This window comes from Corynebacterium sp. MSK041, assembly GCF_030232265.1.
In the GTDB taxonomy this organism is placed as follows: Bacteria; Actinomycetota; Actinomycetes; order Mycobacteriales; family Mycobacteriaceae; genus Corynebacterium.
Window position 1 is genome coordinate 287,526 of record NZ_JASPJK010000002.1, and the last position, 42,511, is coordinate 330,036.

38 protein-coding genes and 4 pseudogenes (1 of these 42 running past the window's edge) are annotated in these 42,511 nt (G+C 61.0%); 30 read left to right on the forward strand and 12 right to left on the reverse strand.

Features of this window, described 5'->3' with window-relative positions:
• The 5 genes from QP968_RS03705 to QP968_RS03725 form a co-directional block, all read right to left on the reverse strand.
• Positions 1–596, reverse strand: the 5' portion of a protein-coding gene (locus tag QP968_RS03705) for an ABC transporter family substrate-binding protein (RefSeq protein ID WP_284855077.1). Its footprint begins 1,000 nt before the window's first position; 596 of the gene's 1,596 nt are visible here — the first part of the coding sequence; it begins with the start codon at positions 594–596; the stop codon falls past the left edge of the window.
• A gap of 2 nt (positions 597–598) precedes the next feature.
• Positions 599–2,515 carry a translational GTPase TypA gene (typA, locus tag QP968_RS03710; RefSeq protein ID WP_284855078.1) on the reverse strand — a complete coding sequence of 639 codons (1,917 nt, stop codon included), beginning with the start codon at positions 2,513–2,515 and terminating at the stop codon, positions 599–601.
• Between the two features lie 65 nt (positions 2,516–2,580).
• On the reverse strand, positions 2,581–3,507 hold the full coding sequence (locus tag QP968_RS03715; RefSeq protein ID WP_284855079.1) for a DUF808 domain-containing protein: 927 nt from the start codon (positions 3,505–3,507) through the stop codon (positions 2,581–2,583).
• Between the two features lie 37 nt (positions 3,508–3,544).
• Positions 3,545–4,081: a ribonuclease FAU-1 family protein gene (locus QP968_RS03720; protein ID WP_284855112.1), complete on the reverse strand. Its 537-nt coding sequence runs from the start codon at positions 4,079–4,081 to the stop codon at positions 3,545–3,547.
• A 35-nt stretch (positions 4,082–4,116) separates the two neighbouring features.
• Positions 4,117–4,830 (reverse strand): Rv1157c family protein, encoded by a 714-nt coding sequence (locus tag QP968_RS03725; protein ID WP_284855080.1) that lies wholly within the window; start codon positions 4,828–4,830, stop codon positions 4,117–4,119.
• Between the two features lie 145 nt (positions 4,831–4,975).
• Here QP968_RS03725 and QP968_RS03730 point away from each other — a divergent pair, with 145 nt between their 5' ends.
• Positions 4,976–5,989 (forward strand): hypothetical protein, encoded by a 1,014-nt coding sequence (locus QP968_RS03730; protein ID WP_284855081.1) that lies wholly within the window; start codon positions 4,976–4,978, stop codon positions 5,987–5,989.
• A 157-nt stretch (positions 5,990–6,146) separates the two neighbouring features.
• Positions 6,147–7,385, forward strand: coding sequence for a DUF4185 domain-containing protein (locus QP968_RS03735; RefSeq protein ID WP_284855113.1), 1,239 nt, complete (start codon positions 6,147–6,149; stop codon positions 7,383–7,385).
• On the opposite strand, the gene QP968_RS03740 is transcribed toward QP968_RS03735, so the two are convergent.
• On the reverse strand, positions 7,382–7,699 hold the full coding sequence (locus QP968_RS03740; protein WP_284855082.1) for a DUF4298 domain-containing protein: 318 nt from the start codon (positions 7,697–7,699) through the stop codon (positions 7,382–7,384). The genes QP968_RS03735 and QP968_RS03740 overlap by 4 nt on opposite strands.
• Positions 7,700–7,796: 97 nt before the next feature.
• Between QP968_RS03740 and QP968_RS03745 the strand changes: the two genes are divergently transcribed.
• The 9 genes from QP968_RS03745 (at position 7,797) to trhA (ending at position 17,107) form a co-directional block, all read left to right on the forward strand.
• Positions 7,797–8,225 carry a cupin domain-containing protein gene (locus QP968_RS03745; protein ID WP_284855083.1) on the forward strand — a complete coding sequence of 143 codons (429 nt, stop codon included), beginning with the start codon at positions 7,797–7,799 and terminating at the stop codon, positions 8,223–8,225.
• Between the two features lie 147 nt (positions 8,226–8,372).
• A complete protein-coding gene (locus tag QP968_RS03750; RefSeq protein ID WP_284855084.1) occupies positions 8,373–10,403 on the forward strand; it encodes a bifunctional metallophosphatase/5'-nucleotidase in 2,031 nt (676 codons plus the stop codon).
• A 120-nt stretch (positions 10,404–10,523) separates the two neighbouring features.
• Positions 10,524–11,897, forward strand: coding sequence for a DHA2 family efflux MFS transporter permease subunit (locus QP968_RS03755; RefSeq protein WP_284855085.1), 1,374 nt, complete (start codon positions 10,524–10,526; stop codon positions 11,895–11,897).
• A gap of 124 nt (positions 11,898–12,021) precedes the next feature.
• Positions 12,022–13,005, forward strand: a complete 984-nt coding sequence (locus QP968_RS03760; protein WP_284855086.1) for an ABC transporter substrate-binding protein — start codon at positions 12,022–12,024, stop codon at positions 13,003–13,005.
• A complete protein-coding gene (locus tag QP968_RS03765) occupies positions 13,002–13,910 on the forward strand; it encodes an ABC transporter permease (RefSeq protein WP_284855087.1) in 909 nt (302 codons plus the stop codon). Before QP968_RS03760 ends, QP968_RS03765 begins: the two co-directional genes overlap by 4 nt.
• Entirely contained in the window at positions 13,903–14,694 is a 792-nt protein-coding gene (locus QP968_RS03770; protein ID WP_284855088.1) for an ABC transporter ATP-binding protein, read from the forward strand. Before QP968_RS03765 ends, QP968_RS03770 begins: the two co-directional genes overlap by 8 nt.
• Positions 14,695–14,792: 98 nt before the next feature.
• Complete coding sequence (locus QP968_RS03775; protein ID WP_284855089.1) at positions 14,793–15,653, forward strand: SDR family oxidoreductase; 861 nt, start codon at positions 14,793–14,795, stop codon at positions 15,651–15,653.
• Positions 15,654–16,418, forward strand: coding sequence for a spermidine synthase (locus QP968_RS03780; RefSeq protein WP_284855090.1), 765 nt, complete (start codon positions 15,654–15,656; stop codon positions 16,416–16,418).
• A complete protein-coding gene (gene trhA / locus QP968_RS03785) occupies positions 16,415–17,107 on the forward strand; it encodes a PAQR family membrane homeostasis protein TrhA (protein ID WP_284855091.1) in 693 nt (230 codons plus the stop codon). Before QP968_RS03780 ends, trhA begins: the two co-directional genes overlap by 4 nt.
• An 84-nt stretch (positions 17,108–17,191) precedes the next feature.
• Here trhA and QP968_RS03790 read toward each other — a convergent pair whose 3' ends face one another.
• Positions 17,192–19,303, reverse strand: a complete 2,112-nt coding sequence (locus tag QP968_RS03790; RefSeq protein WP_284855092.1) for a YhgE/Pip domain-containing protein — start codon at positions 19,301–19,303, stop codon at positions 17,192–17,194.
• Between the two features lie 368 nt (positions 19,304–19,671).
• Here QP968_RS03790 and QP968_RS03795 point away from each other — a divergent pair, with 368 nt between their 5' ends.
• The 4 genes from QP968_RS03795 (at position 19,672) to arfB (ending at position 23,961) form a co-directional block, all read left to right on the forward strand.
• A complete protein-coding gene (locus QP968_RS03795) occupies positions 19,672–20,358 on the forward strand; it encodes a YoaK family protein (protein WP_284855093.1) in 687 nt (228 codons plus the stop codon).
• A gap of 108 nt (positions 20,359–20,466) precedes the next feature.
• The gene (locus tag QP968_RS03800) at positions 20,467–21,834 is read left to right on the forward strand and encodes a hypothetical protein (RefSeq protein WP_284855094.1); all 1,368 of its coding nucleotides are present in this window, start codon (positions 20,467–20,469) and stop codon (positions 21,832–21,834) included.
• A 620-nt stretch (positions 21,835–22,454) separates the two neighbouring features.
• Positions 22,455–23,507 carry an FUSC family protein gene (locus QP968_RS03805; RefSeq protein ID WP_284855095.1) on the forward strand — a complete coding sequence of 351 codons (1,053 nt, stop codon included), beginning with the start codon at positions 22,455–22,457 and terminating at the stop codon, positions 23,505–23,507.
• A 10-nt stretch (positions 23,508–23,517) separates the two neighbouring features.
• Positions 23,518–23,961, forward strand: coding sequence for an alternative ribosome rescue aminoacyl-tRNA hydrolase ArfB (gene arfB / locus QP968_RS03810; RefSeq protein WP_284855096.1), 444 nt, complete (start codon positions 23,518–23,520; stop codon positions 23,959–23,961).
• Positions 23,962–23,968: 7 nt separating this feature from the next.
• On the opposite strand, the gene QP968_RS03815 is transcribed toward arfB, so the two are convergent.
• Positions 23,969–24,229: a HigA family addiction module antitoxin gene (locus QP968_RS03815; RefSeq protein ID WP_502870026.1), complete on the reverse strand. Its 261-nt coding sequence runs from the start codon at positions 24,227–24,229 to the stop codon at positions 23,969–23,971.
• Positions 24,230–24,571: 342 nt separating this feature from the next.
• Between QP968_RS03815 and QP968_RS11280 the strand changes: the two are divergent.
• Positions 24,572–24,817 (forward strand): annotated as a pseudogene (locus QP968_RS11280) (LLM class flavin-dependent oxidoreductase); the annotation flags it as partial.
• A 46-nt stretch (positions 24,818–24,863) separates the two neighbouring features.
• On the opposite strand, the gene QP968_RS03825 reads toward QP968_RS11280, so the two are convergent.
• The gene (locus QP968_RS03825) at positions 24,864–25,253 is read right to left on the reverse strand and encodes a heavy metal-responsive transcriptional regulator (protein WP_005290994.1); all 390 of its coding nucleotides are present in this window, start codon (positions 25,251–25,253) and stop codon (positions 24,864–24,866) included.
• Positions 25,254–25,351: 98 nt separating this feature from the next.
• Here QP968_RS03825 and merA (QP968_RS03830) point away from each other — a divergent pair, with 98 nt between their 5' ends.
• From merA (QP968_RS03830) to QP968_RS03845, 4 genes and pseudogenes are all read left to right on the forward strand, one after another.
• Positions 25,352–26,773, forward strand: coding sequence for a mercury(II) reductase (gene merA, locus QP968_RS03830; protein ID WP_070452615.1), 1,422 nt, complete (start codon positions 25,352–25,354; stop codon positions 26,771–26,773).
• Complete coding sequence (gene merT / locus QP968_RS03835) at positions 26,770–27,120, forward strand: mercuric ion transporter MerT (protein ID WP_038593990.1); 351 nt, start codon at positions 26,770–26,772, stop codon at positions 27,118–27,120. Before merA (QP968_RS03830) ends, merT (QP968_RS03835) begins: the two co-directional genes overlap by 4 nt.
• A gap of 192 nt (positions 27,121–27,312) precedes the next feature.
• Positions 27,313–27,702: pseudogene (locus tag QP968_RS03840) on the forward strand (peptide chain release factor I).
• Between the two features lie 368 nt (positions 27,703–28,070).
• Complete coding sequence (locus QP968_RS03845) at positions 28,071–28,424, forward strand: type IIL restriction-modification enzyme MmeI (RefSeq protein ID WP_016423158.1); 354 nt, start codon at positions 28,071–28,073, stop codon at positions 28,422–28,424.
• A gap of 70 nt (positions 28,425–28,494) precedes the next feature.
• Here QP968_RS03845 and erm read toward each other — a convergent pair whose 3' ends face one another.
• Complete coding sequence (erm, locus tag QP968_RS03850; RefSeq protein WP_016456425.1) at positions 28,495–29,349, reverse strand: 23S ribosomal RNA methyltransferase Erm; 855 nt, start codon at positions 29,347–29,349, stop codon at positions 28,495–28,497.
• Positions 29,350–31,555: 2,206 nt separating this feature from the next.
• Here erm and QP968_RS03855 point away from each other — a divergent pair.
• The 4 genes from QP968_RS03855 (at position 31,556) to QP968_RS03870 (ending at position 35,179) form a co-directional block, all read left to right on the forward strand.
• On the forward strand, positions 31,556–31,864 hold the full coding sequence (locus QP968_RS03855) for a helix-turn-helix domain-containing protein (protein WP_070574078.1): 309 nt from the start codon (positions 31,556–31,558) through the stop codon (positions 31,862–31,864).
• 171 nt (positions 31,865–32,035) lie between these two features.
• A complete protein-coding gene (locus QP968_RS03860; protein ID WP_024058949.1) occupies positions 32,036–32,335 on the forward strand; it encodes a hypothetical protein in 300 nt (99 codons plus the stop codon).
• 1,540 nt (positions 32,336–33,875) lie between these two features.
• Positions 33,876–34,373: a plasmid recombination protein gene (locus QP968_RS03865; RefSeq protein WP_284855099.1), complete on the forward strand. Its 498-nt coding sequence runs from the start codon at positions 33,876–33,878 to the stop codon at positions 34,371–34,373.
• Positions 34,374–34,435: 62 nt separating this feature from the next.
• On the forward strand, positions 34,436–35,179 hold the full coding sequence (locus QP968_RS03870; protein ID WP_210399957.1) for a hypothetical protein: 744 nt from the start codon (positions 34,436–34,438) through the stop codon (positions 35,177–35,179).
• A gap of 674 nt (positions 35,180–35,853) precedes the next feature.
• On the opposite strand, the pseudogene QP968_RS03875 reads toward QP968_RS03870, so the two are convergent.
• Positions 35,854–36,563, reverse strand: a pseudogene (locus QP968_RS03875) (IS6 family transposase).
• Positions 36,564–37,038: 475 nt separating this feature from the next.
• On the reverse strand, positions 37,039–37,428 hold the full coding sequence (locus QP968_RS03880; RefSeq protein ID WP_284793671.1) for a heavy metal-responsive transcriptional regulator: 390 nt from the start codon (positions 37,426–37,428) through the stop codon (positions 37,039–37,041).
• 108 nt (positions 37,429–37,536) lie between these two features.
• On the opposite strand from QP968_RS03880, the gene merA (QP968_RS03885) reads away from it, so the two are divergent.
• From merA (QP968_RS03885) to QP968_RS03910, 6 genes and pseudogenes are all read left to right on the forward strand, one after another.
• On the forward strand, positions 37,537–38,961 hold the full coding sequence (gene merA, locus QP968_RS03885) for a mercury(II) reductase (protein ID WP_284806782.1): 1,425 nt from the start codon (positions 37,537–37,539) through the stop codon (positions 38,959–38,961).
• Positions 38,962–38,995: 34 nt separating this feature from the next.
• Complete coding sequence (merB, locus tag QP968_RS03890; RefSeq protein ID WP_101733959.1) at positions 38,996–39,649, forward strand: organomercurial lyase MerB; 654 nt, start codon at positions 38,996–38,998, stop codon at positions 39,647–39,649.
• Positions 39,650–39,667: 18 nt separating this feature from the next.
• Entirely contained in the window at positions 39,668–39,991 is a 324-nt protein-coding gene (gene merT, locus QP968_RS03895) for a mercuric ion transporter MerT (RefSeq protein WP_236627260.1), read from the forward strand.
• A 119-nt stretch (positions 39,992–40,110) separates the two neighbouring features.
• Positions 40,111–40,593 carry a TlpA family protein disulfide reductase gene (locus tag QP968_RS03900; protein ID WP_081586452.1) on the forward strand — a complete coding sequence of 161 codons (483 nt, stop codon included), beginning with the start codon at positions 40,111–40,113 and terminating at the stop codon, positions 40,591–40,593.
• Entirely contained in the window at positions 40,590–41,546 is a 957-nt protein-coding gene (locus QP968_RS03905) for a cytochrome c biogenesis CcdA family protein (protein WP_273416676.1), read from the forward strand. Before QP968_RS03900 ends, QP968_RS03905 begins: the two co-directional genes overlap by 4 nt.
• Before the next feature lie 375 nt (positions 41,547–41,921).
• Positions 41,922–42,072 (forward strand): annotated as a pseudogene (locus QP968_RS03910) (IS481 family transposase); the annotation flags it as partial.
• Between the last annotated feature and the right edge of the window lie 439 nt (positions 42,073–42,511).

Genomic DNA, 42,511 nt, shown 5'->3' on the forward strand with positions numbered 1-42,511 from the left:
TCGCTCGCCCCAGAATCCAGCAGGTGCGACGGAAGGAGGTGCGTGAACAGGAACTGCCACTCCTGCACCGGCTCCGCGAACACCACGTCGACGGTCTTACCGGAACCACTCACCCGGATGTCGCTGATAGCGCGGTACGCAGCTGAGGCGACCGTGCCTGGGGTGGACACCATGCCGCGCCACAAGTACACAAAATCCGCGCCGGTGAGCGGGCTGCCATCAGACCACTGGGCGGCGGGATTGATCTGGTAGCGCACCGTCATCTGCTCCGTGTCCGGAACTAGGTCAGCGCTCTCCGCCACATTGGTGTTGAGCAGCCACTCCCCCTCCGGGCCACGCATGAAAGGACTGGGAAGGGTCAGCTCCGCAATGTCATTCACCGTGGCATTCTCATCCGCAGCCAGATGCGGGTTGAAGCCATTGCGCAGTGGCGCGACCCCCACGCGGACCTCGGAGCGCTCCGCCGGGGCGGGCGCAGTAGTCGAGGTGGTGGTGGTCGTCTCCTCCTCCACAATCGGCGGCGGACCGGGGTTAGCGGTGCAGGCGGAAAGGGCGAGGAGAAGGGGGATCGTCGATAGGCGAAGTGCTCCCTTCATGCTTACTTATTCAACTGCTTCGCACGGGAGCGGGCGCGACCGCGTTCCGTGGCTCCCAGGATGAGCTTGCGCACGCGCATGACGTTGGGGGTGACCTCGACGCATTCGTCGTCGTCACAGAACTCAATGGCCTCTTCGAGCGAGAGAGTCTTCGCCTTGGCCAAAGTCACCGTCGTATCGGCGGACGCCGCGCGCATGTTGGTGAGCTTCTTCTCCTTCGTGATGTTGATGTCCATGTCCTCATCACGACTATTCGCGCCGACGACCATCCCCTCATAGGTTTCCGCGCCGGGCTCGACGAAGAACTCACCGCGGTCAGAGAGTTGCTGCAGCGCGTAGGCGGTGACCTGGCCGGAACGGTCTGCGACGAGGGAGCCGGTGGGGCGGCCCTTGATCTCGCCGGCCCACGGGCGGTGCTCGATGGAGTAAGAGTTCGCGATACCGGCGCCGCGGGTCTCGGTGAGGAAGGTCGTGCGGAAGCCGATGAGGCCGCGCGACGGGACGTCGAATTCCATGCGGACCCAGTCGCCGGAGCCGGCGTTGCCCATGGCTGTCATCTGGCCCTTGCGGTTAGCCATGAGCTGGGTGACGGCGCCCTGGTGCTCGGCCGGGGTATCGATGATCATGTGGTCATACGGCTCGTAGGTCTTGCCGTCGACCTCCTTCGTCACCACCTGTGGCTTGCCCACGGTGAGCTCGAAGCCTTCACGACGCATCGTCTCAATCAGCACCGTCAACGCCATCTCACCGCGCCCCTGGACTTCCCACGCATCCGGACGATCCGTGGGCAGCACCTTGATGGACACGTTACCGATGAGCTCCTGATCCAAACGCGCCTTGACCAGGCGGGCGGTGAGCTTGTCGCCGCCACCGCGGCCGGCCATCGGGGAGGTGTTCACGCCGATGGTCATGGAGATCGCCGGGTCGTCGATCTTGATGCGGTCCAGCGGTTCCACGTTGTTCGGGTCACACAGGGAGTCACCGATCATGATCTCGTCGATGCCAGACACGGCGGCGATATCACCGGCCACGACCTCACCGGTCGCCGGAACACGCTCAAGCCCCTCGGTGACCAGGAGTTCCGCGATGCGGACGTTCTTGACGTGCTGCTCCCCGTCCTCGTCGTAATGGACCCAGGCAACGTTGTCGCCCTTCTTCACGGAGCCACGGAACACGCGGATCAGCGCGATACGGCCCAGGAAGGAGGAGGAGTCCAGGTTGGTCACCTGCGCCTGGAAGGGGGCGTCAATGTCGGCAGAGGGCTCAGGCAAGACGTCGTAGATGACGTCGAAAAGCGGCTGCAGATCTTCGCTGTCGGGCAGTGAGCCGTTACCCGGGTTTTCCAGAGAGGCGCGGCCCGCACGGCCGGAGGTGTAGAGCACCGGCAGCTCCAGCAGGTTCTCAGCGGCCTCGGCAGCCTCCGGATCCTCCAAGCCAGCACCGAGCTCCAGCAGCAGGTCCTGGGCTTCTTCCACGACTTCGTCGATACGCGCATCGGGGCGGTCCGTCTTGTTCACGCAGATGATCACCGGCTTCTTCGCTTCCAGGGCCTTGCCCAGGACGAAGCGGGTTTGTGGGAGGGGGCCCTCGGAGGCGTCGATAAGCAGGACAACACCGTCGACCATGGAAAGGCCGCGCTCAACCTCACCGCCGAAGTCGGCGTGGCCCGGGGTGTCAATCACGTTGATCACCAGGTCGTGGCCGTCCTTGCCGGCACCTTGGCGGCGGATGGCGGTGTTTTTCGCCAAAATCGTGATGCCGCGCTCCGATTCAAGCTCACCGGAGTCCATGACACGGTCGCCGTGTTCGCCGTGATCACCGAAGACGCCGGACTGCTCCAGCATTGCGTTGACGAGGGTGGTTTTGCCGTGGTCAACGTGGGCGACGATGGCTACATTGCGGAACTCTGGGTGGGACACGCGCTCTCCTTTTGCGTGGGATGTGCCTCCCGCTCACGCGCGGGCAGGCCTTGAACGGTTAAACCCTACTCCGCCTTGCTCTTATGCGCGATCTTTCGCACGCCTTCCACAACGCAGAGCACAAGAAAACCTGTAATCAGGCCCGCTACGAGGGACCCGCCGGTGTCCACGAACCAGCCGGCGGCTCCCCCACCAACGGCTTCCGCGCCACGCTGCAGCACATCATGGGGCCAGTGCCACCCAATCACCTCGTGCAGCCCACGGATGATCAGGTGCCCACCGACCCACAGCATGGCCACTGTGCCGATGATGCCGATCGCCTGCAACACGTACGGCATACCCTTGACCAGGCCTCTGCCCACCGCCGGAGCATGGCCACGGTCGATCATGCCGAGCCCAATATCGTCGATCTTCACCAGCAACGCCACCGCGCCGTACACCGCCGCCGTGATGAACAGGGCCACGGCAACAAGCACGGCGAACTCCATCCACAACGGCTGGTCCACCACTTCGTCGAGGGCGATGATCATGATCTCCGTCGAAAGGATCAGGTCCGTGGTCACGGCACGTTTGACCAGGGTGTCCTCATCTTCCGCGTCGCGGTTGACGGCACGGTCAGCTTGTTCTTCCGCATCATGCAGAAGCTTATCGACGATCTTCTCCGCCCCCTCAAAACACAAATACGCCCCACCCAGCATCAGGATGGGGACGAGTGCCCACGGCGCAACCGCATTAAGCAGCAACGCCACCGGGAGAATGAAGATCAGTTTGTTGCGCAGCGAGCCCTTTGTGATCTTCCAGATCATCGGCAGCTCACGCGCCGGTGTCACACCGGTGACGTACTGCGGGGTAACGGCAGCATCATCAATAACAACACCGGCGGCTTTCGCCGATGTTTTTGCTGTCATAGCTGCAACGTCGTCCGCGCTGGAGGCGGCGGTGCGGGCGATCAGGGCGACGTCGTCAAGCAGTGCAAGTAGGCCTCCGGCCATGAGCCAACCTTTCGGAGAGTGGTTTTGTCAGCGCAGTCTATGCGACTGGCATGAGTTCCACTTGGTCAGCCCACGTCAACTCAATACCCTGAGCGCGGAGCCACTCCATCGCATCATCGTCGTGGCGGGTGATGCCCTCCACCGCGTTGAGCGTGGCGTCAATGGCCTTCTCCGCGTCTTCCGCGCTGATTAAGCCGGCGGAGGTGGCGGCGGCGAGCTCATCAATATCAAGCACATCGATGGCCTCCCCCTGCACCATCACCAGGTCAACGTAGAGGTCGCGCGTGCGCCACACTTTGCCCTGAATATCAATCTCCGCGATGTCGAAGTAGTAGTCCTGCTCCGCTTCCACTCCTTCACGGAAGTGGAAAATGTTGGCGCGCAGATTCAGATTGGGCAGCAACCAACTCTCGAGGTAGCCGAACTTCGGGTGATTCGCCCCGCGCGCCATGTACAGGCCGAAATCCGTAACCTTGAACGTGTCCACCTCACGGAGATACCCCTTCGGGTCCGTGTTGGTCTTAGAGCTCATGTCAAATGTCTCTTGCTTCACCGGGTGAAGGTCCACAGTCATCGTGTCTCCCCTCTCGTAACCGTTGCTCATGGCCATTACTTGACTTTCGCCGCCAGTGCCGTGGGTGCGAACCCGCAGCTCTTGCCGCCTGTATTCACTGAACCGGCAACCACCGCGAGGATCGTGCCGGACCCAGTGTCCGCAACCCCAGACAGAGTTGCCGGTCCTGTTGGGTTAATCCCGTTGTTCTGGAGTGGCGTTACACCCGTGCGAAAAGTGCCCAGGTTGACCCAGTACACGTGCATCTGCCCTTGCTCGCGTGCAGCCGGCTGCGTGCCCAGTGCGGTGAAGACGAACGTGGCCTGCCCCGCCTTGGGTGCCGGGACAGGCAAATCAGCAGGTCCCGGCACGGCGATAGCAGTTCCCGTAGAGTTCATCCCCGGCCCCATGCAATGCGGGGACACCGTTGGCCAGAAAGCCTGACGGAAATGCGGCGCACTATCCGGAAGCGGCGGGCCACCAATTTCACCAGTGCCGGCGGCGAAGGCCAGACCCTGCAACAGTGCATCGCGCACCTGCACCGGCACCCACGGCTGGTTGGCAAAATCGGTGACGGCGCGCTGAACCTCCGGCGTCGGTTGACCGAGAGGGCTCACAAGGTTGGGAACCTGGATGTGTGGCAGCGACGAGTTACCCGGCGCGGCAGACGCAGCAGGAACGCCACAACTTAAGGCCGAGGCGGCCAAAAGACCAGCGCCGGCGAGTGCGGCAATACGGGACGTGCGGGGACGCTTGAGCATCAGCATCATCTGCAAGAGATTCCTTTGCGTTGGGAAAATAACGCGATAACTCGAATAACTTTAGTCACTTTAGAAACATTTGCAACACTTTTGGCAGTTTTGTGCGCTCTGCGACTGTGCCGGGCCACGGCACATCGGACTAAAGTGGTTCCTCATGGAGCCCACCCCTCGATACCCACTCACCCCTGCCGCTTTGGGCAATGGCGTGAACGTGCGCGTGGGCAACACCGTTCAGGCAACTCTTTTTGAGCACATCTCCACCGCCGCCGGTCCCGAACACAACCTGGCCACCTCCGTGGAGCTTGAACCATACCCCCTAACTGGCACGTGGCGGGTGCGCTGGCCACTCGCCTTCGGCGCCATCATCGGGGAGATCGACGCGGCAACCCGCACTGACTATGCCCTGACGGACGTCATCCACGAGTGTGGCTTCATCCCCACTGCGCAAGCGACCTTTGCACTCGACCGGTTCACGGGGACCTACGACGTCACCGTGCACCTCGCCCTTCCCCAGTTTGTGGTGCCCCGGAACAATCCAGCAGACGGCGCTGGCGTGTTGCCTTCGGGAGGAATCAGTGCCGACGAGCACATCTTGGTCGACGTGACAACCGGTGAATACACCGAGGCGGAAATACTGCGCATGTCCCCCGGCCAATGGTTGGTGGAACTGAGCACGCATGAGGACACTGTCGTAGTCACCTGCGATGGCCGTGTCCTAGGCACGCTCAGCGAGCAGGACAGTGCCGAGGTGCGGGTATTACTGGAAACACTCACCAGCGATCCCGCCCCGATCCTCGCTCGTGCCATGCTCATCGATGGGGCTGTGACCTTAGATGTTGCCCGCCACTCCACAGCCAAGACACTGCGGCATCTTCCCTCGCTCCCTGTAACGGAGATACCCGCCCCCAATGTGTTCCAGGTGTATGAGTTCGGGGATGGGACGATGGCGGTGACCGTGGATAGTACAGCCGCCGTCGCCCCAGAAGACCAGCCCAAGCCGACGGGTGCCGCGCGCACTGTGGACACCCCCACCACCGTCGCCCCGCCAGAAAAACCTGAAGAACTGGAAGTAGAACTCTCCGAGGTGGAGAAAGTCCGCCTGCGCCGCGCCCAACGCGATCACTCTGACAGAGGCACCAACGCCGGACGCCACCGCGCCACCGATTAACGGGTCGCCACCGTTGGTCCTTGCGAGAGTCTCTCCAGAAAACTCGCACCTCACATAGAAACGAGCTGTCCCCACCATGCCTCAGCGCCTGCACACCCCTTTTTCCTGCTTGGCGGGAGCCGTCCTTACCGTCACACTGGCTGCCAGCGCCGTGAGTATGCCGACCGCGCAGGCCCAAAGCTCAGGTTTCGCGCAGTTGAGTTCCGGCAGCTCCGGTTTCCCGGGCAGCTCCGTGCCCCACCACCGAAACAACACCCCGAAGACCATCAGCGAGGGCCTCACCGTCAAGCTCATCGGAGATCTGCTGGACAGGCACCAGCACGTCGTGGGGCTTGGCGCAGTGGACCTGGGCATCATGGTGCCACTGGGAATCGCGGAAGAACTAGGCAAACAATTCGGCGTCATCTTCGGCGATTCCTTTACCGGTCCCGGATTCGGTCAAGGTGAGTGGCTCAGCCCCGTCGGGGTCCGCGCCGTGCGCGATGAGAACGGCCGCATCCGCTTCATCGCTCCGCTTAACCGCGGCGACAAGGTCCAACAGCTCGTCGATTACCACCACGACAACGGCCTCACCCTCATCCCTTCCGACGTGATCAACCTAGGCGGGACTCTGTACATGCAGGGCATGTGGAACCGAGGCATCGGCAACGTGCTGCAGACGGAGATCTGGAGGTCGGTGGACGGGGGTGCGAGGTGGACGTCGATAAGCAAAAGCCCCGCGAACCACCTTGATGGGATGGGCAACCTGATCAGCTGGGAGATGGGGCCAGACGGGTACATCTACGTGGTGTCCTCTGAATTTAAGCGCAACCACCCGGTGTATCTGTCGCGGTTCCGTGAGACTGATATTGCGAGCCCGGCGCGGTGGGAGCGTTTCAACCCGCGCACCGGAACGTGGGGCGGCGACCTGGTTCCGATTCTGAGCGACAACGTCCGTGCCGGCGAAATGTCCCTGCGCTACATCCAAGGCCACTGGGTGCTGGCGATGTTCAACGAGCGAACCGCCTCGATTGAAGTGCGCATCTCCCCCACCATCGCGGCTGACTGGAACGCGATTACACCTGCCCACGCCGTGGTCGCCGGTAAACGCGGCTGGTATGGCACACAGAATGAAAACAACTTCACGCAGCTCTACGGCGGCTATATCGTTCCCGGCTCCACCTTGGACAACCTTGACCTCGTGGTGTCACAGTGGAACACCTCGAACAACTCGCGCTACATGGCCACGCAATTCAACGTGAAGGGGCTGGACACGTTCTTCGGTATTAAGCCGGCCGCGCCACAAGAAGTGGGTAACCAAGACGCTGTGAGCACTGTTGAGAAGCCAGTCACCCCGGACGTGGAGGCGAAGCTCAGCGACGAGCACGCCGTGGAAGAGGCAGCGGACGTAATCTAGGCGTCGCCTTCGTAGTCGCCTTCATATTCGCGCACGATGCGGGTGGACACGTCCCGGATCTCCTTCATTGCCTCGTAGAAACGCCCCATCTCATTCCACACGCCGTCCTCCGACAGCACGCCGTACGGGGCAAGCGGGTACTGCTCTATGTCCGCGCCCCACTGCGACTCGTAGTACTCAATGAGCGTGCGTAACTGCGCCCAATCCTCCTCCAGGCGATCCCCCACCTCTTCCCATGTGTCGTTCGCGCGGGTGATGTGCGCCAGGCGCGAGTCGGCCTGCTTGATGCGCTCAGGGACGTTGTCATTGCTCATGCCCGCACGATACCTGCAGAATATTTTTCCAGACCAAAGGCTGAGAACAGGACTAATATGGGGGTTGCCTGATTATTCGTCACCTAAGGAGGACACCATGGCAACTGATAACGACCAAGGACCGAACCCATACGTCGTCGACATTGAGAAGGCGACCCTGGACAACGAGGCTTTCCGTGACACCCTGTGGACCGGCGAGTACCTCCAGCTCACCGTCATGACCATTCCGCCAGGAGGCGAGATTGGCGCTGAGATCCACGGTGGCCACGACCAGTTCCTGCGCCTCGAAGCCGGTGAGCTCCGTGCCATGATCGGTGCCAGCAAGGATGACTTGGAAGTTGACCAAGTTGTCGGCCCTGACTGGGCAGCATTCGTTCCGTCCGGCAAGTGGCACAACTTCACCAACGAGGGCTCTGTTCCAGCGAAGCTGTACTCCATCTACGCTCCGCCAGAGCACAAGCCGGGCACCCGCCACGAGACCAAGGCGGACGCTGACGGCGACCCGCAGGAGACTGACGGCGTGTAAATACCCCGTTCTGACGTGATTCAACCGGCCCGCAACCTGCGGGCCGGTTTTTCATGGAAGTGTCACGTCAGATTCACTCCCGTGACACTTTGCGTTCTTAGCGTCTGTGGTTGAACTGTTAATCCCCCTAGACCAAAGGTTTTCCGCATGAGCTTCCGTTCCCTGCGCGCCACCGTCGCCACCGCGACGATCAGCGCACTGTCCGTCACTGCACTGACCGTCCCTGTTGCGTCGGCCGACGAGACGACCGCCAAGATCTCCATTTCCAACATCACCGACTTCCACGGTCGCTTCCAGTACAAAGAGGACTCCCGCAAGCCTGAGAATTCGGTCCCCGGCGCGGAACGTTTGAAGTGCGCCATCGACAAGGAAGCGGAGCTGTTCGGCGACGCGCACATCTTCACCTCTTCGGGCGACAACATCGGCGCCGGCCCGTTTGAAGCAATGCTGCTTGACGACGCCCCTACGATCGACGTCCTCAACACCATGGGCTTGGAGGTCTCCGCGGTGGGTAACCACGAATTCGACAAGGGTGTTGCTGACCTGTCGGACCGCGTGATCCCCAATGCTCAGTTCTCTTACCTGGCTGCAAACACTGCGACCGTCAAGGGCACCAAGCCGTACGAGGTGAAGGAACTCGACGGCGTGAAGGTGGCCTTCATCGGCACCGTTACCGCCGATATGCCGAATCTGGTGAGCCCTGACGGCATCGCCGGCATCACCTGGAACGATCCGGTAGAAACCACTAACGCAGTGGCAACAAAGCTCAAGGAATCCGGTGAAGCAGACGTCGTTGTGGCTCTCGTCCACGCCGGTGACATCACCCCGGACAAGTTCCAGAACGTCGACGTTGCATTCCTCGGCCACACCCACGCCTACGTCAACCCGACTGGCACTGACACCCCGGTTGTTCTGCAGGCAGGCCAGTACTCTCAGGGCTTTGCCAACGTGGACCTGAGCATCGACCGTGCGACGAAGAAGGTGACGGTGGATGAGGCGAAGGTCGTCGATAATGCAACGATTCTTGCGTGCGATACGAAGTACCCGGAGATCGCCGCCATCGTCGACGCAGCTGAAAAAGAAGCCAAGGCGGAGGGCGAGAAGCAGGTTGCCACCATCGATCAGGCCTTCACGCGCGGCAAGAACGAGGGTAAAGATTCTGGCTCCAACCGTGGTGTGGAATCCTCCCTCAACAACCTGCTGGCTGAGGCCGCCAAGTGGTCGATCGCGGCGAACTCCAACGTCACGCCCGACATCGGTGTAATGAACGCTGGTGGCGTGCGCGACGATTTGGCAGCCGGCGACGTCACCTACCAGCAGGCTTTCTCCGTCCAGCCGTTTGGCAACGAGAACTCCTACAAGACCATCAAGGGCGCAGACTTCAAGGAAGCCCTCGAGCAGCAGTGGAAGCCGGGCGCTGACCGCCCGCGCCTGGCGCTCGGCCTGTCCAACAACGTGTCCTACACCTACAATCCGGATGCTGAGCACGGCAACCGCATCACCTCGGTGATCATTGACGGCAAGCCGCTGGCTCCGGAGAAAGACTACGTCATCGCTGGCTCCACCTTCCTCCTCGGTGGCGGCGACAGCTTCGACGCTTTCAAGAAGGGCTCCCCGATGACCAACATTGGGCTTGTGGACGTCGATGCCTTCATCCAGTATCTCAAGAGCGACGAAGAGAAGGCACCCCGCGGCCAGTCCGCAGTGGGCGTCAAGCTGGATGAACCACTAACGGCCGGTGAGGACAACACGATCAACCTGTCCTCCCTCATCTACACGCAGGATGACACCGCCACCACGGTCACCGTCGCCCTCGAGGACGCTGACGGCAAGAACCTGGCGGAGGCCTCCTCCCCCATCAACCCCGACCTCGGCGAAGCAGGCCTCGGTGAAGCCGGCACGGCTACCGTCACCCTGGCTGTCCCAGCCGCTGCTCCTGCAGACGCCCGCCTGCGCATCACCACCGACGCCAAGACTGACGTCTTCCTCCCCGTGAAGACCACCGGCGCAGGCTCCGGGCAGGACACCCTGGGCGAAGGCTCCTCCCCTGCAGCCAAGGGCGTGCTCGGTTTCTTCGGTGTGCTGGCCGCCATCGCGGCACTGATCGGTGGCTTCGCCTTCTTCAACCCGCAGTTCGTGGAGGAGATTCAGAAGCAGATCAAGGCACTGCTGCCGTAAAACTGGTGCGGGGCTGCCTCCGGCCCCGCGCTTTCGCGCCACTCGACTCCCGCCCGCAAAGGGGGTACATTTCCCCCGTCAGAACCCGCTGACAGGTAGCAGCGGCAGCAAGGAGTGAGTATGACGCAGACAAACAACCCGTGGCCGGCGCTGTGGTCGATGATGCTCGGATTCTTCATCATCCTGGTGGACTCCACGATCGTGGCGGTGGCCATCCCGGCTATCACCGCTGACCTGGATGCCAGCTACAACGAGGTCATCTGGGTCAACAGCTCTTACCTGCTGGCGTACGCGGTGCCGCTGCTCATCACCGGCAGGTTGGGCGACCGCTTCGGGCCGAAGGTTCTCTATCTGGCGGGCCTGGCGGTGTTCACTCTGGCGTCTCTCGCCTGTGGCCTCGCGGGGACAGTGGAACTCCTCATCATTGCGCGCGCATTCCAGGGGCTCGGCGGAGCAATGCTGTCACCTCAAACGATGTCGGTGATGATCCGCACGTTCCCACCCATGCAGCGCGGCACCGCCATGGGCGTGTGGGGCGCCACGGCGGGCGTGGCCACGGTCGTCGGTCCACTCCTCGGCGGATTCGTCGTTGATCTGGGCGGCTGGGAATGGATCTTCATCATTAATGTGCCTGTGGGCATCATCGGCCTGTTCCTCGCGGCCAAGCACGTACCCACGCTCCCGCTGACAGCGCGCCGACTGGACTGGCTCGGCGTGGCCATGTCCGCCGCCGGCATGTTTTGCCTCATCTTCGGCATCCAGGAAGGTGAGGCACTCAGCTGGGACTATCGCGCGATCGGTCTCATCGTCGTGGGTCTTGTTTTGCTCGCTGTTTTCATGGTGTGGCAGTCACGCACCACGCGCGATCAACTCGTGCCCCTTTCGCTTTTCGACGACCACAATTTCACCCTCGCCTCCCTCACCATCGCCTGCGTCGGCTTTGGGGTATCTACTTTTGCCATTCCATGGATGATCTATGTGCAGCAGGTCCAAGGGCTGACACCCACTCAGGCAGCGTTGCTAATTCTGCCGTCGGGGGTGGTGTCGGGAGCGCTGTCATCGCGCATAGGCAAATTAACTAATACGCGGGACCCGAAGCCGATCGCTATCTCTGGGCTTGCGGTGACGGCGGCGAGTATCGGGGCATCGGCGCTAATCACGCATCCGGACATTGATCCGAACTGGATGCTGCTGATTTCCGTGATCTACGGCCTGGGCAATGCCATGATGTGGGGTCCGCTGTCCATGATTGCCACGCGGAACCTCAATCCGGCGCTGGCCGGGGCCGGTTCGAGCATCTACAACACGCTGCGACAGGTAGGTGCGGTGATCGGTTCGGCGGCGATCGCGGCGATGATGTCGGCACAAGTAGCCCGGGCACCCCTCGCGGTGGCTATGAGTCACTCACTCCTGCTGCCCGCCGGCGTGCTGGCGGTGGGCGTCGTGGTGGCATTCTTCTTTGCCAAGACGAAGACGTGGAGCGATAACTCCTAAAACCCAGTTTTTACATAAAACTGTATAAAATTCTTCGATTTTTGCATGAATTACACAGGTTCTGGGCTAGGGTCTACGTCATTCCGCGATGAAGGCGGTAGACCACGAACCGGAAGGCTCACTCATGTTCAAACGCACATTTTCCCGTGCCGTGACCGCCACTGTTGCGGCGGCAACCCTGGCCCTGGCTGGCTGCTCCAGCGATTCCAGCGATAACGCTGGTGGCAAGGACGGCTCCTACACCATCGGTATCAACCAGCTGGTTCAGCACCCAGCTCTCGACGCCGCAACTGCAGGCTTCAAGGAAGCCTTCGAAGAGGCTGGCATCGAGGTCACGTGGGATGAGCAGAACGCTAACGGCGAGCAGGCCACCGCTCTGACCATCTCCCAGCAGTTTGCTACCGCCAAGCTGGATGCCGTCCTGGCAGTAGCTACACCTGCTGCACAGGCAGTTGTGCAGAACGTCACGGACGCACCGGTGCTGTTCACCGCTGTGACCGACCCGGTGGAGGCACAGCTGGTGGACTCCATGGATGCTCCTGGTGGCAACGCCACGGGCACTTCTGATGAGACACCGCTGGAGGAGCAGTTCGACTTGGTGTCCAAGCTGGTGCCGGACACCAAGAAGCTCGGCATCGTGTACTCCTCTGGTGAGGTCAACTCTGAAATCCAGGTGAAAACTGCTCAGGAAGAGGCCAAGAAGCGCGGCTGGGAGATTGTTACCCAGACCGTGACCTCCGTCAACGAAATCCCGCAGGCTGTTGAAGCTATCGGTGATGTAAATGCGTTCTACGTCCCTACGGACAACATGGTTGTCTCCGGTATCTCCTCCCTCGTCCAGGCTGCTGAGGCAAAGCAGATCCCGGTGATCGCTGCTGAAGCCGGCACCGTTGAGGGTGGCGCCGTGGCCACCATCGGCATTGACTACAAGGAGCTGGGCAAGCAGACCGGTGAGATGGCCATCCGTATCCTGCGCGACGGCGAGGACCCGGCCACGATGCCTGTTGAAAAGGCTGTGAAGTACAGCTACGTCATCAACGAGGACGCAGCGAAGGCCCAGGGTGTTACCATTCCGCAGGAGATTAAGGACCAGGCTGAGACTGTATGATCGGCGCGCTTGAACTAGGCATCCTTTATGGGGTGATGGCGCTTGGCGTCTACCTCACTTTCAGGGTCCTCAATTTCGCCGACCTGACCGTCGACGGAAGTTTCACTACCGGCGGAGGAACAGCCGCAGTGCTCATCGTCGCTGGCTGGAACCCTTTTGCGGCCACGGCGATGGGCTTTGTCGTTGGTTTTGCTGCCGGCATCATCACCGGTTTGCTGCACACCAAGGGCGGTATCGACGGCCTTCTGGCCGGTATCCTCACCCAGATTGGTCTGTGGTCCATCAACCTGCGCATCATGGGCGGGGCAAACCTGCCACTGCTGCGCCAGGACACGGTGTTCACTCCCCTGCGTGAGGCCAAGCTCATGGGCACGTGGGGTGGTGTTGCGTTGCTGGCAGCCATCGTCATCGTCCTAGCTTTGCTTGTGTATTGGTTCCTCAAAACGGACCTGGGTTTGGCCATCCGTGCCACGGGCGATAATGACCCCATGATCACGTCCTTCGGTGTGAACACCGACAACACGAAGATCCTGGCCCTTGCCCTGTCCAATGGCCTGGTGGGTACTGCCGGCGCCCTTGTCGCGCAGTACCAGGGCTTTGCCGATATCTCCATGGGTATCGGTCTCATCGTCGTGGGTCTTGCGTCTGTCATCGTGGGCCAGGCCGTCATCGGCCAGTCCCGCCTGCTCCAGGCAATCCTCGCCGTTGTCGTCGGTGCTGTGCTCTACCGCCTGATCATCTTCGCGGCACTGCAGGTTGGCCTGAACCCGAATGACATGAAGCTCGTCTCCGCTGTCCTCGTTGTGCTGGCACTGCTGCTGCCTAAGTTCCAGGGGATGGGCAAGGGACTGGGTAAGCCGGGAAAGAAGACGTCGATAAGCGAAAAGAAGGCTGCTCATGCTTGAGATTAATCACGTACATAAGACCTTCTTTCCCGGCACCGTCAACGAGCGCGTGGCACTGGACGGGGTGGACCTGACTCTCGCTGAGGGCGATTTTGTGTCCATCATCGGCTCCAACGGCGCGGGCAAGTCGACGCTGCTCAACCTCGTGTCGGGGCGTCTGCGCCCGGATAGCGGTTCGGTGTGCGTGGACAACAAAGATGTCACGCGCATGAAAGAACACCAGCGTGCTGCGTCGATTGCGCGCGTGTTCCAGGACCCGCTCGCCGGCACTGCGCCGAACCTGACCATCGAGGAAAACCTCTCGCTGGCCTACCTGCGTGGCAAAGGTCGCGGTCTCGGGCCCGCGCTCACGGAGAAGCGCCGCACCTTCTTCAAGGAGCAGCTGGCCACACTCGAGCTCGGCCTGGAGGATCGCCTCACGCACAAAGTGGGCCTTCTCTCCGGCGGTCAACGCCAAGCATTGTCGCTGCTCATGGCCGGGTTCACTCATCCTAAGGTGATGCTTCTCGACGAGCACACCGCCGCCCTCGACCCCGGCCGCGCCGCCCTGGTCACCGAGCTGACCCAGCGCCTCGTCGAAGACGGCGGGCTGACCACCCTCATGGTTACCCACAACATGGAGCAAGCACTTCGCGTGGGCAACCGGCTGGTCATGATGCACGAGGGACGCATCGTCTACGAGGCTGATGAGGCCCTGAAGAAGACGCTCACCGTGCGCGACTTGCTGCAGGAGTTTGCCAACATCAAGGGCGCAACGCTGTCGGACAAGGCGTTCCTGGGCTAACTCCCTTTCACACCGGGTTTCATCAGGCCGTGTGGACGGTCACAATTATTTTGTGATTTCGCCCACACGGCCCCTTTTTTAGTTTTAGTGTTGAACGCATGTGGAATCCATTTGCAAAGCCCTTTCATGAAGACCTCACTGAGGTCCCGTATGTGAAGCCCGCCGACTTTGTGTCGGACGCGAAGCAGCGTCCAGCCGCGTTCATCACCGGCGGTGCATCCGGCATTGGTAAGGCAACGGCCCAGCGCCTACTCAACCTCGGGTGGACCGTCGGCTCCTACGACGTGCAGGAAACCACGTGGGGGACGGACGACATCCCGGAAGGCCAGCTCATCACCGGCCACCTCGATGTGACGGATCGCACCAACTGGGATGAGGCGCTGGCAGAGTTCACAGCGCAGACAGGTGGCCGCCTGGACTTCCTGTTCAACAACGCTGGCATCATCATCGATGGCCTGCTGGTTGATCAGCCGGAAGACAAGGTGCGCAAGATCCTGGATATCAACTGCCTTGGTGTCACCTTCGGCGCACAGGCTGCGTACCCGTACCTGAAGGCGACGAAGGGCGCGGTGTTGATCTCCATGTCCTCGGCGTCCGCCATTTTTGGCCAGCCTGAAATCTCCACCTATTCAGCCACGAAGTTCTACGTCAACGGCATCACGGAGGCTCTGTCCGTGGAGTGGCGCAAGGACGATATCCGCGTCCACGACATGATGCCCCTGTGGGCCGCCACCCAGGTGGCTAACGTGAATGCGCAGTCCGTGAAGAACATGGGCGTGAACCTCACCCCCGGCGACATCGCGGATGAGACTATCAAGGTGCTCTACTCCAAGCAGCCGTGGATCAAGTACGTCCAGCACCACGCGGTGAGCATGCAGGATCGTCTGCTGAAGTGGATGCGAAAGCCATTCCCGGATCCGCTGGCGCACGTAGCCGTGCGCATCGCGTCTGTCTGGTAGATGGCGCGCGGAAAGCCCCGTTCACCGAAGAAACGGATTGCCGGCGCCTACACGGTGGATACTGGCACGGTGGAGATCATCGCCGATCCATTGCGTGACGGGGCTTTTGTCGTGGAGCTCAACCGAGTGCCGTCTTCCTACGTGGTGCTCGGCGCGCCACGTGTGCTGGGCTTCGACTACATGGAATGGATCGCGTCCGCTGTGCGCGCCCATTTTTCGCTTATCGACGCTTCCCCCACCACCCTCCTCCACCTCGGTGCCGCCGGGTGTTCCCTGCCGCGGTTTTGTGCTGATGTGTGGCCGCAGTCAAGCAATATCGTGGTGGACATTGATCGCGTCTTGTGTGATCTCATGGCAGCGACGTTTGATATGCCACCCCAGATTGTGTTTCGGCCGGGCGATGCCCTCGCGGCCGTGGATGCCCAGCCGGCCGGTTCCGTCGATGTGATCATCCGGGATGTCTTCGCAGGCTCCGAGGCCCCGAGGCATGTTTGCTCGCCTGCTTTCTATCGCGCGGCGGCAACAGCTTTGGCCCCTGGCGGTATCTACCTGGCCAATGTGGGTGACTGCGCAGGACACCCGGTGGCGCAGGAAGAACTCGCGGGAATGGCGGAGGTCTTTGATGAGGTAGGCATGATCGCCACCGCTGATGTGTTGAGTAAACGCCCCTACGGAAACCTCGTGGTGTACGGGACACGGGCAAGCAGCTTGGGTGAGAGTGCCGAACTTGAAGGTGGCGTCCGCGTCCTAAAATGGACCACATGACCGTCACCAGCAATGCCCAAATCCAGGAAATCCGGTGGATCGCTGACCGCGGTGAGCGCCCACTCGTGCGCGGCTGGGCGCACCTTTTCGCGGCGCAAGTAGCCACCATCGCGGCCACTGTTTTGATCACTTTCTCCTGGATGACGCGCACCTGGTGGGAAGCACTCGGCGTGACTATCTATGGTCTGGGCCTGACTGCCTTGTTCACGGTGTCGGCCACGTACCACCGTTTCCCCTGGCGTACGCAGCGGGGCGTCGAATCATGGCGGCGTGCGGACCACGCGATGATCGCTGTGTTCATTGCCTCCACGTACACCCCGCTGTGCATCATCGCCCTGCCCCCAAAGATGGCTGCCATCACCCTCACCGTGGCGTGGGGTGGTGCGCTGGCCAATATGGCGTTGAAGCTCTTCTGGATCAACCACCCACGGTGGCTCTCCCCCGTCATTTACGTCGCATTGGGGTGGATTGTTATTCCGCTCATCCCCACGCTGCTGCGTTCAGGCAACGCGGCGGTGCTGTGGCTCCTCTTCGCCGGCGGTGTGCTGTACACCCTTGGCGCGGCCATTTATGGCTTCAAATGGCCGGGCCGGCAAGCGCGCTACTACGGCTACCACGAGCACTTCCACACGCTCACCATCGTCGCAGCCATCGTCCACTGCGTAGCAATCTGGTTGCTGGTCACCTAAACAACCAGCATCAGCGCACAAAGAAAACCGCGGCTGTCCCCGAAAGGAAAGCTGCGGTTCACTTCCAGCTAGACGCTGCGGCGTCTAGCTGCGGGAGAACACCGACTCCAGCGGCTCCTCACCCTCGCGGATCTCACGTGCGTACTCTTCACGCTGACGCTCGTTCTCGTTCGGGTCCTGGATGTGCAGTGCCTTGCGGCGGGCATCGTAAATGACAATCGACGCGCCTACTGCCGCCAGACCGGCCACGACGAGGACGATGAAGGCGAGCCAGAAGGTGCCGTCGTAAATGCCATCCACGGAGCGGACAAACAGGTTGCGCGCGTGACTCATCGGGTGCAGCGGGTTCAGGGCTGCGAGCGGAGCCGGGAGGGTGGACAACGGCCAAACGGCGCCAGCCACGAACAGACCCATGGCGAAGAAGCCAACGTTGAACAGCGCACCAACAACGCGCCCGAAGAGGATGCGGAAGAACTGGAAGATAGACGTACCCGCCGCATCGATGACCAGCAGGGCGAGGATAGCCACGATCCAGCTGCTCGGGCGCCAGCCCAGGGATGCGGACACGAAGGTCAGCAGCGCGGTCAGACCGACGTTGATGCCGAACATGCGGACCCACGCGTTCATGACTGGGCCAACCGGGCCGGACGCCTTGTGGCGGCGACCAATCGCGTGCGGCAGCAGAATGGAGACAACCGCCATGAGCAGGAAGTTGATCACAATGAGACCGAGGATGGAGAAACCACTGGATGGCTTCTTCACGGTCGGGTCAGCCGGGTCCACAACAACCTGCGTCGGGTGGAGGTTTGCTTCCTGGAACAGGATCGGCACAGCGATCTGCTCAGAGGATGCGTCGAGGGACTTCACAGCGGGGGCCTGCTTCGCACCGTCGCCCAGCTTGGTGGACAGTTCATTCGAACCATCTTTCAGGCGACCGATGCCGTCTTCGAGCTGGGCACCACCATCGACGAGCTGGCCGGTGCCGTCGACGAGGCGGCTCGTGCCGTCGTTAAGCTGGTTCGCTCCATCTTTCAGCTGGTCCGTGCCATCAGCGAGGCGGCTGGCACCATCAACCAGACGGTTCAAACCGTTGCGGTACGGCATGTTCGGGTCAGACAGGTTGGCATGGAGCTCACCGGTACCTGCGCTCAAGCGCCGGAGGTCGTTCACCACGTTGGTGTCACTACCCGGCAGGATGCGCCCCAAGGAGCTTTCAATCTTGTCAGCCTGATCGTGCATGCCAACGGAGCGCAGCGTATCAATCACCGGACGCAGCTGCCCAGCAGCACCCTCGACGCCCTCAAGCACGGGGATGAGCATGCCCGTGAGTTTGTTCACGCCCTCATCGATCTGGCGGGCACCGTCTGCCAGTTGGTCAGTACCATCACTGAGCTGGTTCAGGCCGTCCTTGAGCTGGTAAGCACCATCGTTCAGCTCAGTAGTACCGCTCACGAGGCGGCCGGTGCCGTCGTGGAGCTGATTCGCGCCGTCGTCAAGCTGATTGATGCCGTCGACCGCGCGGCCCGCACCATCCTGGAGCTGCCCCACGCCGTCATCAAGCTGCTTCGAACCGTCAGCTGCGGCGCGAATGCCGTCACTCAGCTGATTGATACCGGACAGAACCTGCTCCGCGTAGGTCTTGGCCACCTGCGAAGCAACCTCAGTCTGAATTTTCGGAACAAGGCCCGAGGTCAGGACAGCACCGTTCGTGCCGTTGTAATCGTTGTAGTCAATGAGGATCTCGGCCTGCTTCGGCTCCGGATCGATCACGGTGACAACGTTTTTAGAGAAGTCCTCCGGGATCGTCACCGTGAACAGGTACTTACCCTTCACTAGACCGTCCCGGGCCTCCTCCGCGGAGACCTGCGTGAAGTCGAGGTAGTCGCGGGAGGTCAAGCCTTTTGCCACGTCGTCGCCGAATTTCTCCAGCCCGGCGCCTTCCCCACGGTCCACGCCTTTGTCTTCGTTGACCACGGCGAGGCGGGTCTGCGGGACAGACCCCGTCGGATCCCACATTGCCCACATGAACAAGCCCGAAAACAGCAACGGGACCACGAGAGCCAGGATGATGAGTGTGCGCGCCATCGTGGAGAAAGGCCGCCACATGAGGAGGCGCTCCAGACGGTTCATATCCCCGGCCTCAACAGTTGAATCCTGGGAAGCGTTGTCGCCTCCGGAGGTGACTGCGGTGCTCAAACGATTACCTCTTTTCTGTCAACGCCTTGCCATCATGCGCTAGAGCACACAAGGCGCGAAGACGTGATCAAAATTACTTTGTAGAGGAATATAGTATGCGGATACGAAAAATTGCGACGTATTGCGTGAAAAATTTTCAGCGTTTCATAGATTCTCTCGATGGCCGAACGTTTAGCGCAGCTCAAGGATCATTTGCTTATCGACGTTGCCCCTCCCCGTGCTAGCTTCAATCCCATGACAAAGCGTTTCGCCGTCGCCGTGGCGTCGTTGGCTTGTGCCCTGACCGCGTGCGGGAACAACTCCGCGTCAGAGCTTGATACGTGTTCTGCGCCTGCCAGCGATAGGTGCAGTAGGAGGCAACACACACCATGAGTGCCATGAGGGACTACCGCCGAGGCGAGCACGCCCTGGCGATCTATCTGTCATCCATCACCGGTTTCGTGGACACGATCGGGTTCATGTACCTGGGTGGCTACTTCTTGTCATTCATGTCCGGCAACACCACTCGCCTGACCGCTGCGGTGAACGCCAGCCAGTGGGATGTCGTGGCCATCGCGGGCGGGCTCATGATCACGTTCCTGCTGGGCGTGGCCGCAGGTGCGTTGATCAGTCAACTCGGTGCACGGCACCTCCCGCCCACCCGGACACGCGAAGCAGTGCTGCTATTCGTGTGCGCCATGTCTGGTGTGTCCTCCGTGATGCTGCTGTTAGGCCACGAACGACTGTCGGTGTTCTTCCTCGCGTTCACCGTCGGCGCGATGAACTCCACGTTTGAACGAGGCGGCGAAGTTTCCATCTCCCTGACATATATGACGGGCACCTTAGTCAAGATGGCACAACGTTTCGTCGCGGCCCTCTTCGGCGGCCCGCACAGTGCTTGGCTAATGAATTTCGCACTGTGGTCGGCCCTCGCCTGCGGCGCTTTGCTCGGCGGCCGCTGCTATGTCGTGTTCGGTGTGAAGTCCGTCTGGATCGTCACATTGTTGCTCTGCGCCGGCACCGCCGCAGCACTGATCAATCGTCAGCGCAGGCGCGCCCGTGGGCTGCCTGTGTAGTTTCTGAGCCCACGCCAACTCCACGCCGACTCCACACTGGCACCACCGTTTTCGTTGATTTCTCCGTCTGAACATTTTCGTGTTCCACGTCCCAGTAAAATACCGGCTATGACGACCCCTGACTCGCAAATCGAATTTTTCTTTGATGGCGAAGGCCTCATTGCTTTTGGCCATGAAGATGCCTTAGACGAGCTCGGTCGCATCGATGGTTTTTCGATTTCTCAGGTTTCTCCCCAAATTTTGTACCGTATGCGGGATGTTCTCTCGACGGTTGGCGAGTTTCAAGAGCGCTCTGGCCGATACGTGAAAGTCGGCCCAGAGACAGCGAAGCTACTGAAGCAACGCGTCACCACCGGACCCGTGAGAGGGGCGTTTCGGCGGGGCGATTTGGGCCTGGCGGGCAACGCGGGACAGCTCTTCAAACAGATTGAGATTGAAAGCCTTGTCAGGTACACGCCAGCTGTCGCAACATTAGGAAGCAGTCTCGTTGCACAAGCAGCTATCGAAGCAGCGCTACGTGAGATCAAGGATTACCTGGACTCCATCGAATCCAAACTCGATGAACTACTCCGCCAGAAGAAAGTGGAGTCTTTGGGCGAGCTCCAAGGCGTCGCAAATGCCCTCAACGATGCTGTAGATTACTACCGCGAAAACAACAATGTTTCAACAACCAAATGGTCAACGGTGAGCCACCTCGGAGCAACCCTCCACACCCTGGAAGCAACAGCGCTCGGTCAGATTTCAAGCTTGGTGGAACAACTGACGGCAAGCCAGGACAACTCTAAAAAGATCGCCGATGAATTCCGGAAACTGGATAATGAACTTGAACACTGGCTTGCTTATCTTGCTTGGAGCCTTTACCTGCATGACCAGTTTTATGTTCTGGAGATCGCGCACGCACGAGAATTCGAGCCCGACAGCCTCGATGCTCACCACGATTCCATACAAAGGAGGCGCGACGAGAGAATTGAATCTGTGGCGCTGCACTTGCTGGAGTTAAACAATTCAATTCGCTCCGCTGCGGAACTTACGGCCGACGCTTGGTTCACAGCCAAACATCCCAAACGAGCCGGACTCGTAAATGCTGCCGCAAACAAAGCAGAAAGAGCAATTCAGGATTTCGCCCACCGCGCGGATCTTAACTTCGAGCAAAGAAGCCAACTTGAGACACTGAGCTGGAAAAAAGCAGTATCAGTCGTTTTCGATGATTCCGTGAAAGCCCTCGACCAAGGTCGCCAGCGCGGCATAGAGCAGATAAAAGAGCAGATAAACGAGACTCACGACCGGTACCGCACGCACCGACAGAAGAAGGCTCTCAAGAAAAGTGCCAAGATGGTTCGCAGAAATGCGGAAACCAAGTCTCTCAAGTCCCCTGCCACCCCTGCCATCGAAGAATTACTCCCCCAGACACAGCAAGGACCGCACAATGTAGAACCCGAACACTTCTCGCAAAAACCAGAAGCTACTGAAGAGTAAGATGGGTTTCAGCCGCGACCAACTAGCGGACTTTCTGGAAAACATGGCGTCCCACAGCCGCAAAGGTGGCATCACCCTCGGCACTGGAGCTGAAGATCTCGTGGTTTGTGGATGAGGCGGGGGATCCCGTCGATAAGCAAATGCCCGCGTCAGGCTTCACTATTTCTTAGCGTCTAGCCGATCACCGTTCCAGCAAGCTCTACACGGTGCTCCAAGCAGTCTGAACAGGTGGTTCTAGAAGCTATTAAAGAGGCTCTCCGCAGCTGTCACAATACATTTCGCCCGCTTCGTAAATACTGCCGCAGCAATACTGGGACGCACCACTTACCTCGTAGCATTCTTTATGCCACTCTTCGCCATTGAAGTCAATTCCACCAGCGGTGATTCTGTCACCGCAACCTTCACACAGTGGAGTAGACTCACACGTCCGAGAATTGTGCCCATCAGCACCGCAAACGCCACATGCCATGGGTAAAGAATAAATCCCGAGCCAAAGCACGGCAACCGATGCTCACCGCCCTTATCCACCTTTTGCGCGTCAGCCCCCGCTACAGTGTCGCTAGCACAACGACTAATAGGGATGGAGGGCACGGTTGCGTCATTTCAGTCCACTCTTCACGATGGGGCCTGCGCAGCGCGACCACATTCCCGCCTTCCGTACCGCACTTGGCGTGGCTATTCCCATGTTCACGCTGTTGGCGCTGGGGCGACTCGACCTTGCGATTTACGCTAACTTCGGGGCCTTCACCGGCGTGTACGGTCGCCACACCACACGTGCGACCCGTCTGAAGCACCACGTCCTCGCTGGCATTGCGCTTACCCTGATGGTGACTCTCGGTGCGACCATCGCGTGGTTTGGTGTCAGTCCGTGGATTCTCATGATCGTGACGGCGATCGCCTCATCGATATGGGCAACGATTGCGCTAGCCACCGATATGAAGCCGACGGGTTCGGTGTTCATCATCTTCTCCATCGCCGCTGTCGGTTCCCTGAGCAATCCAGTTCATCCGCTGCTCGCCTTCGCCATCGCCGGCGGTGCGGCTCTGGTGTGCCTCATTTTGGGGCAGGTCTCCCACCTCATTGGCGAAGGTCCAGGTGGCGATGCAAAAGAGAATGAGATCCCCACCCGATCCCCCGACGCCGGGCGCGTGCCACGCCAGCGCTTTGTCGTGGAAGCAAGCCGTTTCTTCTTCGCCCCGCTACTTGCCGGCACGTTGGGGCTGATGTCGGTGGCGTTTTTTGATTCGCTCTCCCACTCCTACTGGGCCATGGTCGCCGCCGCCGCTCCCCTGGTGAACTCCCGGTTTAAGATGCAGTATTTCCGGGCCATCGAACGCGTGCTTGGCACGCTGACCGGCATCGCGATCACCGGCTTCCTTTTGTCACACTCGCTGCAGGGCTGGCAGATCGTCGTGTGGATCATCATCCTGCAATATCTGACCGAGATGTACGTGACCCGCAACTACACCATCGCCGCCAGCTTCATCACCCCGACAGCACTGCTGATGGTGCAAGTTGTCGACGCCGCCCCAGTCGTCCCGATGCTGCTTGCCCGCACCGCCGAAACCATGCTCGGTGCGGTGGCCGCCCTCACGATCATCGCCGTGGGATATGCGCGCGCAAACCCCACCGTATTTGCGCGGCGTGGCAACGACAACGACAGCAGAACGTAGGGTGGGCAGCATGAAAGACCTAATCATCGCGCCTGGCCCGGGAGTTCCCGACGGTGCGGTCATCGCCGCCGCCGACCTGACGGAACGTTTCGCGAAATCATCAGGACCAGGCGGCCAGGGCGTGAACACGACGGACAGCAAGGTTCAGCTCTCCCTCGATATCGCCGAAAGCGCATCGCTTAACGACGCCCAACGCCGCCGCATCTTGCGCAACCTCGAGCACCGTCTGGACGGCACTGTGCTCACCGTGTCTGTGTCGACTCAGCGGTCGCAGGTACGCAACCGAACTGAGGCACGCGATCGCTTGGCTGCCCTGTTGCGTGACGCGCTTGCACCGCCGCCTCCCCCTCGACGCAAAACCAAGCCGACACGTAGCTCAGTGCGGCGCCGCCTTGAAGCGAAGAAGCGGCGCTCGGAGATCAAGTCCACACGGCGACAGCCTCAGATCCCCTAGACCGACCCTAGGCTGATGCAGCTTGGACTGGCTGGATATTCTCAATCTCGGCAAGGATTTTATCCTCTGCCACATCCAAGTCGTACTGGGTCTGTAATCCGAGCCAGAATTGCGGGCTCATCCCGAAATACTTCCCTAAACGGAGTGCAGTATCGGCAGTAACAGCCCGCTTCCCGTGGACGATCTCGTTGATCCGACGAGGGGGAACGCCGATAGAAACAGCAAGCTTGTGCTGCGTAATCCCCATCTCCTTGAGAAAATCCTCCATGAGGATCTCGCCGGGGTGTACTGGTGGAAGCTTGTCAGTGATAGTCAACGATCTCGATCTCCTCTGGACCAGCTGCCGTCCACCGGAAGCAGATCCGCCACTAGTTGTCGCAGCTTGCGCAAGGCGACCGAATGGATTCGGGAATCAATGGAACGTACCCCTTCTCGATTCCACAACCGCTCAGTGTCCTTGTTGGCGAACGACTAGATCATGCTTCACCCTATCCCTCCCATAACGCGAAGCGTCAATAACGTATCGCGTTAAACGTTGAACTTGAACTCCACGGTATGTCGTTGCAAAGTTACCCCCTCTCGTTAACACCATCAAAAGGAGTGTTATCCAATGAAAGCGTTCGGCTTCTTAAGCTTCGGGCATTACGCCTTCGGCAGCTAGTGCGGGCCATCTGCGGAAAAGATCGCCAAGACTCGTCTGGAGATCACCCAGGCTGCGGACGAAATCGGCGTGAACAACGCGTCCTTCCGAGTCCACCACTTCGCGCTGCAGGCCTCCGCCACGATGCCGCTGCTGTGTGCTATCGCGGCCACCACCAAAATCATCGAGGTGGGCACCGGCGGCATCGACATGCGCTAGCACATATCGGGGTTGTAACGTTTGAGTCATTGACTCCCGCCGTCTACAAGTATCTACACACTTGATCGGTGCTGCACGTTTCAGGATCCGGGTGCGCGGCGTCCTGGCTAAGGTCCGCGATAGTGTCGCGCAGCACGGAGAGCTGCGCGATCTGCTGCTCGATCTCAGCGAGGCGCACGTCAAGCAGGTCGCGCACGTGCTCGCAGGGCGCATGGCCGCCGTCGCGGATGTCGAGGATCTGGCGGATCTGGGCGAGAGTGAGACCCGCGGCCTGGCCGCGGTGGATGAAGTCGATCCGAGCGACCGTCTCGGGCGCGTAGTCGCGGTATCCGGACGGCGTGCGCTCGGTCGGGGGCAGAAGGCCCTGTTCCTCGTAGAAGCGAAGGGTCTTCGCGGTAGTGCCCGCCCTCTCGGCGAGTTCTCCGATCCACATTGCTGTCTCCCTCCGTGGCCGCGCTTGACCTTCCCCTGCACTGGAAGGTCCAGTATGGCTGAGACAGAGCAGAAAGCCAAGAGTTGACAGGAGTAGCGATGCCTACGAAGTACGATCTCGCCATCATCGGATCGGGAGGCGGCGCGTTCGCCGCTGCGATCCGCGCCAGCACGCTCGGGAAGTCGGTGGTGATGATCGAGCGCGGGACGCTCGGCGGCACCTGCGTGAACACGGGCTGCGTCCCGTCGAAGGCGCTCATTGCCGCGGCCGGCGCGCGGCACGTCGCGGTCGATGCCGCAACCCGGTTCCCCGGGATCGCGACGACGGCGGATCCCGTCGACATGCCCGCGCTGATCGCTGGGAAGCAAGCGTTGGTGGAGTCGCTGCGCGGCGAGAAGTACGCCGACGTCGCCGACTCCTACGGCTGGCAGGTCCTCCGCGGCGACGCCTCGTTCGTGGGCACCCCTGATGCGCCGGTTCTCGATGTTGCCGGATCCGACGGAAGCGTCGAGACCATCGAGGCCCACCACTACCTGGTCGCGACTGGTTCTCGCCCGTGGGCACCGCCGATCGACGGCCTGAAGGAGACCGGATACCTGACCTCGACCACGGCGATGGAGCTGACGGAGGTCCCCGAGTCGCTGCTGGTGCTCGGCGGCGGCTACGTCGCCCTGGAGCAGGCGCAGCTGTTCGCCCGCCTCGGCTCGCAGGTCACGCTGCTCGTGCGGTCCCGGCTCGCCTCGAAGGAGGAGCCGGAGGTGTCGAAGGCGCTCCAGGAGGTGTTCGCCGACGGGGGCATCCGCGTCGTCAGCCGCGCAGTGCCCACCCGGGTCTCCCGCGGCACGGGAGGCGAGGCCGTCGTGACCGCCGCCTTGTCCGGTGGCTCGCAGGAGTTCCGCGCCGACCAGGTCCTGGTCGCCCTCGGACGCCGTCCCGTCACCGATGGCCTGAACCTCGATGCGGTCGGGGTGAATACCGGAGACTCCGGCGAGGTGGTCGTCTCCGACCGGCTGCAGTCCTCGAACCCGCGGGTCTGGGCCGCGGGCGACGTGACCGGGCACCCCGAGTTCGTCTACGTCGCCGCCCACCACGGCACCCTCGTCGCCGAGAACGCGTTCGCCGACGCCGACCGGTCCGTCGACTACGCCCGCCTGCCGCGGGTGACGTTCACCGGGCCCGCGATCGGCGCGGTCGGGATGACCGAGAAGGACGTCCTCGCCGCGGGGATCCACTGCGACTGCCGCGTCCTGCCCCTGCACCACGTGCCCCGCGCCTTGGTCAACCGCGACACCCGCGGGTTCATCAAGATCGTCGTGAACGCCGAGACGAAAGAGATCCTCGGGCTGACCGCCGTCGCCAAGGACGCCGGGGAGCTCGCCGCCGCAGGCGTCCACGTGCTCGGCAGGACCGTCGCCGAGGTCGCCAACGCCTGGGCCCCCTACCTGACCATGGCCGAGGGCATCCGGATCGCCGCGAAGGCCTTCACCACCGACCCGTCGCTGCTGTCGTGCTGCGCATGAACGGCAACGCAGGCAATCGGGGAGATCTCATCCTGAAGCAGACGATGAGCGCCGATCAGGACCGCGACGAATGGCGCGCCGGTCCCGTCGTCGCTGCAGTGACCGGGCTGCTCTTGCTGGCATGCTGCGCGCTTCCGTCGCTGCTCTGCTGCGGCCTGCCGTTCATCGCGGCGGGCGGAGCACTCGCAGGCGTCGGTGGGCTCCTCGGTAATCCCTGGATCATCGGTGCCGGGACCGCCGTCGTGATGGCCGTCATGGCGGGGATGCTCGTCAGGCTACGGCGGCGGCACCGGCGCCGCAGGTCCGGCTGCTGCGAAAATCTTTCGACCGCTGATCGGAACCGGTAGTTCGAGCGGATCCAGCGATCACTGCCACCTGCGGAGGCCGCTGAAATCGAAGCCCGACGGGAGAAGGAGGAGCCAAAAGCGTTCGAATCAACCGGTGACGAGGATAATACTGAGGCTGGATCCCGGCCGTCGCGACGCGGTCTCCGTTTCCGCCGAGACGAGAAAGGGTTGTGGGCACCTAGGCTGGGCGGCATGAACGACATGACCATAGCACCCGGCCCGGGGATCCCCGACGGTGCGGTCATCGCCGCCGATCTCGCGGAGCGTTTCGCGAAATCGTCGACTCCGGGCGGCCAGGGCGTCAACACGACGGACGGCAAAGTCCAGCTTTCCATCGATGTCGCGGAATGCGCATCGCTTACCGACGCCCAGCGTCACCGTATCTCGCGCAACCTCGAGCACCGCCTAGACGGCTCCGTCTTTACCGTGACTGCGTCGACTCAGCGGTCTGTGTTTCGCTAGTGGTCCTCTCGCCTGCACCTGCGACACAGCCTCGTGCCCCCGGGCCGTAGCGTTCGAGGGAGCACAATAGCCCCAGTCCTCATCACGTCCCGGGATCAAAGAGTTCATCGCAGAGGTTAAGCACTACACGTTGAACTTGAACTCGACGGAGTGTCGTCGATAAATAACTATTCGATGCGCAAAGTACAACGAAATACCGCTAGAAACAGACAACATATGGGGGTGCACAGAAACACATATAGGTTCTGCGGAAAACCTATAGGGTGCGTCGCTAAAAACCGCTGTGCGCGAAAAACATAAAGGGTTTACGGACCCGGTCCCAGACCCCTCAATACTCTGAGCCGGAAGAATGGAAAGTGGAAGGTTGATGTATCCCCACTATTTATTTTTTCCGTTTTTCGGAGTACATCGGGAACTACAACTGCGGACCAGCTCTGTGTGAACTAGATGAGAAGGCGCAGCAGCGAATCATCGACGCTGGACAGTTGGTGCTGCGGGCACGCGAGCGGCACCCCCAGCGGTCACTCGCGGAGCACTACAACCCGTTATCGATGGACCCAATTCTGCTCAAGGCTCACAACAACTTGGACCGGGAAGTCGATAAGGCTTTCGATGTGGCACGCAAACTCACCAACGAGCGCCAGCGCCAGGAGCTACTGTTCGCCAGCTACGGGGAGTTGGCGAGGGGCTATGTCTCCTCGCTTTCATCAAAATCGAAACCACCAGCAGGGTCGTTCCCCGTGCGGGTGATTTTGATCGGTCCCGCTGCTGGGTGTAGAACCCTGTCGCTGGCAACGCCGGGAACTATGACTGTGCCCGACGAGAACACGTCACTGCCATAACGCGGCTCACGGTAGACGAACATGGGTCGTTCACTACTACTGGTGGATTTCGGTTTTGGTGGTGGGGGGATTACCGCCGCCGGCCTCGATTTTTCCGTTGAGGAGGGCGTTGACTACTTCCCGATTGTGAAATGGGCCGATGGCGCGGTGAAGAGGAACCAGTCACCTGGAAGAGATCGATCCAGTCGCTGGTGTGCAATCTGGGAGGTAGGGTTGCGGGGTCGATTCCTCGCGAGCGCAACCATGATTGTGTCTCTGAACGTGATGAAAACAACCCTGCCCTTCGGAGAATTTCCCCTATCCCGCGTCCCCGGGCGGTGAAAACGGTGTGCACCATCGCCTGAAAGGCTTTGCGTTGCTCTATCGGGATCTTCGGGTCACCCACCCGGCGGATCACTAAGATCCCCCCGTCAACGTTTGGCTGTGGCCGGAAAGCAGACCTTGGTACTCGGGAACCAAGGTGAAACGTGAACCATGGGGACCACTGAGCTGTCATCATCGTGCTTGCACCTACCCCGGCCCGGCGGCGAGCGACTTCCCACTGCATGAGGAGTACAGCGGCAGTCCATGCCGGCGCATGCAACAACTTTCGAAGAATGGCAGTGGTGAGGTGAAAGGGAATGTTTCCCACAATGACGCAGGGAGTGGCGGGTAACGGGAAGTTGAGGAAATCATCATGGACCACTTCGACCGACGCCGAGGCGGTCTTTTTTGTGAGTTTGGCAGCTAGTTTTGCGTCTACCTCAACTGCCGTTATTGCCCTCCCCAAGTGGGATATCGGGTGAGTGAGGGCACCGCTTCCTGGCCCGATCTCAATGATGGGGCCGGAGGTTTGTTTTACAAGATCGACGATGGAGTTGATGATCTTGTGGTCTGTGAGAAAATTTTGGCCATGTTCGTGACGGCCGTATCCGTATGTAGACATCAGGTGTGCTCCGTGGAGTTGAAACGGAGCCGGGCATGGCAAATGGCCGCCCGGCTAAAGGACCGGAGCGGTTTCTAACCTGCGGGAGGGAGAAAACCGCCTTAGCGGCTGGTGAGCGGCCGCATGAAAACGGAACCTGAAATCAACATGGGCCTATCGTATCCAATTAATTTCGCAGGGTCCAATACGGTGAGAAAGAAGACAACCGCACCGCAACAGTGCAAGACCTCTCTGGATTGGAATTTAATTGAACATGGGTTTGGGGTACGACGCGCCCTACTCGGAGTGGCACGGACACTACGGCTGCGCGCCCACACACAACAGTAAAGAGCTCGGCAATGCACAGACACGTAACGAGAGCGCCACAAATGTATGTACGTTTAAGTCACAGCATCGACACTGACGCTCCACATGGAGGGACGGCCGCAGCCCTGCAGCAAGCACACGGCAGGGTGTCTGCTTCGGGCGACGTGAAATTACGCCGAAAAATACGAAACACATCACCGCAGGTCACGGTAGGTATTTGCGGGTCATTTCGTAATCTCGTAAACGAAAAGAACAAAACTACGAAACACAAAAACATACGTTGAGCAGCGTAAATGGTTTTCGTTTCGTAATTTTTCCACTTTTTGAAGAAAATCTAAATAAGAAGAGACACCTTGATTGCGATTGTGTCCCGTGTCACATAGCTGCAACCCCTGCAGCGTGCCCTCAACGAGGACGCTCTGTGTCGTAGACATGTGCCTGCAATGCGTGTCTGTGTCTCTCTCTTAAAAGGTTTGGGTCGAAATACCGCAAAATTACGAAACACCGCCGAAATGTGACGTGTCTATGCAGGTCACAGCGTTATCGCGTGTTTCGTAGTTTTGTTCTTTTCGTTTGCGGAAATCACGAAACCGCAGGTAGAGCGTTTCGTAATTTTTTCGTATTCTGATCGGCAAATTACGAAACGAGGTCAAAACTACGAAACGAACACACAACACCTGTGTTGCGTGTCACACAACGGCGCGCCACGGACGTGTTGCAGCGTGGCAGTATCCCGGCCGTGTCACATAGCCGCAACCCCTGCAGCGTGCCCTCAATGAGGACGGTCTATGTCGTAGACATGTGCCCGTAATGTGTGTCTGTGTCTCTCCCTTAAAAGGTTTGGGTCGAAATGCCGCAAAATTACGAAACATCCCCGAAATGTGACGTGTCTGTGCAGGTCACAGCGTTATCGCGTGTTTCGTAATTTGGTTTTCCGATTTTCGTAGTTCTACGAAACCGCAGGTAGAGCGTTTCGTAATTTTTTCGTATTTTGATCGGCAAATTACGAAACGAGGTCAAAACTACGAAACGAGCGCGCTACAGACGTGTCACAGGTCATAAAAAGGCGCGCCCCTTGCGTGTCACCGTGACGCAGCATCCCGGCCGTGTCACATAGCTACAACCCCTGCAGCGTGCCCTCAATGAGGACGGTCTATGTCGTAGACATGTGCCCGTAATGTGTGTCTGTGTCTCTCCCTTAAAAGGTTTGGGTCGAAATGCCGCAAAATTACGAAACATCCCCGAAATGTGACGTGTCTGTGCAGGTCACAGCGTTATCGCGTGTTTCGTAATTTGGTTTTCCGATTTTCGTAGTTCTACGAAACCGCAGGTAGAGCGTTTCGTAATTTTTTCGTATTTTGATCGGCAAATTACGAAACGAGGTCAAAACTACGAAACGAGCACACTATAGACGTGTCACAGGTCACAAAAAGGCGCGCCCCTTGCGTGTCACCATGCCGCCACACAACAGCTGCCCCACCACAACACCCCAGCCGTGCCACGAGGCGTGTAGAAACGTGCTCGGTTCGATTCGTAAAGATTAGGTCGCAGGCTATTGTGCGCGACGCATAAGTTCCGTACGATGGCCCCCAGACCGTATGTGGCGTTTTAATTCGTTTTTGGTTTAGCCAGCCGCATACGGGGGATAACCCCGAGGATAATTCATAAAGAGACAGCCTCTCGACCGTGATAGGCGCGGTTCCTCCGACGAGATAGACCGGTCGGCAACGGCATTGCCAACCACAAAAGCGGTCAGGTAGGGAGTAAGCGCTCCCGTAAAGCGATGGGACGGCAGACCACCGTTCTAGCGAGTCGAGCACGGCACTCCAAGCCGCCTGAATAGCAAGCCGGTAAAGCACCCCGCTCCGGGACAGATCAATCTGCCCAGGAGCGTTTTTCTATGTCCGAAAAGGACACGACTACCGCCGTCGCGCCACGCTTTTACACGCTGCAGGAACTCGCCGATCTCGGCGTCGGCTCCGAGTCCACGTTGCGAAAAGCTATTAAAGAGGGCCGTCTTTCATTCCACCGTTTCGGCACCGCCTATCGGATTCGCCAAGACGATCTCGACGCCTACCTCACGGCCGCACGCCGCCCTGCCCCGCAGCTATTCGACGGCTTCGTCGATGCCGTCGTGAATGCAGCGCCCCAACTGACAGATGAGCAGCGCCAGCAGCTCGTCACGGTGCTGGGCGGTGTGAAGCACTAATGCGGACAAACCCGCCTACGACGAGATCCCGCCGCTTAGCTCAGCTAGTCAGGCTGGGTCTTGAACTGAGTGCGAGGGCTGATGGGTGATGGCCGTGCTACTACACACGCGCGCTCCACCGTCGTGCCCCGAGTCCAAATAAACAGTTCATTCAACCAAGGAGAACAAACCATGTCTTTCAGAGACGATTACGCAGCAGCGCTGCGCGATGAGCAGCAAGCAAAAGATACCGTGAACGAGGCGCGCCGTGCACACAAAGCGACAAAGGAGCGCCTTGCGCAGTTGCGCAAGTATGCCGAAGAGTTCGAGGTGAATCTCGACGGTGACAAGTCCGCCAGCACCGAAGGGGACGGTGACAAGTCCGCCAGCACCGAAGGGGACAGCGATACACCTGAGAACGGTGACGGCGACACGCCTGAGAGCACCGAGGGCAGTAAGCCGAAGCGGCATCTAGAAGTTGTACCCGACTAACCCTTTAGCCGTACACGCAATCACCTCATGTGTGTACGGCCACGCGGCGTGACGACGTACAGCCGTCACGTTTGATGTCGCCACACACCCCGCTCGCAAGGGCGGGGTTTTCGCGTGTGTGCGGGTGGCTGCGGCACCGCTACACGTGACACTGTCACGATGCTTGCGCCGGTATCGGCGACGGGGCATATACACGTCTGCCCCGTCGCCTGGATCATCCGCCACATGGCTGGCGGTATGTCGCGCTGCTGTTATGCGCGGTTCTGGCCGGCATAGTCTTGTGTGGACTTGAAATATGCCGAAGACGGGGCCGTGGGTGCAGCAAAGACAGCAGCGTGGACAGAGCAGATTTCAGCAGCTGTGCTGCTGAAGATGCAACCGCGACGGCAGATGGTATGCGGCGCATGCCGCATAATGGACGCGTCGTGAGATACGCCAATATCCATCTCGGCAGGCTTGCCGTGATGGAGCGTTTCGTGATGACCCAAACACGACACATCGATGCTGGCATATCCGAATACATATCGACGGGATATATCGGATTGCCAGCATCGATGTGTCGTGACGTAAAGCATGGGTCATCACACAAGGTGCAGCGCCAGCTGCACTATTGGGCATCTTGACCGGAGCGCAGCGGAGGGCAAGACAGCACCAGCCAGACCGAGCGAGCGAGGTCTGAGACTGGGGCTGTAGGGGGCGGCGCGCCAGCGCCGGGCACCGGGTTATGCGAGCGCCAGCGAGCAGTAATACCCGGTGCAGTGCCTCGGCTATGCCGAGCGCCGGAGCGCAGCGGAGGCGTCGCACCCCCTTATGCCCTTTTCCCCCTTCTACCCCTATAACGACAAACATATAGGGGTTTTGACACAGAAGGGGGCTGCGACCTGCGTGTTTCGGGTCTTTACGTGGTCTTCGACCCTTACCCGAAACGGCCCGTTGATGCGCGAAGCGCACATGGTGCCTATGCAAAACCTGCAGGTCGCCACGCTGTGCGCACCACGTGTGGCGTCAGCCACTGTATGTCGGTCTTAAAGTAAGGGCCGATGACGGGTGGAAACGCCGCTTGCGGCGTCTTCCCGCGTCATCGAGACACCTGCAGCGAGCTTGCGAGCGCAAGGTGTCTAACCGAACGGCAAGACCGACATCGTCTAAGTGGTGCGCACAGCCACACCCTGCACCGTGACACCGCCGTCAGGCGGTCATTGCAGGGTGGTGAAAATCCCGCAGCGAGCTATCCGCCGCAAGGCGGTGTTGATGCTGCTGCGGGGGTTGAGACACGGGCCTGAAGTAACACACTCCATATCGGCCCGTACAACAAGCACACTATCGGTGCAGACGTATCACGCTCGCGGCGGACATATGCGCGACAGCGCATGTGAGATACACCGCCAGCGACGTGTGTTTCGCAGCGCCCGCGCTGCAGCAGATCCAGCGGCAGCTGCTGACACAAATTCATAGCGCCGCGACTCGATTGGTTCATCTTTGTGGCAGCGGCTGTACGGCCCTGTGGCGGCCGTAGACGCCTCGGATGGACGGAGTGCGCGTGCAGAAGAACAGTTTCGAGACGTCGCTGTTCGTCGTGTATCCGCCGAAGTCGATGTGCAAGGAGATCCCCGACTACTACACCAGTGAGGTGGACGGGCGCGAAGTGAAACGTCCGCGCTATGTCGCCCGCGACTACGAAGAAGCAAAGAAGTACCCCGAAGAGTCAATGCGTTGGCTCGCCGAGAACTTCATTCCCGGCGGCATCGACGCAGTCGCCGGCGGGGACATGAACTTCGACGAATCGACGCCACACATCCAGTTTCAGGCGGACACCCTCTCTCCCCCCATCCGGACAAGCCCGGTACGCTGCGTTGCCGCCCTGGCATCGCGTACAACACAGACCCCACGGTGCGGTACAAAGACGACCCGAAGAAGGGCAAGCAGATATCGGGCCAACAGAAGTTCATCGATGCACAGCGAGGGCTTCGTGAACACATGCACTCGTTGGGTTATCCGGTCGAGCTGGAAGTCTCTGAACGACACGACGAGTCGCTGAACCTCGACCGCTACACCGAGCAGTAAGACCGAGAGCGGGATCTCAAGAACCGCGAACGTGAAGTGGAAGTCAAGAAGCGCTCCGTGCAGCGCGACATGGACGCGATCGAGCGTGATCGCGAGCAGGCAGCAAAAGAACTCAAGCAGGCCCAAGAAGCCAACGAGAAAGCGCAAAGTGTGCTGCAGCACGCCGAAGAACAGGCCCGCGCTGTTGCTGAGCGCGTACTTCGTGAATCACGCGAGAAAGCCGACCAGGACGCCGAACAGACCATGGGCCTTGCCGAAGCGCAAGCAGACGAGCTGCTCGAACGAGCCGAAGAGACTGCACGGGCCAAGGCGAGCGCGATTACAGCCACGGCCCGCAACGAAGCGGAGTCGATAACTCGCAAGGCCGACGAGGCCCATAAGCAGGCTGAGCGCGACGCCGAGACGATCCGCAACAAAGCACGAGATGAAGCCACGAGCGTCCGCGACGAGGCCACACGCGACGCTGCAGTAACGCGCAAGGATGCTCACGATGAGGCTGATCAGATCCGCCGCAACGCGCACGCGGATGCCGAAGACGAAGCCGCCATCATCATCGAAGAAGCGGTGAAGTCAGGACAGCAGTTGGAGCACTTGGATAAGAAGTTCCTGGTGCAAGAACTGCATCGTAGCCCGGAGCTGCTTGAGCGTTACACGCTGTTCAGGGAGTCGCAGACCTCAGGCAAGAAGGACGGGGCGCAGCAGCGCGCACGTGAGCGCATTGAGAAGCGCCGCCAGCAGCAACAGCAGCAGCGTGACCACGACGGCGGCATGGAGCTGTAGGGGCGCTCTCCCCTGCCCTGTACGGCCTTCTGAGGGCCGTATAGGGTGCCGTCGGCGTCCGTCGGTCATCGGCAGCGGGCAAACCGCTGAGATTCGGCGAAAAGCGAAGAAATCTCGGCTAGGCGGGGCCAGTGTCACTACGTTGCGCAGTGAATTGGCCTGTTAAGTGGCGGAGATAGTGCGCAGTACGTCGGTGTGTACGGCGGCGCATGTGCTGCGCAGAAGAGACGCCCGCAAAAGGGCCGGCAGAATGTCGTTGTCATTCTGTTGCGCAGTAAAGGTGTCAATAGAATGGCGAGCCACTTTATTGCCCGATTCACATGTCATTAAAGTGACAGGGCATTTGATTGCGCAGTAAACGTGTCGATGAAATGGGTGCCCAATACACAGTGCAACCTACGTGTTAATGAAATGTCGCGTCCACTACATAGTGCAGTGAATTGCGCAGCAGAAACGCCAGTAAAAGCACCGCTGCACTGCACTGTAAAACAGCACGGGTGATGTGCAACAAAGCGGCGTGTGAAATGCACCGTGAAATGTCAGTGCACCTAGAGCTGCACCACCGCTATTCCCCTACGACGTCCGAACGGCGCCTTGGTGCTGTTGCAAACTTCAGGCGGAGAGCCGTGACGACCCAGTCTTCATCCTCTGATGCTCGCTGCGGGTCGGCGTTCTCAGGCAGCCTCGAACACCCGGCTGACGATCACCGCATCCGGGTTCGGTTGCTCGTAGGCAAACATCGCGCCCTGGCCTTTCCGTAATGAGTGCATCGCTTCCATCCCTTTCAACGTCCGGTACGCCGAGGTCCGGTTTTTGAACGCCCCCTTCGGTCCGAGGATCCGTTTCAGCCGCCCATGATCTCCTTCAATGACGTTATTGAGGTATTTCACCTGCCGGTGTTCCACGGTCTGCGGGCAGATTCCCTCTGACTTCAACTCGGCGATTGCCCTGGCCAGGGAGGGTGCTTTATCGGTGTTGATCACCCGCGGGAACCCGGTTATCGTGTTCGACCTCAGGGCCTTGGCCAGGAAACGCTTCGCTGCGGCGACATTACGCTTTGGGGACAGGTAAAAATCCAGGGTATGCCCACCCGCGGTGATGGCCCGATAGAGGTAGCACCACTTTCCCCCGACCCGGATATAGGTCTCGTCCACCCGCCAGGACCGGGCCTGCCAATCCGGGACTTGTCGGTACCACCGGGTCTGCTTGTCCAGCTTAGGAGCATATTTCTGGACCCAGCGGTAGATGGTGCTGTGATCGACCGGTACGCCGCGTTCGGTCATCATTTCTTCCAGATCGCGGTAGCTGAGCCCGTAGCGGCAGTACCACCGGACCGCCCACAGGATGATTTCACGGGGAAATGACGACCGGAGAAGATGCCCATGGCTGTGATTAATTCACGCAGGTCTTCTTGTCGCCCGAACTTTGCAACAGCACCAGCGGAAACGGGGTTCTCGCGGGCCACGGTCGCACGTCACGTCGCCGCCCTTAAAGGGGCGGGTGAATGGCCCGAGCTGTAGGGGTCTCACACCGTAAGCAATATACGGTTCCCCTGCCCCCGGGCAGTGAAGAATGAGAGAACCCGGGTGAAGCAAGGTTCTCAGATAGCGGAAGACCCCGGGGAGCAGGGGGGGATTGCTCGACCCAGGGCCTTCGGACGCCTGCGGAGCAGGAACCCACCCCAGCGTCATCACGAAACTATCATTTGTACAAGCAGTGTGCAGGTCTTACGCGCTAGGGATGACTACTACGTCAGTCAATTTGTCGATTTTGCTGATGAGCTCTTCCTCAATTTTGTAGATCTGGCGGTATCTTTTTGCGAGAGCCTTTTGGCGGTCCAGGAGGTGTGCCCAATTGGATTACAAGTACCTACACACTTGATCGGTGCTGCACGTTTCAGGGTCCGGGTGTGCGGCGTCCTGTCTGAGGTCCGCGATAGTGTCGCGCAGCACGGAGAGCTGCGCGATCTGCTGCTCGATCTCAGCGAGGCGCACGTCAAGCAGGTCGCGCACGTGCTCGCAGGGCGCCTGGCCGCCGTCGCGGATGTCGAGGATCTGGCGGATCTGGGCGAGGGTCAGCCCGGCGGCCTGGCCCCGGTGGATGAACCCGACCCGACCCACGGCATCCTGGGCGTAGTCCCGATAGCCGGAGGCCAATCGCTCGGCCGGAGGGAGCAGCCCCGACTCCTCGTAGAACCGAAGGGTCCTGGTCGTGGTTCCGGTTGCTTCCGCAAGCTGTCCGATCCTCATGTTCGCCGATTCCCCTTCCAATGGCCACCACACTTGACCTTCCATTGTACTGGAAGGTTCACAATGGTTCCATAGGAACTTTTGAACCACAGGGAAGAGACATCTGGAATGACAAACGAAAAGTTCGATCTGGCGATTATTGGTTCCGGCGGCGGAGCGTTTGCGGCCGCGATCCGGGCCACCGGGCTGGGCAAGCGCGTCGTGATGGTGGAGCGCGGCACCGTGGGCGGGACATGCGTGAACACGGGCTGCGTCCCGTCGAAGGCGCTCCTGGCTGCCGCGGAGGCCCGCCACGTGGCGTTGGATTCGGCCCGCTTCCCTGGGGTGGCGGCCTCGGCGGGCCCGGTGGACATGCCGGCCCTGATTCAGGGCAAGGCCGCGCTGGTTGAAAGCATGCGCACGGAGAAGTACGTCGATCTGGCCGCGGACTACGGGTGGACGATGATCTCGGGGGACGCGTCGTTCACCGGAACCCAGGACGCACCGCTGCTCCGGGTGATCTCCCCGGATGGTGCAGTGAGAACGATCGAGGCCGGGCACTACCTCGTGGCCACTGGCTCCGCACCCTACGTACCGCCCGTTCCCGGACTGGCCGAGGCCGGGTACCTGACCTCGACGACGGCGATGGAACTGGACGAGGTGCCCGAATCAATGCTGATCCTGGGCGGAGGCTATGTTGCCCTGGAGATGGCACAGCTTTTCTCCCGGCTGGGCTCCCGGGTGACCATGCTGGTCCGTTCCCGGTTGGCCTCGCAGGAGGAACCGGAGGCATCCAAGGCGTTGGCGGGGGTGTTCGCCGACGAGGGGATCCGGGTGGTCCGGCGGGCCATGGCCGACTCCGTGGCCTCCGGCCCGGACGGGGTCTCGGTGACGGCAAACGTGGCCGGGGACGAGGAGGTGTTCCGCGCTTCCCACATCCTCGTGGCACTGGGCCGCCGCCCAGTGACCGAGGGACTGGACCTTGACGCCGTCGGGGTGAAGACCGGCGCATCCGGCGAGATCGTGGTCGATTCCCGCCTGGCCACGTCCAACCCGCGGGTTTGGGCCGCCGGGGACGCGACCGGCCATCGGGAGTTCGTTTACGTCGCAGCGGCCCACGGCGCCCTGGCCGTGGACAATGCGTTCACCGATGCCCTGGCCGAGGTCGACTACCGGCACCTGCCCCGGGTCACCTTCACCAGTCCCGCCATCGGGGCGGTCGGGATGACGGAAAAGGAAGCTGTCGCCGCCGGGATCAGCTGCGAGTGCGGGGTCCTCCCCCTGGAGTACGTGCCGCGAGCCGTGGTCAACCGCGACACCCGCGGCTTCATCAAGGTTGTCGCGGACCGCGACACCGGACGGATCCTGGGCCTCTCCGCGGTGGCCAAGGACGCCGGGGAAATCGCCGCCGCCGGCGTCTACATCCTCGAAGCGGGCATGACCACCGCGCAGGTCGCCGCCGCCTGGAGCCCCTACCTGACGATGGCCGAGGGCATCAGGATCGCCGCCAAGGCCTTCACCACCGACGTCTCCAAGCTCTCCTGCTGCGCCTGAGCTGCAGCCCCCACTACCGAAGCAAAGGAATGCCATGACCGCCACCGACCAGGCCCTCACCTATCTGTTGTCCCCCGCGCGCTCCGGAATAGACCCGGACTTGTTCGTGCCGCTGCTGCGGCTCCTGGCCGAGGGCGAGCCCGTCACGGTCGCCGAACTGGCCACCGCCAGTGGCCGGAGCGAAGACACGGTCCGGCAGGGACTGGCCGCCGTCCCGGACACCGAGTACGACGACGAGGGCCGCATCATCGGCCTGGCCCTGACGATGCGGCCCACCCCGCATCGCTTCACCCTGGCCGGGGAACAGCTCTACACCTGGTGCGCCCTGGACACCCTCTTCTTCCCGGCCCTGATCGGGAAGGCCGCAACCATTGAGTCGACCTCCCCGGGTAGCGGGACCCTCATCCGGGTGATGACGGGCGCGGACGGCACGGTGACCTCCGTGCAGCCGGCCACCGCCGTCGTGTCCATCATCAGCCACCCGGGCACGGGGCCGGTGCGGTCATCGTTCTGCAACCAGGTCCACTACTTCGCCTCCCGCGAGGACGCCCAGCCGTGGTTGGATTCCCATCCCGACGGCGAAGTCCTGGACATCGAGGCGGCACACCGGGCCGGTGCCGCCATGGCCGCCGCCCTCCTCGCCGCGGCCGCCACGCGGGCCCCCGCGGCGCAGGACTCCTGCTGCTGAGCTTTAAAAGGACATGACATGACCCAGCACCCAGAACAGCCAGACACCGGCCATCAACCCGTCCGGCAGACCGGTCGCCCCGGGCGATACCACACACTGGCCGCAGGAATCGGCATAGCAGCGGCCATGATCCTGTGCTGCGCAGGACCCATCCTCATCGCCGCCGGAGCCCTCGGCGCGATCGCCGGATTCTTCTCAAATCCCCTCGTGTTACTCGCGGCCGCCACGGTGCTCCTGGCCGGGATCATCGCCGTCACCAGGCAGCGAAAACGCCACAGGACCGACGACTGCTGCCCTCCCGCATCCCCCGAGCACCACCGCACCGACCACGGCACCGCCTGAGTCCCCATCCCCATTCCTGGAAGGAACCACCAGACACCATGACATACCCGAGATCCCGCCGTTCTCTGTCCGTTCCCCGGCCCAGGCACCTCGCCTCCGCCCTGTTTCTGACAGCGGTCATGGCACTGACAACCGCCTGCGCCAGCTCACCGAGCGGCCCGTCGGCCGCGCCAGGCGGTTCGTCGCCCGACGCGGCCGGTGCCGTTGCTGTTACGGTCTCCGACATTGACGGCACTACCCGGACCATCCCGGACGGTAAGCCCGCAGCACTGTTCTTCTTCTCTGCCGGATGCGGTGAGTGTGTGGAAGGGGCCGATTCCCTGAACAAGGCCTCCACGGCCCTGGGAAGCTCGGCCGACTACCTCCTGGTGGACGTGGACCCCCGAGAACCGAAGGAGACCATCAACGGATTCCGCGATTACATCAAGGCCCCTGAGCTCCCTGCCGTCATCGACACCGGGGCCACACTGACCACCCGGTACAAGGTCACCTCCATAAGCACCCTGGTGGTGGTCGACGCGAAGGGCGACGTTACCTTCCGGGCCACCGACCCGTCTGCGGAAAAGATCCAAGAAGAACTCACCAAGGCCGGCGCCCAATGACAGCCCTGCTTGCCCTGGCCTTCGCCGCTGGAATGATTGCCCCGGTCAATCCCTGCGGTTTCGCCCTCCTGCCCGCCTGGATAGCCCAGACCATCGGGGACGCCCGGACGCGCCCGCTCGCGCTGCGTCTGACCCACGGGCTCCGGGCCGGGCTCGCGCTCAGCCTCGGCTTCGCCGGGACCCTGGCAGCCTTCGGGCTGATCGTCAGCGCGGGCGCCAGGACCCTGATCAGCGCAGCGCCCTGGCTGGGAATGGCCACCGGGGTGATCCTTCTCCTGCTGGGCCTGGCCATGCTCACCGGACTCACACCACGGCTCCGTCTGCCGGCCTGGGCCACGAAACCCCGCACACAAGAAGCCGCAGGGGCAGGTCACAAAACCGGGCGCATGGTGGCCTTCGGGGTCGGATACGCCGCAGCATCCCTCGGCTGCACCCTCGGGGTGCTCCTGGCCGTGATCGCCCAAGCCCAGGCCGTCGCCAGCTACGCCGGGCTGCTCGCGGTCTTCGCCGCCTACGCCGCAGGCTCGGCCACTGTCCTGATGCTCGTTTCGGCAGGCACGGCCATCGCCGGGGCCGCCCTCGGGCGAAGAATCACCGGCCTGGCCAAGCACAGCAACCGCATCGCCGCCTTCATCCTCACCATAACCGGCGCCTACCTCAGCTGGTATTGGTATCCCGCCGCCACCGGCGGAACCGCACAGGCCAACAGCCTCGCCGTATGGTCAGCCGCCGCCAGCGCCTGGATCAGCGACAACAGCACCCTGATCGCAGCCCTCGCCGCAGCCGTGGTGCTCGCATCGGCATTGGCCGCCCTCAACCGGCGCAGGAGACTGCGCATCAGACAGGGAACGCCGCCCACAGGCGAGGGCCCCGGGCAAAGCGGGGAACCCGACTGCTGCGCACCAACTCCGGACAACAACTCGACCGAGGACCGGCCAGGCACGATCCCGTAGCTGGCCGAGGACTCCCAAAAAGCAAGGGGGAGAGGGAACCGTGCCCCATCTTCTGGCAAACGAGGCGCCCGCCTATCAGGACAGGTTGGTACAGCGGCATCAGGCCGGAAGTCAATTCGTGCAGAGGACTTCGGGCAATCCGTCAGGAGCCCTCTGTACCGCCCCCGCAATGACGGGAACGTCAGTGTGGTGGACTTCGGAAAGCCACAGTGACACCCACTAGTTGTACTCGACCGTGACGTTGGTGGCACTTTCGGTCTTGTGAAATAGTTAGGCCTCCTGGCTTAGTGGAGCTGTCTAGTTCTTCACTGCCGGAGGCCTCTATGCCCAACGGTAACGCCCGCTTGACCACGCATGCGAGAGCGTTGCTGGTGGCCAGGCAAGCTCATCCATATCGATGTGAAGAAACTCAGCCGCATCCCCGACAGCGGCGGTTGGCGAGTCCACGACCGATCCGCGACCGGAAGACCCGATCGGGTTCGACCACGTCCATGCCGCTGTCGATGACCACACCCGACTCGCTTATATGGCCCACTAGCGGTCGCGGAGCGTCCTGAAAACCTAAAGTTTTATGAGACACCCGGCAGGAACTGGAATGTGAGACCGTTTCATGGGGCAATTGGCCTCCTCCCCGTCTCACTAAAGCGTCTCGCCCTAAGTTGTCGCAGGGTGGTGCTCGGTAGGGGTTTGTGAGGCATAATCGAGACATGAGGCTTTTGGGGTACACCCATCTGTACGCGCTGACCTGCGGCGTTGTGGGTTGTGCCGAGCGTGCTGCCGGAGTCCCTTTCAGTGTCCCTGGGGTAGGAGCGGCCGCATGAAGGTGCGCTCGTACCGCAGGACGCACTCGGACTCGTCTCGAATCCGGTCAGCGGCGATGAAGTCCGGGTGGGTGCCGAACAAGGTGCGGTACTGCTCGTAGGCAGCCAGGCTGGGGAAGCTGAACAGGGATTCCGCACGGTCAC

Excerpts from the sequence above, each read along its gene's own strand:
- QP968_RS03880 (WP_284793671.1), bottom strand. The coding sequence starts at position 37,428 with ATGAGGATCGGACAGCTTGCGGAAGCAACCGGAACCACGACCAGGACC.
- QP968_RS03815 (WP_502870026.1), bottom strand. The coding sequence starts at position 24,229 with ATGGAGGATTTTCTCAAGGAGATGGGGATTACGCAGCACAAGCTTGCT.
- QP968_RS03825 (WP_005290994.1), bottom strand. The coding sequence starts at position 25,253 with ATGTGGATCGGAGAACTCGCCGAGAGGGCGGGCACTACCGCGAAGACC.
- merT (WP_038593990.1), top strand. The coding sequence starts at position 26,770 with ATGAACGGCAACGCAGGCAATCGGGGAGATCTCATCCTGAAGCAGACG.
- QP968_RS03780 (WP_284855090.1), top strand. The coding sequence starts at position 15,654 with ATGGCGCGCGGAAAGCCCCGTTCACCGAAGAAACGGATTGCCGGCGCC.
- QP968_RS03740 (WP_284855082.1), bottom strand. The coding sequence starts at position 7,699 with ATGAGCAATGACAACGTCCCTGAGCGCATCAAGCAGGCCGACTCGCGC.
- trhA (WP_284855091.1), top strand. The coding sequence starts at position 16,415 with ATGACCGTCACCAGCAATGCCCAAATCCAGGAAATCCGGTGGATCGCT.
- merT (WP_236627260.1), top strand. The coding sequence starts at position 39,668 with ATGACCCAGCACCCAGAACAGCCAGACACCGGCCATCAACCCGTCCGG.
- merB (WP_101733959.1), top strand. The coding sequence starts at position 38,996 with ATGACCGCCACCGACCAGGCCCTCACCTATCTGTTGTCCCCCGCGCGC.
- merA (WP_070452615.1), top strand. The coding sequence starts at position 25,352 with ATGCCTACGAAGTACGATCTCGCCATCATCGGATCGGGAGGCGGCGCG.
- QP968_RS03855 (WP_070574078.1), top strand. The coding sequence starts at position 31,556 with ATGTCCGAAAAGGACACGACTACCGCCGTCGCGCCACGCTTTTACACG.
- QP968_RS03805 (WP_284855095.1), top strand. The coding sequence starts at position 22,455 with ATGGGGCCTGCGCAGCGCGACCACATTCCCGCCTTCCGTACCGCACTT.
- QP968_RS03735 (WP_284855113.1), top strand. The coding sequence starts at position 6,147 with ATGCCGACCGCGCAGGCCCAAAGCTCAGGTTTCGCGCAGTTGAGTTCC.
- QP968_RS03720 (WP_284855112.1), bottom strand. The coding sequence starts at position 4,081 with ATGACTGTGGACCTTCACCCGGTGAAGCAAGAGACATTTGACATGAGC.
- QP968_RS03755 (WP_284855085.1), top strand. The coding sequence starts at position 10,524 with ATGACGCAGACAAACAACCCGTGGCCGGCGCTGTGGTCGATGATGCTC.
- QP968_RS03860 (WP_024058949.1), top strand. The coding sequence starts at position 32,036 with ATGTCTTTCAGAGACGATTACGCAGCAGCGCTGCGCGATGAGCAGCAA.
- merA (WP_284806782.1), top strand. The coding sequence starts at position 37,537 with ATGACAAACGAAAAGTTCGATCTGGCGATTATTGGTTCCGGCGGCGGA.
- QP968_RS03730 (WP_284855081.1), top strand. The coding sequence starts at position 4,976 with ATGGAGCCCACCCCTCGATACCCACTCACCCCTGCCGCTTTGGGCAAT.
- QP968_RS03770 (WP_284855088.1), top strand. The coding sequence starts at position 13,903 with ATGCTTGAGATTAATCACGTACATAAGACCTTCTTTCCCGGCACCGTC.
- arfB (WP_284855096.1), top strand. The coding sequence starts at position 23,518 with ATGAAAGACCTAATCATCGCGCCTGGCCCGGGAGTTCCCGACGGTGCG.
- QP968_RS03745 (WP_284855083.1), top strand. The coding sequence starts at position 7,797 with ATGGCAACTGATAACGACCAAGGACCGAACCCATACGTCGTCGACATT.
- QP968_RS03795 (WP_284855093.1), top strand. The coding sequence starts at position 19,672 with ATGAGTGCCATGAGGGACTACCGCCGAGGCGAGCACGCCCTGGCGATC.
- QP968_RS03905 (WP_273416676.1), top strand. The coding sequence starts at position 40,590 with ATGACAGCCCTGCTTGCCCTGGCCTTCGCCGCTGGAATGATTGCCCCG.
- QP968_RS03900 (WP_081586452.1), top strand. The coding sequence starts at position 40,111 with ATGGCACTGACAACCGCCTGCGCCAGCTCACCGAGCGGCCCGTCGGCC.
- QP968_RS03760 (WP_284855086.1), top strand. The coding sequence starts at position 12,022 with ATGTTCAAACGCACATTTTCCCGTGCCGTGACCGCCACTGTTGCGGCG.
- erm (WP_016456425.1), bottom strand. The coding sequence starts at position 29,349 with ATGTCTACATACGGATACGGCCGTCACGAACATGGCCAAAATTTTCTC.
- QP968_RS03800 (WP_284855094.1), top strand. The coding sequence starts at position 20,467 with ATGACGACCCCTGACTCGCAAATCGAATTTTTCTTTGATGGCGAAGGC.
- QP968_RS03775 (WP_284855089.1), top strand. The coding sequence starts at position 14,793 with ATGTGGAATCCATTTGCAAAGCCCTTTCATGAAGACCTCACTGAGGTC.
- QP968_RS03725 (WP_284855080.1), bottom strand. The coding sequence starts at position 4,830 with ATGATGCTGATGCTCAAGCGTCCCCGCACGTCCCGTATTGCCGCACTC.
- QP968_RS03750 (WP_284855084.1), top strand. The coding sequence starts at position 8,373 with ATGAGCTTCCGTTCCCTGCGCGCCACCGTCGCCACCGCGACGATCAGC.
- QP968_RS03715 (WP_284855079.1), bottom strand. The coding sequence starts at position 3,507 with ATGGCCGGAGGCCTACTTGCACTGCTTGACGACGTCGCCCTGATCGCC.
- QP968_RS03765 (WP_284855087.1), top strand. The coding sequence starts at position 13,002 with ATGATCGGCGCGCTTGAACTAGGCATCCTTTATGGGGTGATGGCGCTT.